The sequence below is a fragment of the Pseudomonas sp. Pseusp11 genome (genome assembly GCF_047304405.1).
Taxonomy (GTDB): Bacteria; Pseudomonadota; Gammaproteobacteria; order Pseudomonadales; family Pseudomonadaceae; genus Aquipseudomonas.
This window is the reverse complement of record NZ_JBGLZF010000009.1, coordinates 57,672-114,361: the sequence shown is the minus strand read 5'-3', so window position 1 is coordinate 114,361 and position 56,690 is coordinate 57,672. Positions and strand designations below refer to the sequence as shown.

General features: G+C 59.1%; 53 protein-coding genes and 1 pseudogene (2 of these 54 cut by a window edge). 26 read left to right on the top strand and 28 right to left on the bottom strand.

From position 1 onward, the window contains the following. The 7 genes from ACCC96_RS09970 to dadA form a co-directional block, all read right to left on the bottom strand. Positions 1-312, bottom strand: partial view of a hypothetical protein gene (locus ACCC96_RS09970; protein ID WP_413695707.1) — the beginning only. Its footprint begins 840 nt before the window's first position; only the first 312 of its 1,152 coding nucleotides appear in the window; its start codon is at positions 310-312; its stop codon lies beyond the left edge, outside the window. A gap of 227 nt (positions 313-539) precedes the next feature. Continuing rightward, positions 540-2,462, bottom strand: a complete 1,923-nt coding sequence (locus tag ACCC96_RS09965) for an acetyl-CoA hydrolase/transferase C-terminal domain-containing protein (RefSeq protein ID WP_413695706.1) — start codon at positions 2,460-2,462, stop codon at positions 540-542. 129 nt (positions 2,463-2,591) lie between these two features. Beyond that, positions 2,592-3,020: a c-type cytochrome gene (locus tag ACCC96_RS09960; RefSeq protein WP_081625748.1), complete on the bottom strand. Its 429-nt coding sequence runs from the start codon at positions 3,018-3,020 to the stop codon at positions 2,592-2,594. A 170-nt stretch (positions 3,021-3,190) separates the two neighbouring features. Beyond that, entirely contained in the window at positions 3,191-3,739 is a 549-nt protein-coding gene (locus ACCC96_RS09955) for a cupin domain-containing protein (protein WP_018927504.1), read from the bottom strand. Between the two features lie 128 nt (positions 3,740-3,867). Further along, on the bottom strand, positions 3,868-4,941 hold the full coding sequence (gene alr / locus ACCC96_RS09950) for an alanine racemase (protein ID WP_413695705.1): 1,074 nt from the start codon (positions 4,939-4,941) through the stop codon (positions 3,868-3,870). A gap of 111 nt (positions 4,942-5,052) precedes the next feature. Beyond that, entirely contained in the window at positions 5,053-5,406 is a 354-nt protein-coding gene (locus tag ACCC96_RS09945; protein ID WP_018927502.1) for a RidA family protein, read from the bottom strand. Beyond that, complete coding sequence (dadA, locus tag ACCC96_RS09940; RefSeq protein ID WP_413695704.1) at positions 5,378-6,682, bottom strand: D-amino acid dehydrogenase; 1,305 nt, start codon at positions 6,680-6,682, stop codon at positions 5,378-5,380. Before dadA ends, ACCC96_RS09945 begins: the two co-directional genes overlap by 29 nt. A 156-nt stretch (positions 6,683-6,838) precedes the next feature. Here dadA and ACCC96_RS09935 point away from each other — a divergent pair, with 156 nt between their 5' ends. Further along, positions 6,839-7,327 carry an Lrp/AsnC ligand binding domain-containing protein gene (locus ACCC96_RS09935; RefSeq protein ID WP_003177284.1) on the top strand — a complete coding sequence of 163 codons (489 nt, stop codon included), beginning with the start codon at positions 6,839-6,841 and terminating at the stop codon, positions 7,325-7,327. Positions 7,328-7,330: 3 nt separating this feature from the next. On the opposite strand, the gene ACCC96_RS09930 is transcribed toward ACCC96_RS09935, so the two are convergent. Then, the gene (locus ACCC96_RS09930) at positions 7,331-7,684 is read right to left on the bottom strand and encodes a YkgJ family cysteine cluster protein (protein ID WP_007934627.1); all 354 of its coding nucleotides are present in this window, start codon (positions 7,682-7,684) and stop codon (positions 7,331-7,333) included. 148 nt (positions 7,685-7,832) lie between these two features. Between ACCC96_RS09930 and ACCC96_RS09925 the strand changes: the two genes are divergently transcribed. Continuing rightward, positions 7,833-9,146, top strand: a complete 1,314-nt coding sequence (locus ACCC96_RS09925) for an NAD(P)/FAD-dependent oxidoreductase (protein WP_413695703.1) — start codon at positions 7,833-7,835, stop codon at positions 9,144-9,146. Positions 9,147-9,197: 51 nt separating this feature from the next. Here ACCC96_RS09925 and ACCC96_RS09920 read toward each other — a convergent pair whose 3' ends face one another. Next, complete coding sequence (locus ACCC96_RS09920; protein WP_007934625.1) at positions 9,198-9,443, bottom strand: DUF1127 domain-containing protein; 246 nt, start codon at positions 9,441-9,443, stop codon at positions 9,198-9,200. A gap of 179 nt (positions 9,444-9,622) precedes the next feature. Between ACCC96_RS09920 and ACCC96_RS09915 the strand changes: the two genes are divergently transcribed. After that, on the top strand, positions 9,623-11,044 hold the full coding sequence (locus ACCC96_RS09915) for a PLP-dependent aminotransferase family protein (RefSeq protein WP_413695702.1): 1,422 nt from the start codon (positions 9,623-9,625) through the stop codon (positions 11,042-11,044). 58 nt (positions 11,045-11,102) lie between these two features. Then, positions 11,103-12,674 carry a phospholipase D family protein gene (locus tag ACCC96_RS09910; protein WP_413695701.1) on the top strand — a complete coding sequence of 524 codons (1,572 nt, stop codon included), beginning with the start codon at positions 11,103-11,105 and terminating at the stop codon, positions 12,672-12,674. Positions 12,675-12,841: 167 nt separating this feature from the next. Here ACCC96_RS09910 and ACCC96_RS09905 read toward each other — a convergent pair whose 3' ends face one another. Continuing rightward, positions 12,842-13,987 (bottom strand): MFS transporter, encoded by a 1,146-nt coding sequence (locus ACCC96_RS09905; protein ID WP_019650101.1) that lies wholly within the window; start codon positions 13,985-13,987, stop codon positions 12,842-12,844. A gap of 184 nt (positions 13,988-14,171) precedes the next feature. Further along, positions 14,172-15,665: an aldehyde dehydrogenase gene (locus tag ACCC96_RS09900; protein WP_086944351.1), complete on the bottom strand. Its 1,494-nt coding sequence runs from the start codon at positions 15,663-15,665 to the stop codon at positions 14,172-14,174. A 236-nt stretch (positions 15,666-15,901) separates the two neighbouring features. On the opposite strand from ACCC96_RS09900, the gene ACCC96_RS09895 reads away from it, so the two are divergent. Beyond that, positions 15,902-16,264 carry a cupin domain-containing protein gene (locus ACCC96_RS09895; RefSeq protein ID WP_413695700.1) on the top strand — a complete coding sequence of 121 codons (363 nt, stop codon included), beginning with the start codon at positions 15,902-15,904 and terminating at the stop codon, positions 16,262-16,264. A gap of 114 nt (positions 16,265-16,378) precedes the next feature. Here ACCC96_RS09895 and rpmG read toward each other — a convergent pair whose 3' ends face one another. Both rpmG and rpmB read right to left on the bottom strand, forming a co-directional pair. Beyond that, positions 16,379-16,534, bottom strand: coding sequence for a 50S ribosomal protein L33 (rpmG, locus tag ACCC96_RS09890; RefSeq protein WP_003177274.1), 156 nt, complete (start codon positions 16,532-16,534; stop codon positions 16,379-16,381). 11 nt (positions 16,535-16,545) lie between these two features. Beyond that, positions 16,546-16,779, bottom strand: coding sequence for a 50S ribosomal protein L28 (gene rpmB / locus ACCC96_RS09885; protein ID WP_007894701.1), 234 nt, complete (start codon positions 16,777-16,779; stop codon positions 16,546-16,548). A gap of 447 nt (positions 16,780-17,226) precedes the next feature. On the opposite strand from rpmB, the gene ACCC96_RS09880 reads away from it, so the two are divergent. After that, positions 17,227-18,813 (top strand): ABC transporter substrate-binding protein, encoded by a 1,587-nt coding sequence (locus ACCC96_RS09880; RefSeq protein WP_413695699.1) that lies wholly within the window; start codon positions 17,227-17,229, stop codon positions 18,811-18,813. Positions 18,814-18,993: 180 nt separating this feature from the next. Here ACCC96_RS09880 and radC read toward each other — a convergent pair whose 3' ends face one another. Then, positions 18,994-19,668 (bottom strand): RadC family protein, encoded by a 675-nt coding sequence (gene radC, locus ACCC96_RS09875; RefSeq protein ID WP_026345932.1) that lies wholly within the window; start codon positions 19,666-19,668, stop codon positions 18,994-18,996. A 135-nt stretch (positions 19,669-19,803) separates the two neighbouring features. On the opposite strand from radC, the gene coaBC reads away from it, so the two are divergent. The 5 genes and pseudogenes from coaBC to ACCC96_RS09850 all read left to right on the top strand — a co-directional run bounded on the left by coaBC (position 19,804) and on the right by ACCC96_RS09850 (position 24,580). Continuing rightward, positions 19,804-21,012: a bifunctional phosphopantothenoylcysteine decarboxylase/phosphopantothenate--cysteine ligase CoaBC gene (coaBC, locus tag ACCC96_RS09870; RefSeq protein WP_413695735.1), complete on the top strand. Its 1,209-nt coding sequence runs from the start codon at positions 19,804-19,806 to the stop codon at positions 21,010-21,012. Positions 21,013-21,017: 5 nt separating this feature from the next. Continuing rightward, on the top strand, positions 21,018-21,473 hold the full coding sequence (gene dut / locus ACCC96_RS09865) for a dUTP diphosphatase (RefSeq protein WP_018927488.1): 456 nt from the start codon (positions 21,018-21,020) through the stop codon (positions 21,471-21,473). 342 nt (positions 21,474-21,815) lie between these two features. Then, a pseudogene (locus ACCC96_RS09860) lies at positions 21,816-23,192 on the top strand (phosphomannomutase/phosphoglucomutase); the annotation flags it as partial. A 25-nt stretch (positions 23,193-23,217) separates the two neighbouring features. Continuing rightward, on the top strand, positions 23,218-24,123 hold the full coding sequence (argB, locus tag ACCC96_RS09855; RefSeq protein WP_018927486.1) for an acetylglutamate kinase: 906 nt from the start codon (positions 23,218-23,220) through the stop codon (positions 24,121-24,123). A gap of 196 nt (positions 24,124-24,319) precedes the next feature. Next, entirely contained in the window at positions 24,320-24,580 is a 261-nt protein-coding gene (locus ACCC96_RS09850) for a hypothetical protein (protein WP_413695698.1), read from the top strand. A 91-nt stretch (positions 24,581-24,671) separates the two neighbouring features. Here ACCC96_RS09850 and pyrE read toward each other — a convergent pair whose 3' ends face one another. Continuing rightward, a complete protein-coding gene (pyrE, locus tag ACCC96_RS09845) occupies positions 24,672-25,316 on the bottom strand; it encodes an orotate phosphoribosyltransferase (RefSeq protein ID WP_008038033.1) in 645 nt (214 codons plus the stop codon). 82 nt (positions 25,317-25,398) lie between these two features. Between pyrE and ACCC96_RS09840 the strand changes: the two genes are divergently transcribed. Continuing rightward, the gene (locus ACCC96_RS09840) at positions 25,399-26,178 is read left to right on the top strand and encodes an exodeoxyribonuclease III (protein ID WP_007934608.1); all 780 of its coding nucleotides are present in this window, start codon (positions 25,399-25,401) and stop codon (positions 26,176-26,178) included. Positions 26,179-26,250: 72 nt separating this feature from the next. Here the strand turns inward: ACCC96_RS09840 and ACCC96_RS09835 are convergent, their stop codons facing one another. Together ACCC96_RS09835 and rph are read right to left on the bottom strand one after the other, a co-directional pair. Further along, entirely contained in the window at positions 26,251-26,619 is a 369-nt protein-coding gene (locus tag ACCC96_RS09835; protein WP_018927483.1) for a DUF4870 domain-containing protein, read from the bottom strand. Positions 26,620-26,649: 30 nt separating this feature from the next. Beyond that, the gene (gene rph, locus ACCC96_RS09830; protein WP_007934600.1) at positions 26,650-27,372 is read right to left on the bottom strand and encodes a ribonuclease PH; all 723 of its coding nucleotides are present in this window, start codon (positions 27,370-27,372) and stop codon (positions 26,650-26,652) included. Positions 27,373-27,640: 268 nt separating this feature from the next. Here rph and ACCC96_RS09825 point away from each other — a divergent pair, with 268 nt between their 5' ends. From ACCC96_RS09825 to ACCC96_RS09795, 7 genes are all read left to right on the top strand, one after another. Beyond that, entirely contained in the window at positions 27,641-28,504 is an 864-nt protein-coding gene (locus ACCC96_RS09825; protein ID WP_019580465.1) for a YicC/YloC family endoribonuclease, read from the top strand. A gap of 12 nt (positions 28,505-28,516) precedes the next feature. Continuing rightward, positions 28,517-29,137, top strand: a complete 621-nt coding sequence (gene gmk, locus ACCC96_RS09820) for a guanylate kinase (protein ID WP_018927481.1) — start codon at positions 28,517-28,519, stop codon at positions 29,135-29,137. A 167-nt stretch (positions 29,138-29,304) separates the two neighbouring features. Then, on the top strand, positions 29,305-29,568 hold the full coding sequence (gene rpoZ / locus ACCC96_RS09815) for a DNA-directed RNA polymerase subunit omega (protein ID WP_003177259.1): 264 nt from the start codon (positions 29,305-29,307) through the stop codon (positions 29,566-29,568). Between the two features lie 56 nt (positions 29,569-29,624). Next, positions 29,625-31,730 (top strand): bifunctional GTP diphosphokinase/guanosine-3',5'-bis pyrophosphate 3'-pyrophosphohydrolase, encoded by a 2,106-nt coding sequence (gene spoT, locus ACCC96_RS09810; RefSeq protein ID WP_413695697.1) that lies wholly within the window; start codon positions 29,625-29,627, stop codon positions 31,728-31,730. Positions 31,731-31,754: 24 nt separating this feature from the next. Further along, complete coding sequence (locus ACCC96_RS09805) at positions 31,755-32,135, top strand: RidA family protein (RefSeq protein WP_003177257.1); 381 nt, start codon at positions 31,755-31,757, stop codon at positions 32,133-32,135. A 63-nt stretch (positions 32,136-32,198) separates the two neighbouring features. Beyond that, entirely contained in the window at positions 32,199-32,939 is a 741-nt protein-coding gene (locus tag ACCC96_RS09800; RefSeq protein ID WP_019650093.1) for a hypothetical protein, read from the top strand. A gap of 184 nt (positions 32,940-33,123) precedes the next feature. After that, positions 33,124-33,858, top strand: coding sequence for a hypothetical protein (locus ACCC96_RS09795; RefSeq protein WP_413695696.1), 735 nt, complete (start codon positions 33,124-33,126; stop codon positions 33,856-33,858). A gap of 50 nt (positions 33,859-33,908) precedes the next feature. Here ACCC96_RS09795 and ACCC96_RS09790 read toward each other — a convergent pair whose 3' ends face one another. After that, positions 33,909-34,766, bottom strand: coding sequence for an SDR family oxidoreductase (locus ACCC96_RS09790; protein WP_413695695.1), 858 nt, complete (start codon positions 34,764-34,766; stop codon positions 33,909-33,911). 189 nt (positions 34,767-34,955) lie between these two features. Between ACCC96_RS09790 and exbB the strand changes: the two genes are divergently transcribed. From exbB to ACCC96_RS09760, 6 genes are all read left to right on the top strand, one after another. After that, entirely contained in the window at positions 34,956-35,906 is a 951-nt protein-coding gene (exbB, locus tag ACCC96_RS09785) for a tonB-system energizer ExbB (protein WP_019650090.1), read from the top strand. Positions 35,907-35,912: 6 nt separating this feature from the next. Continuing rightward, positions 35,913-36,341, top strand: a complete 429-nt coding sequence (exbD, locus tag ACCC96_RS09780; protein WP_413695694.1) for a TonB system transport protein ExbD — start codon at positions 35,913-35,915, stop codon at positions 36,339-36,341. Beyond that, entirely contained in the window at positions 36,338-37,084 is a 747-nt protein-coding gene (locus tag ACCC96_RS09775) for an energy transducer TonB (protein ID WP_413695693.1), read from the top strand. Before exbD ends, ACCC96_RS09775 begins: the two co-directional genes overlap by 4 nt. 215 nt (positions 37,085-37,299) lie before the next feature. Beyond that, on the top strand, positions 37,300-38,229 hold the full coding sequence (locus tag ACCC96_RS09770) for a hydrogen peroxide-inducible genes activator (RefSeq protein ID WP_008007618.1): 930 nt from the start codon (positions 37,300-37,302) through the stop codon (positions 38,227-38,229). A gap of 9 nt (positions 38,230-38,238) precedes the next feature. Beyond that, complete coding sequence (recG, locus tag ACCC96_RS09765) at positions 38,239-40,314, top strand: ATP-dependent DNA helicase RecG (RefSeq protein ID WP_019650087.1); 2,076 nt, start codon at positions 38,239-38,241, stop codon at positions 40,312-40,314. A 78-nt stretch (positions 40,315-40,392) separates the two neighbouring features. After that, positions 40,393-41,793, top strand: a complete 1,401-nt coding sequence (locus ACCC96_RS09760) for an aminoacyl-tRNA deacylase and HDOD domain-containing protein (protein ID WP_413695692.1) — start codon at positions 40,393-40,395, stop codon at positions 41,791-41,793. 286 nt (positions 41,794-42,079) lie between these two features. Here ACCC96_RS09760 and ACCC96_RS09755 read toward each other — a convergent pair whose 3' ends face one another. Next, on the bottom strand, positions 42,080-42,463 hold the full coding sequence (locus tag ACCC96_RS09755; protein WP_413695691.1) for a helicase: 384 nt from the start codon (positions 42,461-42,463) through the stop codon (positions 42,080-42,082). A gap of 531 nt (positions 42,464-42,994) precedes the next feature. On the opposite strand from ACCC96_RS09755, the gene ACCC96_RS09750 reads away from it, so the two are divergent. Continuing rightward, positions 42,995-43,375 (top strand): DUF6124 family protein, encoded by a 381-nt coding sequence (locus tag ACCC96_RS09750; protein ID WP_413695690.1) that lies wholly within the window; start codon positions 42,995-42,997, stop codon positions 43,373-43,375. Between the two features lie 62 nt (positions 43,376-43,437). On the opposite strand, the gene ACCC96_RS09745 is transcribed toward ACCC96_RS09750, so the two are convergent. From ACCC96_RS09745 to icmH, 9 genes are all read right to left on the bottom strand, one after another. Continuing rightward, positions 43,438-44,799, bottom strand: a complete 1,362-nt coding sequence (locus tag ACCC96_RS09745) for a lysozyme inhibitor LprI family protein (RefSeq protein ID WP_413695689.1) — start codon at positions 44,797-44,799, stop codon at positions 43,438-43,440. 43 nt (positions 44,800-44,842) lie between these two features. Continuing rightward, the gene (locus tag ACCC96_RS09740; RefSeq protein ID WP_413695688.1) at positions 44,843-45,451 is read right to left on the bottom strand and encodes a hypothetical protein; all 609 of its coding nucleotides are present in this window, start codon (positions 45,449-45,451) and stop codon (positions 44,843-44,845) included. Positions 45,452-45,662: 211 nt separating this feature from the next. Next, entirely contained in the window at positions 45,663-46,499 is an 837-nt protein-coding gene (locus ACCC96_RS09735; RefSeq protein ID WP_019650083.1) for a hypothetical protein, read from the bottom strand. Continuing rightward, positions 46,483-49,143, bottom strand: coding sequence for a hypothetical protein (locus ACCC96_RS09730; RefSeq protein WP_413695687.1), 2,661 nt, complete (start codon positions 49,141-49,143; stop codon positions 46,483-46,485). Before ACCC96_RS09730 ends, ACCC96_RS09735 begins: the two co-directional genes overlap by 17 nt. Positions 49,144-49,196: 53 nt before the next feature. Continuing rightward, positions 49,197-51,239 carry a type VI secretion system tip protein VgrG gene (locus tag ACCC96_RS09725; protein WP_413695686.1) on the bottom strand — a complete coding sequence of 681 codons (2,043 nt, stop codon included), beginning with the start codon at positions 51,237-51,239 and terminating at the stop codon, positions 49,197-49,199. Positions 51,240-51,267: 28 nt separating this feature from the next. Next, positions 51,268-52,284: a serine/threonine-protein kinase gene (locus tag ACCC96_RS09720; protein WP_413695685.1), complete on the bottom strand. Its 1,017-nt coding sequence runs from the start codon at positions 52,282-52,284 to the stop codon at positions 51,268-51,270. Further along, entirely contained in the window at positions 52,281-53,009 is a 729-nt protein-coding gene (locus ACCC96_RS09715; protein ID WP_413695684.1) for a PP2C family protein-serine/threonine phosphatase, read from the bottom strand. Before ACCC96_RS09715 ends, ACCC96_RS09720 begins: the two co-directional genes overlap by 4 nt. Beyond that, positions 53,009-56,548, bottom strand: coding sequence for a type VI secretion system membrane subunit TssM (gene tssM / locus ACCC96_RS09710; protein WP_413695683.1), 3,540 nt, complete (start codon positions 56,546-56,548; stop codon positions 53,009-53,011). The genes ACCC96_RS09715 and tssM overlap by 1 nt, the downstream gene beginning before the upstream one ends. Before the next feature lie 13 nt (positions 56,549-56,561). Next, positions 56,562-56,690 carry the 3' end of a type IVB secretion system protein IcmH/DotU gene (icmH, locus tag ACCC96_RS09705; RefSeq protein WP_018927447.1) on the bottom strand. It continues 747 nt past the right edge of the window, so only the last 129 of its 876 coding nucleotides appear in the window; the start codon falls outside the window, past its right edge; the stop codon is at positions 56,562-56,564.

Genomic DNA, 56,690 nt, shown 5'->3' with positions numbered 1-56,690 from the left:
CGCTACCGGAATCTGACTGGTGGTTTGTGTTCGCAACAACGAGTACTCATCGACCCAACGGGTGTGTTCACTCCCGAGCGTAACCTCCGCCGGGTCATAACCGAGCAAACCGTAATTTTCTTCAGCAGACACAATCCGCGGCCCGGTTTGTAGTTGCGCTTGGGGCCAACCTTTTTCAGAGAGTCCCTGGAGGATTTCATTTAGCAGCAATCGAACAGCGTGATCGGGATCGTTTGTTTCGGTTAGATCAACCAGCAACAGGGCTTGTTTAAGTGCAGCGTCCGTAACAGTTTTCCTTGAAGACGTGTCCATGCTCTTTCTCTCGACAATGGGTCCTTGCCGACAAGGTACACAGCTGTTGGGGTGTATCGCCGTAGAGCAGGGAAAATCAGAAGGGGCTGACAGCACAGTCTTACTCTGCAGACGTGCAAATTTAGAAAGAATTTATGTGTAGGTATTGGTTCGCTCGAGACGGGACTGTCCCTCGCGGGCAAGTCGAATCGTTGCACCGCCGCCCCCACAGGTTTTTGTGGCGGCTATTACTGCGCGGTGGCCTTCAGGCCGGTGAGCAGCAACCGCTGAAACAAATCCTCTTTCAATCCTTCGGGTTTCGTCAGCTGCATGCGCTCCAGATGCTCGGAAAACTCCGCCGGCTCCGGCGCATCCAGCGCCGCCTTGCCCAATTCCAGAATCTCCGTGAGCTTGAACTTGCTCTTCAACCAGTTCAGCGCCCGCAATAAATCCCGCTCCTGCGCCGTGAAATCGCAGCCCAACGGATATTCCGGAAACAGATTCGAATGCCGAGCCTGAATGGCCTGTAAACGCTGCGGGCTGTTGTCGGCGAAACGCGGATCGAGGCGGAAATGCTTCGGCAATTTGCCAGCGTTCTGCGCCTGTTCGATCAGCCCCGGCTGGAAGCGTGAGTCGCAGATGTTCAGCAACGCCTCGATCACCGCCGCATCGGTCTTGCCTCGCAGATCGGCGATGCCGTACTCGGTGACGACGATGTCGCGCAGATGCCGCGGGATTGTGCAGTGGCCGTATTCCCAGACGATGTTCGAACTGACCTCACCGCCCGACTCACGCCAACTGCGCAGGAGCAGGATCGAACGCGCGCCTTCCAGTGCATGACCCTGGGCCACGAAGTTGTATTGCCCGCCAACGCCGCTGAGTACCCGCCCGTCTTCGAGCTGATCGGCCACGCCGGCGCCGAGCAGGGTCATGGTGAACACAGTGTTGATGAAGCGCGCATCAAGGCGCTGCAAGCGTTTGAGTTCTTCCTGACCGTAGAGCTCGTTGATGTAACTGATGCGGGTCATGTTGAATTCGAGCCGCTTGCTCTGCGGCAACTCGCGCAAGCGCTCGTAGAAACTGCGCGGGCCGAGAAAAAACCCGCCATGTACCGAGATGCCATCGGTTTGCGCGGCTTCGTTCAACGTGCCGGCGTTGGCCTGCTGCTGGGTCGACACATCCGGGTAGACCTTGCGTCGCACTATCCCGGCGTCGGCCAACACCAGCAAGCCGTTGACGAACATTTCGCTGCAACCATAAAGGCCCTTGGCGAACGGTTCAATGCCCCCTTCGCGCTCGATCAGCTGCGTCCACTGGCTGAGATTCAGATCCGCCAGCAACGCCTTGTAACCGTCACTGTCCGCCTGCCGCGCCAGTAACGCCGCCGTCAGGGCATCGCCCATGGCGCCGATGCCGATCTGCAAGGTGCCACCATCGCGCACCAGCGTGCTGGCGTGCAGCCCGATGAAATGATCCTGGCAACCCACCGGCATGTTCGGTGTGGAGAACAACGTGGTGTTGTCCTTCGCGTCGAGCAGCAGGTCGAAGGTGTCGATGCCGACTTCCGCGTCACCGGGCATGTACGGCAAGTCGTTGTGCACCTGGCCCACCATCAGGATCGTCTCCCCCGCCGCCCGGCGCTTGGCGATCATCGGCAACAGGTCGAGGGTGATGTCCGGGTTGCAGCTCAGGCTCAGGCGATCGGGATGTTCGCTGTGGCTGGCGACCAGTTGCGCCACCAGGTTCAATCCGGCGGCGTTGATGTCCCGCGCGGCGTGGCTGTAATTGCTACTGACGTAATCCTGCTGGGCCGGGGCGCTGTTCAACAGGCTGCCCGGCTGCATGAAGAACTGATGAATGCGGATGTTGTTCGGCAGACTGTCGCGACGCAGGTCAGCGAGGAAATCCAGTTCGGGGTAATCGCCGAACACCCGCTCGATAAAGGGTTCGAGGAAGCGCTTTTGCAAACCATCGCCCAAGGGCGGGCGTCCAAGGCACAGGGCGGTGTAGACCGTCAGCTGCCGCTCGGGCAGTTGCGCGATGCGTTGATACAGCGCGTTGACGAAGGGGTTAGGTTTGCCCAGCCCCAGCGGCAGGCCCATGTGGATATGCGCCGGCAATCGTGCCAGGACATCATCGACCGCCTGCTCGATAGAACACAACTGCACCATCTGATCCTCCCGCCCACCCCATGAATTGGGTTGGACCGAGCTTGCCGGGTCTTTGCTGCAAAGAATAGCCTCAGGCAAATCGCAGGCACAAAAAAGCCGCTCGCAAGCGGCTTTTCGTTGAAAACAGGCTTATTTCAGGCCAGACATCTTCTGGATGGCGCCTTCAAGGTCTTTCAGTTCGCAGTCACTGCAGGTGCCTTTTGGCGGCATCGCATTGAGCCCGCTCAACGCTACCTTCGCCAAGCCAGCAGCGGTGCCGCCTTCTTTATCGGCACGTTTTTTCCAGTCTGCGGCATCACCGATCTTGGGTGCGCCCAACAGGCCGGTGCCATGGCAAGCATTGCAGTGTTTGGCAATAATTTCGTCAGGAGTTTTCGACGCACCGCCGCCAACCGAAGCAGCGACTTCCATCCCCTTGCATTCTTTACCCTGCACACAGACTTGGCCGACGGGTTCAAGACGTTTAGCGATATCGTCGTTGGTCGCAGCTTGTGCGCTGACTGCCCAAAGGGCCAATACGGTTGCTGGTGCGGCCAGCATTTTCATAATTAGGTTCACGCGTACACCCTCAATGGTGGCTAGTCACGCCTGCGGCCACGGTTCGCAGGCGGGCGCAAGTATAGCGGTAAGCCCGCCACACTGAAACAACCCCAAAGTCGAAGGGGTCTTATCACAAGGCGGGAATACAGCATGGGCGTCTGTGCAATCCGGGCACGACGCCGTGTCTCTTAGAAATTCGCTGGAGTGGCTGCGCTGATTAGTCGCGCCGGGGCATCGAACGGATTCCGGAAACGGTGCGGCTTGGTACTTTCAAAGTAGTAGCTGTCGCCGGCCTCGAGCACAAATGTTTCGAGCCCTACCACCAGTTCCAGCCGACCTTCCACCAGAATCCCGGTTTCCTCGCCCTCGTGGGTGAGCATCTCCTCACCGGTGTCGGCGCCTGGCGGGTAGATTTCGTTGAGGAACGCGATCGCGCGGCTCGGGTGAGCACGGCCGACGAGCTTCATGGTCACTGCGCCATCGGAAATATCGATCAGCTCGTGGGCCTTGTAGACGATCTGAGTCGGCTTTTCCTGCAGGATTTCTTCGGAAAAGAACTCGACCATGGACATGGGAATCCCGCCCAGTACCTTCCTCAGCGAACTGATCGAGGGGCTGACGCTGTTCTTCTCGATCATCGATATGGTGCTGTTGGTAACACCCGCGCGTTTGGCGAGCTCACGCTGGGAAAGACCTTTGAGCTTACGGATCGATTGCAGTCGTTCACCGACGTCCAATGCTGGAGCCTCCAGGGATTCAGGTTGCAAGAATATTGAGCGTTATCATGGCGACAGCGTTCAGTATTTACAACACTTGCGCCTGAATCCAGCCTGGCGAAGCGACTTTCGGTCGGGAGCGCTGTTCGTCAGGCCCCGGAATAGAGCAGCGGAACCCGACGCAGGTTGCAGAAGATCTGATAAGGAATCGTGTCGGCGGCCGTCGCGACGTCACTGGCGAGGATATTTTTGCCCCACAACTCGACGGGCGAACCGAGGCCGGCTTGCGGTACGTCGGTCAGGTCGACGCAGAGCATGTCCATCGATACCCGCCCCAGTAATTGACTGCGCTGCCCGGCCACCAGCACCGGCGTGCCGCTCGGAGCCTGGCGCGGATAACCGTCGGCATACCCCATCGCCACCACACCCACACGCATCGGTTTGGGGGTGATGAATTTCGCGCCGTAACCAATCGGCTCGCCGGCCGGCAGTTCACGCACGCAAATCACTTTCGATTCCAGGGTCATCACCGGTTGCAGTCGGGACGCCACGGCATTGGCCTCTTCGAACGGCGTCGCGCCGTAGAGCATGATGCCCGGGCGCACCCAATCGCTCGGAATATGCGGCCAACCAAGCACCGCCGGCGAGTTACGCAGGCTGATTTCGGCCGCCAACCCCTTACGCGCCGCTTCGAATACCGCGACCTGATCGACGCTGGCCTGGCAGTGCAGTTCATCGGCGCGGGCGAAGTGACTCATCAACACGATCTTCGCCACTTTGCCGCTGGCCAGCAGCCGTTGATAGGCTGCCTGGTAATCCGCTGGATGCAGGCCAACCCGATGCATGCCGGAGTCGAGCTTGAGCCACACCGTGATCGGTTTGCTCAGCGTGGCTTTTTCGATGGCTTCGAGTTGCCACAACGAATGCACCACACACCAGAAGTCATGCTCGACGATCAGCGCCAACTCATCGGCTTCGAAAAAACCTTCCAGCAGCAACACCGGCGCACGAATACCGGCGGCGCGCAGCTCCAGGGCCTCTTCGATACACGCCACGGCAAACCCGTCCGCCTCGGCTTCCAGCGCCTGGGCGCAACGCACCGCGCCATGGCCATAGGCATCTGCCTTGATCACCGCGAGGGCACGGGCACCCGTGACTTCACGGGCAATCCGGTAGTTGTGACGCAGGGCTTGAAGGTCGATCAGGGCACGGGCAGGACGCATGGCGGCAGACTTCTAGTCGGTCATTGGGAAAAAAACCGGCGCTGGCTGACAGCGTGAACCACCAACAGCGCCGGGAGAGGGATCTTTGTGACTTGATTTATGGCAAAGCGTTTATGGCAGCGCGGCAACGACCGACAGCTCGACCAGGATTTGCGGTTCGCACAGCTTCGATTCGACCGTGGCACGGGCCGGCGCGACGCCTTTTGGCAGCCACTGGTCCCACACCGAATTCATGCCTGCGAAGTGCGCGTCGATGTCTTTCAGGTAAATGGTCACCGACAGCAGACGGTTCTTGTCCGTCCCGGCCAGATCCAGCAAACGCTCGATATTGGCGAGGGCTTCACGGGTCTGCTGTTCAATCCCGGCGCTCATGTCGTCGCCGACCTGCCCTGCCAGATACACGGTACCGTTATGGACAACGATCTGGCTCATGCGCTCATTGGTGAGCTGGCGCTGGATTGACATGTTTTGCAGGCTCCTTAAGTTTGTTGCCATAACGGGAAATATCGAGGCCTTCGGCGCTGATCTGCGGCGTTCTCTTGGCCATCAGGTCAGCCAGCAAACGACCGGAACCACAAGCCATGGTCCAGCCGAGCGTACCGTGGCCCGTGTTCAAGAACAGGTTTTTGAACGGTGTGGCACCGACAATCGGCGTGCCGTCCGGAGTGGTCGGACGCAGGCCAGTCCAGAAACTCGCTTCGGGCAGACTGCCGCCCTGAGGATAAAGGTCGTTGACGATCATCTCCAGGGTTTCGCGCCGACGCGGGTTCAACGACAGGTCAAAACCGGCGATTTCCGCCATGCCGCCAACACGGATGCGGTTGTCGAAACGGGTGATCGCGACCTTGTAGGTCTCATCGAGAATGGTCGACGTCGGGGCCATCGCCGGGTTAGTGATCGGCACGGTCAGCGAGTAACCCTTGAGTGGGTACACCGGGGCCTTGATGCCCAGCGGCTTGAGCAACTGCGGCGAGTAACTGCCGAGGGCCAGCACGTAACGGTCGGCGGTTTCCAGCTTGCCGTCGATCCACACACCGTTGATGCGATCACCGGCGAAGTCGAGGCGCTGGATGTCCTGGCCGAAACGGAACTCCACACCCAGTTTCACGGCCATTTCGGCCAGGCGGGTGGTGAATATCTGGCAGTCGCCGGTCTGGTCGTTCGGCAGGCGCAAGGCACCGGCGAGGATGTCGGTGACGCTGGCCAGGGCCGGTTCGACCCGGGCAATGCCGGCGCGGTCGAGCAGTTCGAACGGCACACCCGACTCTTTCAGCACGGCGATGTCTTTGGCGGCGCCATCGAGCTGCGCCTGGGTGCGGAACAGCTGGGTAGTACCGAGGCTACGGCCTTCGTAGGCAATGCCGGTTTCGGCGCGCAATTCGTCGAGGCAGTCGCGGCTGTACTCGGACAGACGCACCATGCGCTCCTTGTTCACCGCGTAACGGCTGGCGGTGCAGTTGCGCAGCATCTGCGCCATCCACAGGTATTGGTCGATGTCGGCGGTGGCCTTAATCGCCAATGGCGCATGGCGCTGCAACAGCCACTTGATGGCTTTGAGCGGCACGCCCGGTGCGGCCCACGGCGAGGCATAACCCGGCGAAACCTGCCCGGCGTTGGCGAAACTGGTTTCCATGGCCGGCGCTGGCTGACGGTCCACAACCGTCACTTCAAAGCCGGCTCGTGCCAGATAATAGGCACTGGCGGTACCGATGACGCCGCTACCCAAGACCAGAACGCGCATTTTCATATCCCTCATCGCGGCGTACCGCTGACGTTTATTGTGCAGACCGAAGATGTGGGCAGTTTAAAAAAGATTAGCCAGTGCTTTTCACTATATAAGTGCTTATATTTGGCGACAATTCTCGGCAAAAACCCTTTTCACGGAGGCGCATCCCCTATGCGGACCAACACTCAGACCAAACGTGAGCTGGACAAGATCGACCGCAACATCCTGCGGATTCTGCAAGCGGACGGGCGTATCTCCTTCACCGAACTGGGGGAAAAGGTCGGCCTCTCCACCACCCCCTGCACTGAACGGGTACGGCGCCTGGAGCGCGAAGGGATCATCATGGGCTACAACGCCCGGCTGAATCCGCAGCACCTGAAGGGTAGTCTGTTGGTGTTCGTCGAGATCAGTCTCGACTACAAATCCGGCGATACTTTCGAAGAGTTCCGACGTGCGGTGCTGAAACTGCCCCACGTCCTTGAATGCCATTTGGTGTCAGGGGACTTCGATTACCTGGTGAAAGCGCGGATTTCCGAGATGGCCTCGTACCGCAAATTGCTGGGCGACATCCTGCTCAAGCTGCCGCATGTGCGCGAATCCAAGAGCTATATCGTGATGGAAGAAGTGAAAGAGAGTTTGAGTCTGCCGATTCCGGATTGAGCCCTACACCAACACCTGCCGGGTACTGGCCATGTATTCGTGGATCTGCTTCTCGACCCGCGGATGAATCAGCTCCACCGGCCGCCGCCCATTGGGGCAAGGCAATGTCTTGGTGGTACCGAACAGACGGCAAATCAGCGGTCGCTCGTCATACACCGTGCAGCCGTTGGGCCCCAGATGGACGCAATTGAGTTCGTCCATCGCCGCGTCCTGCTCGGCCCGGGTCTTGCGCGGCAGGCGGGACATTTCTTCGGGCGAGGTGGTCACCGGTCCGCAGCAGTCATGGCAGCCGGGCACGCACTCGAAAGTGGGAATCTGCTGGCGCAGCGTGCGAATTTTCTGACTGTTGCAGCTCATCGAAGCGGTGACCCGAATGCGGAATATATGGGGATTCTGACGCAAAAGCCCCGACCCAGACAGCACCAACCGACCAATGTTGCCCGTATCCGAAGGGGCGGCTTATGCTCCGTCAACTTTTTCAAACACACGCATCAGGATGACGTCCATGAACGCCCCCGTTCAGCAACCTGCCCCTAATCACCGGCACGTCGCCTCCTATTACGCCGCCAGCAGCCTGCCGCAACCCGACCTTCCAACACTCACAGGTGAGCTGGTCGCGGACGTGTGCGTGGTGGGCGGCGGGTTCTCGGGGCTGAACACCGCGCTGGAACTGGCTGAACGAGGCTTGCGCGTGGTGCTGCTGGAAGCGCACAAGATCGGTTGGGGCGCCAGCGGACGCAATGGCGGGCAATTGATTCGCGGCGTCGGCCATGGCCTCGATCAGTTCGCCAACGTGATCGGTGCAGACGGCGTGCGCCAGATGAAACTGATGGGACTGGAAGCGGTGGAAATCGTCCGCCAGCGAGTCGAGCGTTTCCAGATCCCTTGCGACCTGACCTGGGGCTACTGCGACCTCGCCAACAAGGCCCATGACCTGGAAAGCTTCGCTGAAGACGCCAGCGAACTGCGCAGCCTCAGTTACCGTTACGAAACCCGTCTGCTGCAAGCTAACGAAATGCACAGCGTGGTGGGTTCCGATCGCTATGTCGGTGGTTTGATCGACATGGGCTCCGGGCATCTGCACCCACTGAACCTGGCGCTGGGCGAAGCGGCCGCCGCCCGGCAATTGGGCGCCAAACTGTTCGAGCAATCGGCTGTAACCCGCATCGATTATGGCCGCGAGGTCAAGGTCCACACCGCCCGGGGCTCGGTCCGCGCCAAGACCCTGGTGCTGGGCTGCAATGCCTACCTCAACGATCTCAACCCGCAACTTGGCGGCAAGGTGCTGCCCGCCGGCAGTTACATCATCGCCACCGAACCCTTGAGTGAAGAGCAGGCTCACGCGCTGCTGCCGCAGAACATGGCGGTCTGCGATCAACGGGTAGCGCTGGATTATTACCGACTCTCGGCGGACCGCCGCCTGCTGTTCGGCGGCGCCTGCCATTACTCAGGACGCGATCCGAAAGACATCGCTGCGTACATGCGTCCGAAGATGCTGGCGGTGTTCCCGCAACTGGCCGGGGTGAAAATCGACTATCAGTGGGGCGGGATGATCGGCATCGGGGCTAATCGCCTGCCGCAGATCGGCCGGCTCAAGGAGCAACCGAATGTGTATTACGCCCAGGCCTATTCCGGTCATGGCGTAAACGCCACGCATTTGGCGGGCAAGTTGCTGGCTGAAGCCATCAGCGGCCAGCAGAGTGGTGGTTTCGATCTGTTTGCCAAGGTGCCGCACATTACCTTTCCAGGCGGCAAACATTTGCGCTCGCCGTTGTTGGCGTTGGGGATGCTTTGGCATCGCCTTAAAGAACTGGCCTGATCCCTTGCAGGAGCTGCCGAAGGCTGCTCCTGCAAGGGATCGCGGTTCATCTCACAGACGCCAGAAAGGTTTAAGCCCCTCCTCCCGCGCCTGCTCCCGACTCAACCCGACATCCTTGAGTTGCTCCGGCGTCAGCTCCAACAACGCCTTACGCGTGTGCAGACGATGCCAGAACAGACCCCAGCGACCCAGGCAGGACGGTGCGTTGCGCATAATTGCCTCGCGCGCGCCGTTCTGTTGCCCTGCCGCCAGTTCCTGACTGTGTAACGTCAGCCGCACATCGCTCAAGCCGTTCATTTTCGTCGCTCCTGTTTACTTGGGTAGCCAGAGCTTTCATGATGCGCGGACGGCAAAAAGCATTACAGATTCAACAGAGCAGTATTAATTCCATACAGTTTTTCTGTTTCGGCCTCTGAATCGCTTATTTTTGCCCCATCTGTATTGGTTAACCGAATCACCCACATCGAGACTGCACCATGACCCTTTACGTCAACCTCGCCGAGTTGCTCGGCACACGTATCGAACAGGGCTTCTATCGCCCCGGTGACCGGCTACCCTCGGTGCGGGCGCTGAGTGTCGAGCACGGGGTCAGCCTGAGCACGGTGCAACAGGCCTATCGAGTGCTGGAAGACGTAGGCCTGGCGATGCCCAAACCCAAATCCGGCTATTTCGTACCGGTGAGCCGCGAACTGCCAGAACTACCCGTGGTCGGCCGCCCAGCCCAACGACCGGTGGATATTTCACAGTGGGATCAGGTGCTGGAACTGATCCGCGCCGTGCCGCGCAAGGATGTCGTGCAGTTGGGCCGCGGTATGCCGGACATCACCTCTCCGACCATGAAACCGCTGCTGCGCAACCTGGCACGTATCAGCCGCCAGCAGGACATGCGAGGCCTGTATTACGACAACATCTGCGGCACCCTCGAACTGCGCGAACAAATCGCCCGCCTGATGCTCGATTCCGGCTGCCAATTGAGCGCCAACGATCTGGTGATCACTACCGGTTGCCACGAAGCGCTGTCGACCAGCATCCGCGCCATCTGCGGACCGGGTGACATCGTCGCAGTGGATTCGCCAAGCTTTCACGGCGCCATGCAGACCCTCAAGGGCCTGGGCATGAAAGCGCTGGAAATCCCCACCGACCCGCTCACCGGCATCAGCCTCGATGCTTTGGAACTGGCCTTGGAGCAATGGCCGATCAAGGCCATACAGATAACCCCCAACTGCAACAACCCGCTGGGCTACATCATGCCGGAGTCGCGCAAACGTGCGCTGTTGAACCTCGCACAGCGTTTCGATGTGGCGATTATCGAGGACGATGTGTATGGCGAACTGGCCTACACCTACCCCCGCCCGCGCACGATCAAATCCTTCGACGAAGACGGTCGCGTCCTGCTCTGCAGTTCCTTTTCCAAGACCCTGGCACCGGGCCTGCGCATTGGCTGGGTCGCGCCGGGCCGGTATCTGGAGCGCGTGCTGCACATGAAGTACATCAGCACCGGCTCCACCGCGACACAACCACAGATTGCGATTGCCGAATTTCTCAAGGCCGGGCACTTCGAACCGCATTTGCGGCGGATGCGCATGCAATACCAGCGCAATCGCGACGCGATGATCGATTGGGTCACCCGTTATTTCCCGGCCGGCACCCGCGCCAGCCGTCCGCAAGGCAGCTTCATGCTGTGGGTTGAGCTGCCGGAGGGCTTCGACACCCTGAAACTCAATCGTGCACTGCATGATCAAGGCGTACAGATTGCCGTGGGCAGTATCTTTTCCGCCTCGGGTAAATACCGTAATTGTCTGCGGATGAACTACGCTGCCAAGCCAACACCGCAGATCGAAGAAGCGGTGCGCAAGGTCGGCGCGGCGGCGATCAAACTGCTGGCGCAATCCGACTGACCTTTCTTCGGGATCCAGCGTCGATATGCTAACGACGGCCGCCACCGGAACATTCCACGTGAGAATCAGACAGTCCCTGCTTGCTCTGCTGATACTCGCCTCGTTCCTGGGTGGCTGCACGACGCTCCACGTCCCTCGCGAACCGAGCCAGGCCCTGCCGGCGGCCGACTCTGCTTTTGGCCGTTCGATCCAGGCCCAGGCCGCTCCCCACCAGGGTCAGTCGGGCTTCCGCTTGCTGTCCGATAGCACCGAGGCCTTCACCGCTCGCGCCGAGCTGATTCGAAATGCCCAAAGCAGCCTCGACTTGCAGTACTACATCGTCCATGACGGCATCAGCACACGGATACTGATCAGTGAGCTGCTCAAAGCCGCCGACCGCGGGGTGCGGGTGCGGATTCTGCTCGACGACACCACCAGCGATGGCCTGGACCGGATCATCGCAACTCTTGCCGCGCATCCGCAGATTCAGATCCGCGTGTTCAACCCACTGCACCTGGGCCGCAGCACTGGCGTCACGCGAACCATGGGCCGGTTATTCAACGTGTCACTGCAACACCGGCGCATGCACAACAAACTGTGGGTGGCGGACAACAGCGCGGCAATCGTGGGCGGGCGCAACCTGGGGGATGAGTATTTCGATGCAGAGCCCAAACTGAATTTCACCGACATCGACATGCTCAGTGTCGGCCCGGTTGCAGAGCAGTTGGGACACAGCTTCGATCAATACTGGAACAGTGCCCTGAGCAAACCGATCGAGCAGTTTCTCTCAAGCAGGCCGAGCCCCAGGGACCTGAGAAATACCCGGACCCGACTGGACGAATCCCTGGAAGAAACGCGCAAACAGAATCACGCGCTCTATCTGCAGTTGATGACCTACACCACTCACCCGCGCCTGGACGTCTGGCGGCGGGAGCTGATCTGGGCCTGGAACCAGGCGCTATGGGACGCACCGAGCAAGGTGTTGTCCGACGGAGAACCTGATCCGCACTTGCTGCTGACCACCCAGTTGGCGCCTGAACTCAACGGGGTCAGCAAAGAGCTGATCATGATCTCGGCCTACGTCGTACCCGGCCAACCAGGACTGGTGTACCTGACCGGTCGCGCCGATGCCGGGGTGTCGGTCAGTTTGCTGACCAACTCACTGGAAGCCACCGATGTTCCCGCCGTGCATGGCGGGTATGCGCCTTATCGCAAAGCCTTGCTGGAGCATGGCGTGCAGCTGTTCGAATTACGCCGCCAGCCCGGGGACAACGGCGGCAGCGGACCGAGCCTGTTTCACAGAGGATCATCCAACCAAAGCTCCGATTCCAGCCTGCACAGCAAGGCCATGATCTTCGACCGACAAAAAGCCTTCATCGGCTCATTCAATTTCGACCCGCGCTCGGTGCTCTGGAACACCGAAGTCGGTGTGCTGGTGGACAACCCGGAACTTGCCGGGCGTGTGCGCGAACTGGCGCTGGAGGGTATGGCCCCGGCCCTCAGCTATCACGCGCGACTGGAAAAGGGTCAGATTGTCTGGGTCACCGAAGACGACGGCAAGCAGCACACATTGACCAAGGAACCGGGGAGCTGGTGGCGGCATTTCAATTCGTGGTTCAGCAGTACGATTGGCCTGGAGAAAATGCTGTAGTCAGGAGTCTGGTGATAAATTGTGGCGAGGGAGCTTGCTCCCGCTCGGCTGCGCAGCAGTCGCAAATCGACGTCCACGCTCTACCTGAGTAAGCGACAGCACATGATTTAGGGCCGCTGCGCGCCCCAGCGGGAGCAAGCTCCCTCGCCACTGGTTTTGTGCAGCGCTCAGGCCGGCTCGGCAACCACTCCAAACGCCCCTTGCCGCGATACCAAAATCACCAACCCCAACGCGCCCGCCGCCATCAGCAACGGCAAGGCATGCCCGCTGATCCACTGGCTCCCGGCACCGGCCGCCAACGGCCCGATCAGGCAACCGATGCCCCACAACTGCGCGATATGGGCATTGGCCCGCACCAGCGCATCGTCGCGGTAACGCTCACCGATCAGGATCAACGACAAGGTGAACAGACCACCGGCGCTGGCGCCGAACAAAACCCACAGCGGCCAGATCAGCAATGTATCGATCAACAATGGAATCGCCAGGCTCGACAGCAGCAAGAGCATCGCGCAGCCGGTAAACAATGTACGCCGCGACAAGCGATCAGCCAGCGCGCCAATCGGCAACTGCAACAAGGCATCCCCCACCACCACCGTGCTGACCATCGCCAGGGCGATTTCCGTGGTGAAGCCCTGACGCAGGCAGTAGACCGGCAACAAGGTCAGGATCATCGCTTCGAACGCAGCAAACAGCGACACCGCCCAGGCAATTGCCGGCAGGCCACGGCAGAAGTTCAGCAAGTCGTTGAGGGTCACGCTGCAGGCTTCGCTGGTAGGTGCGCCGCTACGGCCCAGCAGCAGGAACGGTGACGTCATCAGCAAACCGACGCCCACCCAGAAACCGTAATCGTGCTCGGTGCCCAACGCACCCAACAGTAGCGGCCCGGCCAGCTGACTCAGCGCATAACTGCTGCCATACAGCGCTACCAATCGGCCGCGCCATTGCTCGACAACCAGTTGGTTGATCCAGCTTTCACCAAGGATGAAGACGAGTGTCAGGATCACCCCGATCATCAACCGCAGCACCAGCCAGATCGGGTAGCTCGGCCACAGCGCCAGCAAACCGATGGACACCGCCCCGGCCCACAGGCACAGGCGCATCAGATTGGCCGTGCCAAGACGGGCCGCGAGATGGCTGGAGATCTTCGCCCCCAGCAACACGCCAATGGCCGGCATCGCCGCCATCACGCCAATCGCGAACGAGCCGTAACCCCAGCCTTCCAGGCGCAGCGACACTAACGGCATGCTGACGCCCAAGGCCAGGCCGACACTCAAGACAGACGCCAAGACGGCGAAATAAGTCGCCCAACGCATGTTCCACGCTCCTGTGGATATTTTATGTACATCACAAAACAGTGTGGGAGCGGGCTTGCTCGCGAAGAGGCCATCACATCCAACATCATCGTTGGCTGTTACGGCGCCTTCGCGAGCAAGCCCGCCCCCACATGGGATCTATGTCGTTCAGGAGCCCGATTGACTACCGGGCTCCCTCACTTGCTTACAACTTGATCCAGGTCGCCTTCAGCTCGGTGTACTTGTCGAACGCATGCAGCGACTTGTCGCGACCGTTGCCGGACTGCTTGAAGCCACCGAACGGCGCAGTCATGTCGCCGCCGTCGTACTGGTTGACCCACACACTGCCAGCGCGCAAAGCCTTGGCGGTGAGGTGAGCCTTCGAAATATCCGTGGTCCATACAGCAGCCGCGAGGCCGTACGGCGTGTCGTTGGCAATCGCAACGGCTTCTTCGGCGGTATCGAAAGTGATCACCGACAACACCGGGCCAAAGATCTCTTCCTGGGCAATTTTCATCGCGTTGCTGACACCGTCGAAAATCGTCGGCTCGACGTAGGTGCCCCCGGTTTCCTGAAGAATACGCTTGCCGCCAGCCACCAGTTTGGCGCCATCGGTGTGACCGGATTCGATGTAGGACAGCACGGTGTTCATCTGCTGGGTATCCACCAGCGCACCGACGTTGGTCGCCGGGTCCAGCGGATTGCCCGGCTTCCAGGCCTTGAGGGCTTCGATCACCAGTGGCAAGAATTTGTCTTTGATCGAACGCTCGACCAGCAGGCGCGAACCGGCGGTGCAGACTTCGCCCTGGTTGAAGGCAATAGCGCTGGCAGCCGATTCGGCGGCGGCTTGCAGGTCCGGCGCATCGGCGAACACGATGTTCGGGCTCTTGCCACCGGCTTCGAGCCAGACACGCTTCATGTTCGATTCGCCGGAGTAGATCAGCAGTTGCTTGGCGATCTTGGTCGAACCGGTAAACACCAGGGTGTCGACATCATTGTGCAAGGCCAGGGCCTTGCCGACGGTATGACCGTAACCCGGCAGCACGTTCAGCACACCTTTCGGGATGCCGGCTTCAACTGCCAGCGCTGCAATACGAATAGCCGTCAGCGGCGATTTTTCCGAAGGCTTGAGGATCACTGAGTTACCGGTGGACAGCGCCGGGCCGAGTTTCCAGCAGGCCATCATCAACGGGAAGTTCCACGGCACGATCGCACCGACCACACCGACCGGCTCGCGAGTCACCAGCCCCAGCTGATCGTGCGGGGTGGCGGCGACTTCGTCGTAGAGCTTGTCGATGGCCTCGCCACTCCAGCTCAGGGCTTGCGCCGCGCCAGGAACGTCGATGTACAGGGAATCGCTGATCGGCTTGCCCATGTCCAGGGTTTCGAGCAGGGCCAGCTCTTCGGCGTGCTGTTTCAGCAGGCCGGCAAAACGAATCATGGTGGCTTTGCGCTTGGTCGGCGCCAGGCGCGACCAGGCGCCGGAATTGAACGTGGCGCGAGCGTTTTCCACGGCGCGCTGGGCGTCGGCGGCATCACAGCTGGCAATCTTGCCCAGCAGACGGCCATCGACAGGGCTGATGCACTCGAACGTTTCACCGGAGACTGCATCGGTGTATTCGCCATTGATGTAGGCACGGCCTTCGATCTTCAGATCGCGAGCCCGTTGTTCCCAGTCGGCACGAGTCAGGGTGGTCATACGAGTGTCCTCCTCTTATTGAATACGAGCGCCCACGCTCTTCGCGGGTGCTGTCAGGAATTCTGCCCGGCCAGCCTGCTTTTCGGCTCAAGGCAACCGTTACCCTAAACCAGCGGCGGGTGAAGTTTCAATATATTTGACAAAAGGCCGTTAAACGACCTTGCGATGTTCATTTTAATAAACATAGACTTTCAGTTTTCCAGCCAGTCGCGCCGCAATCACGGGGGAATACCAGCATGAGCATTCAGGATATCGTCGATTTCAGTCAGGCTACCACCCAGCCCGATCGCTATCGGCCAGACCCGGCGAAAGTCCTCAAGGGCGACCCCGAGCAAACCGTGTACAACCACTACAACAGCCCGTGCGGCCAGATGAGTGCAGGTGTCTGGGAAGGCGAAGTCGGTCAGTGGCGGGTTAACTACACCGAACACGAATACTGCGAAATCGTTCAGGGGGTGTCAGTGCTGCGCGATGACAACGGCAGCGCCAAGACCCTGCGCGTGGGCGATCGCTTCGTGATTCCGGCCGGTTTCAAAGGCACCTGGGAAGTGCTGGAGCCGTGCCGCAAGATTTATGTGGTGTTTGAACAGAAGGCCTGAGGGGTTTTGCTGTCTGGGCTTGCCGCGATGGAGCCCTGACAGACGATGCAAAACGGCAACAAAAAAGGCCCGTATCTCGCGATACGGGCCTTTTTCGTAAGGAGGAAAAATCAATTACTTGATTTTGCCTTCTTTGTAGATCACGTGCTTGCGAACAACCGGATCATATTTCTTGATCTCGATTTTGTCCGGAGTAGTGCGCTTGTTCTTGTCGGTAGTGTAGAAGTGACCAGTACCGGCGCTCGAAATCAAACGAATCAATTCACGCATGATTAGCTCCCTTAGATCTTGCCGGCTTTGCGGATTTCGGCCAGCACGACAGTGATGCCACGCTTGTCGATGATACGCATGCCTTTGGCAGATACGCGCAGACGCACGAAACGTTTCTCTTCTTCAACCCAGAAGCGATGATGCTGCAGGTTCGGCAGGAAACGACGACGGGTTTTGTTGTTTGCGTGGGAAATGTTATTCCCAGTCACCGGACCCTTACCGGTAACTTGACATACTCTCGACATGCCTCAGCCCTCTAAAACCACATGCCCAACCCGGCATGGGTTGGCCGCTTAATCTCTCAGTCATTTGGCGCCAGGCGCCGCGTTTCTTTAGAGGTCTTACCGGCTACACCTACAAGTGAAGGAACCGGGCCCCTAGAAAAGAGCGCTGCTTTATACCAGAAAGACCAGAGAGCAACAACAACCGGTGTGAATTGAGTTGATAAAAACCCGGTTTTTCGGGCGCCGAGTGCCTTGGACAAAGGCTGAGCCCGATAGCGACCGCTCGTCGCAGAGAATCGGCCAACGGGACAATTCAGGGCTTTTCTCAACCATCACTCACCGAAAACAATCGCCCATACTCCCCTGAAAATGAAAAAGGGGATAGTCATTTGCAAAAGAGCCCACTAGGGTAAGCCTTTTCCAGACTGCACTTGCAGATGGGCCTTCGATCTGTAAAGGAATCCGACCATGCGCCTCGCTGCCCTACCACTGTTGCTCGCCCCGCTTCTGCTGAGCCCCCTGGCCCATGCCGCCGCCCTGAGCGTCTGCACGGAGGCCAGCCCGGAAGGGTTCGACGTGGTGCAATACAACTCGCTGACCACCACCAACGCCTCGGCCGACGTGCTGATGAACCGCCTGGCGGACTTCGACACGGCCAGCGGCAAAGTGGTCGCCAGCCTCGCGGACAGCTGGGACGTCACGCCCGACGGCCTGACCTACGTCTTCAAATTGCATCCGCAGGTGAAATTTCACCGCACCGAGTATTTCAGCCCGACGCGCGACCTGACCGCCGAAGACGTGAAATTCAGTTTCGACCGCATGCTCGATCCGGCAAACCCGTGGCACAAAATCGCCCAGAGCGGCTTCCCGCACGCTCAGTCGATGCAGTTACCGACACTGATCAAGAAGATCGACGCCCTGGACCCACTCACCATTCGTTTCACCCTCGATCACCCGGACTCGACATTCCTGCCGACCCTGACCATGGGCTTCGCCTCGATCTATTCGGCCGAGTACGCCGACCAACTGATGAAGGCCGGCACTCCGGAGAAGCTCAATAGCCAGCCGATCGGCAGCGGCCCGTTCATCTTCACGCGCTTCCAGAAAGATGCCTCGATTCGCTACAAGGCCAACCGCGACTACTTCCAGGGCAAGCCATCGGTGGACCCGTTGATCTTCGCGATCACCCCGGACGCCAACGTGCGCTTGCAGAAATTGCGCCGCAACGAGTGCCAGATCGCCCTGTCGCCGAAACCGCTGGACGTACAGGCTGCGAAGCAGGAACCGACCCTGAAGGTGGAAAAGACTGACGCCTTCATGACCGCATTCGTCGGCATCAACAGCCAGCATCCGCCGCTGGACAAGCCGGAAGTGCGCCAGGCAATCAACCTGGCGTTCGACAAGGCCAACTACCTCAAGGCCGTATTCGAAGACACCGCCGAGCCTGCCAACGGGCCCTACCCGCCCAATACCTGGAGCTATGCCAAAAACTTGCCGGGCTACCCGCATGATATCGAGAAAGCCCGGGCATTGATGGCCAAGGCCGGGCTCAAGAACGGTTTCCAGACCACTATCTGGACTCGCCCTTCCGGCAGCCTGCTGAACCCCAACCCGAGCCTCGGCGCGCAATTGCTTCAATCCGACCTGGCGGAAATCGGCATTCAGGCCGAGATCCGCGTGATCGAATGGGGCGAGCTGATTCGCCGCGCCAAGGCCGGCGAGCATGACCTGCTGTTCATGGGCTGGGCCGGCGACAACGGTGACCCGGACAACTTCCTCACGCCTCAGTTTTCCTGCGCGGCGATCAAAGCCGGCACCAACTTCGCCCGTTACTGCAACCAGGATCTGGACAAGCTGATCAGCGCCGGCAAGACCACCGGCGAGCAAGGTGTACGCACCAAGCTCTACGAACAGGCCCAGGCGCAGATCCAGCAACAGGCATTGTGGCTGCCACTGGCCCACCCGACGGCCTTCGCCCTGACGCGCAAAGACGTCGAGGGTTATCGGGTCAGCCCGTTTGGTCGCCAGGATTACTCCAAGGTCAACTTCAAGTAATCAGCGTCGCCAAAAGAAACCTGTGGCGAGGGGGCTTGCCCCCGTCGGGCTGCGAAGCAGCCCCAAAATCTCGGATGCACCAAAGATCTTGTGAGTGCTACGCACTCAAACGGGGCGGCGTTCCGACAAGCTCCCTCGCCACAGGCCCGCGCCTGCATGGTTTTCGCGTAACTCCACCCTTCACATCCACCCGTACTCGGCCATGGACAACGGATCGCCATCACCGACAATGAAATGGTCGAGCACCCGCACATCGATCAGGTCCAGCGCTTCTTGCAGGCGCTTGGTCAGCACTCGGTCGGCTTGACTGGGGTTGGAGTTACCCGACGGATGGTTGTGGCAGAGGATCAACGCTGCGGCGTTGTGGGCCAAAGCGCGTTTAACCACTTGTCTTGGATAGACACTGGTACTGTCGATGGAGCCGCGAAACAGCACTTCAAAGGTCAGCACTTGATGTTTTGAATCCAAAAACAGACACCCGAATACCTCGTGAGGCTCGTGGCGCAGCATCGACTTCAGGTAGTCACGAACCGCCTGCGGATTTTCCAGCGCCGATTTTTGCCGTGCACGTTCGGCTAAATGCCGCCTGCCCATTTCCTGTGCCGCTTGCAACTGAGCGAATTTCGCTGGCCCGAGCCCCAATTGCCTGCTGAACGCAGCTTGATCGGCTTCGAGCAGTGAACGCAGGCTGCCAAACTGATTCAACAGATGTCGAGCCAGATCCACTGCACTTTTACCCGATACACCGGTACGTAAAAAAATCGCTAGCAACTCGGCGTCCGAAAGACTCGTCGAACCCAACTCAAGTAACCTCTCCCGCGGTCGCTCCGCCGCTGGCCAATCGCGAATGCTCATAACACCTCCATGTAAGTGGGCGCCGCTGTTCCGTAGCGGTCGCTGTGATATCGTAGCCCATCTTTTTTGCGGGCGATTTCACCCCTGGGGAGGGGGTATCGCCATGCAGTCATCAACGAAATGAAAGGCAGACCTATGCAGCGGCTGTATCGGAAACGCATCGTTCTGGGCGTCGGCGGCGGCATTGCTGCCTACAAGAGCGCCGAGCTGGTTCGCCGCCTGATCGACCAGGGCGCTGAAGTGCGCGTGGTCATGACCCGTGGCGGCAGCGAATTCATTACCCCGCTGACCATGCAGGCCCTGTCCGGGCATCCGGTCCACCTGGACCTGCTGGACCCGGCGGCCGAAGCCGCCATGGGCCACATCGAACTGGCCAAATGGGCCGATCTGGTATTGATCGCCCCCGCCACCGCGGACCTGATCGCTCGCCTGGCCCAAGGCATTGCCGACGACCTGCTGACCACGCTGGTGCTGGCCACCGACGCGGTAGTCGCCGTGGCGCCGGCGATGAATCAGGCCATGTGGCGCGACCCGGCGACCCAGGCCAACCTGCAAACCCTCGAAAGCCGCGACTTCAAAGTCTTCGGCCCGGCCTCCGGCAGCCAGGCCTGCGGCGACGTCGGCATGGGCCGCATGCTCGAAGCCACCGACCTCGCCCTGTGCGCGGCAGACTGCTTCCAGCGCCAGGCGCTGACCGGCAAACACGTGCTGATCACCGCCGGCCCGACCCAGGAAAACATCGACCCGGTGCGCTACATCACCAACCACAGCTCCGGCAAAATGGGCTTTGCCCTGGCCGAAGCCGCGGTAGAAGCCGGCGCCCGCGTGACCCTGATCACCGGCCCCGTGCACCTGCCGACCCCGGATCGCGTCACGCGCATCGACGTGGTCAGCGCCCGGGACATGCTCGCCGCTTGTGAAGCCGCGATTCCTTGCGACTTGTTCATCGCCTCGGCAGCGGTCGCGGACTACCGTCCGGAAGTCGTGGCCCCACAGAAACTCAAGAAAGACCCTACAAGCGGCGACGGCTTGTTGCTACAGATGGTGCGTAACCCAGACATCCTGGCCACCATCGCCACCCGTCCCGACCGTCCGTTCAGTGTCGGCTTTGCCGCCGAAACCGAACACCTGCTCGACTACGCTGCCCGCAAGTTGAAAGACAAGAACCTCGATCTGATCGTCGCCAACGACGTCGCCAACCCGAGCATTGGCTTCAACAGCGAAGAAAACGCCTGCAGCGTGATCGACCGTGAGCTGCACGCCACTATTTTTGCCCAGACCAGCAAAGGCAAGATTGCCCGCCAGCTGATCACTTTTATCGCCGAACGTCTGAACCAGGTTTAATTTACATGCACGCTTTGCAAGCCAAGATCCTCGACCCACGCATCGGCAGCGAATTTCCGCTTCCGCAGTACGCCACACCAGGCTCCGCCGGCCTCGACCTGCGCGCCATGCTGGAAAAAGACACCGTCATCAAGCCGGGCGAGACCCTGCTGATCCCTACCGGACTGTCGGTGTATATCGGCGACCCGGGCCTGGCGGCCTTGATTCTGCCGCGCTCCGGCCTGGGCCATAAGCACGGCATCGTGCTGGGCAACCTGGTCGGCCTGATCGACTCCGATTACCAGGGCCCGCTGATGGTGTCGTGCTGGAACCGTGGCCAGACCGATTTCAACATGGTCGTTGGCGAACGCCTGGCCCAACTGGTGCTGGTACCGGTGGTTCAAGCGCACTTCGAAATGGTCGAAGAGTTCGTCGAAACCCAGCGCGGCACTGGCGGGTTCGGCCACTCCGGCAGCCACTGATATGCCCTCTGTGGCGAGCGAGCTTGCTCGCGCTGGAAAGCGTAGCGGCCCCACGATTCTGGCAACCATTGCCGACTTTGTGAGTGCTGCGCACTCAAGCGGGAGCAAGCTCCCTCGCCACAAATCGCACAGACGTCATCTGGAAGGTTTACCACTGAAAATCAAGGCATTGGTCGACTCAATACTGGTCGACATTGGTGGCATGGCCTTTTCGCACCACGAACTCTCTGCGGAAAACGCCGTCATACCCTTCAGTTTGAGCCAGCCGACGAGCTTTTCGCCGGCAGGTCCAGCCACTTTAGAGATGGAGCATTCCTACAGATGAGCACCCCAGCCCAAGTCGCACCCAAGTTCCCCGACAGCATCTTCCGCGCCTACGACATTCGTGGCACCGTCCCGGAATTCTTGAACGCTGAAACCGCTTATTGGCTCGGTCGCGCCATCGGTTCCCAGAGCCTGGCCCAGGGCGAACCCAATGTGTCCGTCGGCCGCGACGGTCGCCTGTCCGGCCCGGAACTGGTGGAACAACTGATTCAGGGCCTGGCCGACAGCGGTTGCCACGTCAGCGACGTCGGCCTGGTGCCAACGCCAGCGCTGTACTACGCCGCCAACGTACTGGCCGGCAAATCCGGGGTGATGCTCACCGGCAGCCACAACCCGTCGAACTACAACGGCTTCAAGATCGTCATTGCCGGCGATACCCTGGCCAACGAACAGATCCAGGCCCTGCACGACCGCCTCAAGACCAACAACCTGAGCAGCGGCAAGGGCAGCATCACCAAGGTCGAGATACTCGATCGCTACAACACCGAAATCGTCCAGGACATCAAACTCGCCCGCCGCCTGAAAGTGGTGGTCGACTGCGGTAACGGCGCGGCCGGCGTGATTGCCCCGCAACTGATCGAAGCCCTGAACTGCGAAGTCATCCCGCTGTTCTGCGAAGTCGATGGCAACTTCCCGAACCATCACCCGGACCCGGGCAAGCTGGAAAACCTGGTAGACCTGATCGCCAAGGTCAAGGAAACCAACGCCGACCTGGGCCTGGCCTTCGACGGCGATGGCGACCGCGTGGGCGTGGTCACCAACACCGGCAGCGTTGTGTTCCCGGACCGCCTGCTGATGCTGTTCGCCAAAGATGTGGTAGCGCGCAACCCCGACGCGGAAATCATCTTCGACGTCAAATGCACCCGCCGCCTGATCCCGCTGATCAAGGAATATGGCGGTCGTCCGCTGATGTGGAAAACAGGTCACTCGCTGATCAAAAAGAAAATGAAACAATCCGGCGCCCTGTTGGCCGGCGAAATGAGCGGGCATATCTTCTTCAAGGAGCGCTGGTTCGGTTTCGACGACGGCATTTACAGCGCCGCGCGGCTGCTGGAGATCCTCAGCAAGGAAAAATCCACCGCGGAAGAGTTGTTCGCGACCTTCCCGAACGATATTTCTACGCCGGAAATCAATATCCATGTGACCGAAGAGAGCAAATTCAGCATCATTGATGCACTGCACGACGCACAGTGGGGTGAAGGCGCCGACCTGACCACCATTGACGGCGTGCGAGTCGACTATGCCAAAGGCTGGGGCCTGGTTCGCGCCTCCAACACCACACCGGTGCTGGTGCTGCGCTTCGAGGCCGATGACGAGGCTGAATTGCAGCGCATCAAGGATGTATTCCACGTCCAGCTGAAGCGCGTTGCACCTGATCTCCAACTACCGTTTTGATCTATTGAAGCACCCGGAGCCCTGAATGACCCTCGAACGCGAAGCCGCCGCCAACACCGCCAAGGTCCTGTCCGAAGCGCTGCCTTACATTCGCCGCTATGTCGGCAAGACACTGGTGATCAAGTACGGCGGCAACGCGATGGAAAGCGAGGAGCTGAAAACCGGCTTCGCCCGCGACATCGTGCTGATGAAAGCCGTCGGCATCAACCCGGTGGTGGTTCACGGCGGCGGCCCGCAAATCGGCGACCTGCTCAAGCGACTGTCGATCGAGAGCCACTTTGTCGATGGCATGCGCGTCACCGACGCCGCGACCATGGACGTGGTGGAAATGGTCCTCGGCGGCCAGGTCAACAAGGACATCGTCAACCTGATCAACCGTCACGGCGGCAGCGCCATCGGCCTGACCGGTAAAGACGCCGAGCTGATTCGCGCGAAGAAGCTCACCGTCACCCGCCAGACCCCTGAGATGACCCAGCCGGAAATCATCGACATCGGCCACGTCGGCGAAGTGGTCGGGATCAACACCGACCTGCTGAACCTGCTGGTCAAAGGCGATTTCATTCCGGTGATCGCGCCGATCGGCGTCGGTGCCAACGGCGAGTCGTACAACATCAACGCCGACCTGGTGGCCGGTAAAGTGGCCGAGGCCCTGAAAGCTGAGAAGCTGATGCTGCTGACCAACATTGCCGGCCTGATGGACAAGAGCGGCAAGGTCCTGACCGGCCTGAGCACCCAGCAAGTCGACGATCTGATCGCCGACGGCACCATCTACGGCGGCATGCTGCCGAAGATCCGTTGCGCGCTGGAAGCGGTACAGGGTGGCGTGGGCAGCTCGCTGATCATTGATGGTCGGGTGCCAAATGCAATTCTGCTGGAAATCTTCACCGACACCGGTGTGGGTACGCTGATCAGCAATCGCAAGCGTCCCTGATTCAAAACCTTAAAAAGATCGCAGCCTTCGGCAGCACCTACGGATTTCGGATGTACGAAAAACCTGTAGGAGCTGACGAAGTCTGCGATCTTTTTTATGCGCGCCGGAAATGCCTGACCTGATTGGGCGAAACGTCCGACTTCACCAAGGAAGCAATCTGCATAGGATCTTCTCTGAATCCACAGGAGGTCCACCCATGCAAAAAGACTACGTCCCTTACGGCAGCGATGTTTCACCTGGCACCTATGCCTGTGTCGATTGCGGTCACGAATACTCGAATCAGGGCAAAACATCGATGCCACCCTGCCCGCAACTCCGCAAAACCGCGCACACCCGTCATGGCTGGAGAATTCTGACTGGCCAGGGCGATGCTGTGGCTGATCCGTACCCGGAGAAAACCAATAAACCCAGCGGGACCAAAAAGGCCGAGACATTCAGCAGCACCAGCAAAAAATAAAGCTGGGGGACTGGGCCATACATAAACAAAAGACCCCGCTCAACTTGCTGAGCGGGGTCTTTTGCTGTCTGCAATCCCTGTGGGAGCGTGGTTACACGCCGAACTGGGCGCGGTAGGCTTCAACCGCAGGCAAATGCTGCTTGAGCTGCGGATCGTCAGCCAGGAACTCCAGCACCTGGTTCAGCGAAACGATGCTGATCACCGGAATGCCGAAGTCACGCTCCACTTCCTGAATGGCCGACAACTCACCATTGCCACGCTCCTGACGGTTCAGGGCGATCAGCACACCGGCAGCTTTGGCGCCGTCCTGGGAAGCGATGATCTGCATCACTTCACGGATGGCGGTGCCCGCGGTGATCACGTCGTCGATGATCAGCACGTCGCCAGTCAATGGCGCGCCGACCAGGCTGCCACCTTCGCCGTGGGCCTTGGCTTCCTTGCGATTGAAGCACCATGGCAGGTCACGGTCGTGATGTTCGGCCAACGCCACGGCGGTAGTAGCCGCCAACGGGATGCCTTTGTAGGCCGGGCCGAACAGTACGTCGAAGGGAATACCGCTCTCGACGATGGCTGCCGCGTAGAAACGACCCAGCTGCGCCAGGGCCGAACCTGAGTTGAACAGGCCGGCATTGAAGAAGTATGGACTGGTGCGCCCGGACTTCAGGGTGAACTCACCGAAGCGCAAAACGCCGCGATCGATGGCAAAACGAATGAAATCGCGTTGATACGCTTGCATGAAAAAAACCCCAAATACCACGGATTTAGCTAATTAGGTAGACGCCGTGTATCATACCCGCACGCGATTTTTGGGGCCACTTATGCGGATCATCAGTGTGAACGTCAATGGTATTCAGGCTGCAGTCGAGCGTGGTTTGCTCAGTTGGCTGCAAGCACAGAATGCCGACGTCATCTGCCTGCAGGACACCCGCGCCTCCGCCTTTGAACTGGACGATCCAGCCTTCCAACTGGATGGCTACTTCCTTTATGCCTGCGAAGCCGAAGTTCCCGCCCAAGGTGGCGTGGCTTTGTATTCGCGGTTGCAACCGAAGGCTGTCATCAGCGGTCTCGGCTTCGAGACGGCCGACCGCTACGGGCGCTACCTGCAAGCCGATTTCGACAAGGTCAGCATCGCGACCTTGCTGCTCCCTTCGGGGCAGAATGGCGATGAAGACTTGAACCAGAAGTTCAAGCTAATGGACGACTTCGCCCGTTATCTGGATAAACAGCGACGCAAACGTCGCGAGTACATTTATTGTGGCTCGCTGTACGTGGCGCAACAGAAGCTGGATATCAAGAACTGGCGCGACAGCCAGCAATCCCCGGGCTTCCTGGCGCCTGAGCGTGCCTGGATGGACGAGATTGTCGGCAACATGGGTTATGTCGACGCCCTGCGGGAAGTCAGCCGCGAAGGCGACCAGTACAGCTGGTGGCCGGACAACGAACAGGCCGAGATGCTCAACCTGGGCTGGCGTTTCGACTACCAGTTGCTGACCCCTGGCCTGCGCCGCTTCGTACGTAGCGCACGCCTGCCACGTCAGCCACGGTTCTCGCAGCACGCACCGCTGATCGTGGACTACGACTGGACGCTGACGATCTAAGCGTCTTTTCGCAGATGCAAAAAAGCCGACATTACTGTCGGCTTTTTTGTGCACTCTGATTTTTTCTGGCTGTTATTTGATCAACCGCCAGGTGAAGGGATAGCGGTAAGGCACCCCGTCATTGGCCTTGAGCCCGGCAATGATGCACAGCACCATCGCCCCGATCAGGACCAGCGGCAGCAGCGCAAAACCGATCAACACCAGCATCAGCACGTAACAGATGCCCGAGACCAGGGCCACGGTAATCTGAAAGTTCAGCGCTTCTTTGCCTTGGGCATCGATGAACGGATCGGCTTCACGCTTCCACTGCCAGAGAATCAGCGGCCCGATCAGGTGACCGAACGGAAACCAGACACCGAGAAACGCCGAGAGGTGACAAAACATCGCCCACTGGCGAGCCTCGGAGCTCGGTGTGGGTAGCAACTGCTGTTCATCACTCATGGCGCTCTCCTTTGCCGGACATCAAAACAATCAGTCAGCCAGTGCAGCCTTCTGCAGTTCGAAAATCTCGATCATGCCTTTCTTCGCCAGTGCCAGCATCGCGTTCAGCTCTTCCGGCTGGAACGGTGCGCCTTCGGCGGTGCCCTGGACTTCGATGAAACCACCAGTGCTGGTCATCACCACGTTGAGGTCAGTCTCGGCAGCCGAATCTTCCAGGTAGTCGAGGTCAAGCACAGGTTCGCCCTGATACATGCCCACCGAAACGGCAGCGATCATTTGCTTGAGCGGGTCGCCACCTTTGAGGCCGCCGCGCTTCTTGATCACTTTCAAGGCGTCGACCAGTGCAACCATGGCGCCAGTGATGGATGCGGTGCGGGTGCCGCCGTCAGCCTGGATCACGTCGCAGTCGACGTACAAGGTGACGTCGCCCAGCTTGGACATGTCCAGCGCAGCGCGCAGGGAACGACCGATCAGACGCTGGATTTCCAGAGTGCGGCCGCCTTGCTTGCCGCGGCTCGCCTCACGCTGGTTACGCTCGCCAGTGGCGCGCGGCAGCATGCCGTATTCAGCGGTCAACCAGCCCTGGCCCTGACCCTTGAGGAAACGCGGCACGCCGTTCTCGACGCTGACGGTGCAGATGACCTTGGTATCACCGAACTCGACCAGTACAGATCCCTCGGCGTGTTTGGTGTAGTTGCGGGTAATGCGGATCGAGCGGAGCTGATCGGCAGCGCGACCACTTGGACGTTTCATAGGGATTACCTGTACGGGGGACGGAAAACTGCCGAGCATTATAGAGCCGTGGGCCGCGAGTGGGCACTTCTAAAAAAATCACCCGACGATTGAAGGCTCTGAATAGAGCGTAGCCGACGGCCTGCAGCTCATTGTCACAGCGTGTGATTGGGCGCATCCGCCCCACTGCGCTACAATCCTGCGCCTTTGCTGCCTGTCGGCTTTAATTCACAGATAGCGGGTCCGCGAACCATGGGTTACGCGCTGACCTGCATTGCGAGGTACCTCCATGGTGCACAGCATGACCGCCTTCGCCCGCGTCGAGAAAGCCGGCGTCCAGGGCACCCTGAGCTGGGAGCTGCGCTCGGTCAACAGCCGCTACCTGGAACCCCATCTGCGCCTGCCGGAATCTTTCCGCGACCTCGAGGGCGCCGTCCGCGAAGCCCTGCGCCAGGGAATTTCCCGGGGCAAGCTCGAATGCACCCTGCGTTTCACCGAAGAAAGCACTGGCAAACCGCTGCAAGTGGACCGCGAGCGCGCCGCGCAACTGGTCGCTGCCGCCGAGACCGTCGCCAGCCTGATCAAGAACCCCGCCGCGCTGAACCCGCTGGAAGTCCTGGCCTGGCCCGGCGTGCTGGTGGCCGACGCCGCCGACCCGCAAGCGCTGAATGCCGAAGCCCTGACGCTGTTCAACCAAGGCCTGAAAGAACTCAAGGCCGGCCGCGAGCGCGAAGGCGCGGAGCTGGCGCGGTTGATCAACGAGCGCCTGACGTCCATTGAAGAAGATGTGGTGATCCTGCGTGAGCTGGTCCCGCAGATGCTCGCCACCCAGCGTCAGAAAGTCCTCGACCGCTTCACCGACATGAAGGCCGACCTCGACCCGCAGCGCCTGGAGCAGGAAATGGTCATGCTCGCGCAAAAGAGCGACGTCGCCGAAGAACTGGATCGCCTGAGCACTCATATCATCGAAGTTCGCCGGGTGCTCAAATCCGGCGGCGCTGCCGGTCGACGCCTGGATTTCCTGATGCAGGAGCTCAACCGCGAAGCCAACACACTGGGCTCCAAAGCCTTCGACCCGCGCAGCACCCAAGCGGCGGTCAACCTAAAGGTGTTGATCGAGCAGATGCGCGAACAAGTACAGAATATTGAGTAAGGCAAACCTGACATGACCCACAGTACCGGCACCCTGTACATCATTTCCGCACCTTCGGGTGCGGGCAAGAGCAGCCTGGTCAAAGCCCTGACCGACGCTGATCAGGAGATCCGCGTCTCGGTCTCCCACACCACCCGCGCCATGCGCCCTGGTGAAGTGAACGGCGTGAACTATCACTTCGTCGAACGCAGCGAGTTCGTGAAGATGATCGAGCACGGAGATTTCCTCGAGCGCGCCGAAGTGTTCGGCAATCTCTATGGCACTTCGCAAAGCCACCTGCAGCAGACCCTGGATGAAGGTCACGACCTGATTCTGGAAATTGACTGGCAGGGTGCAGAGCAAGTGCGCAAGTTGATGCCCCAGGCCCGTTCGATCTTCATTCTGCCGCCGTCCCTGGAGGCCCTGCACCAGCGCCTCACCAATCGCGGCCAGGACAGTGACGAGATCATCGAAGGCCGGATGCGCGAAGCCGTCAGCGAGATGAGCCATTACGTCGACTACGATTACTTGATCATCAACGACAATTTCGCCCACGCACTGGACGATCTGAAGGCGATTTTCCGCGCCAATCAGCTGCATCAGAAGCGTCAGCAGCAGCGTCATGGCAAATTATTGGCTGAATTGCTCGGCTAATCAGCTCTTCCCAAAACCGCTGCAAGGGCTTTACATTGGTGCTTATAGCGCGTTGAAGAGCCTGGTCAAAAAATCAGCGCTTCCCTAATCGCTGGTGATTTTTTAAACTGTTGAGTCCGCTCGCCCAACCGGGCAGCGCGCATATTGCATTCGCTCCGAGGAATACCATGGCCCGCGTAACCGTTGAAGACTGCCTAGAACACGTGGAAAACCGCTTTGAGCTGGTCATGCTCTCTACCAAGCGTGCCCGTCAACTGGCCACCGGTGGCAAAGAGCCCCTGGTTCAGTGGGAAAACGACAAGCCTACAGTTGTAGCGCTGCGTGAAATCGCTGAGGGCCTGATGAGCTACGAGTTCATCGCCAACGCTGAAATCGTCGAAGACGAACCGCTGTTCGCAGCGTTCGAGGACGAGTCCAACGAGGCAGTATAAGCCATGCCTGGTCGACGTAGCACGGCGCGGGGTCATAGCAAACGGCAGGTGTCATCATGCCGAGCATAGACGCCCTCGCCGATCGCTTATCGACCTACCTCGGCAAGGACCAGGTCAACCTGGTCCGCCGAGCGTACTTCTACGCCGAACAAGCCCACGACGGTCAACGCCGCCGCAGCGGTGAGGCGTACGTCACGCATCCTCTTGCGGTGGCGAATATTCTTGCCGACATGCACATGGACCATCAGAGCCTGATGGCTGCAATGCTGCATGACGTGATCGAAGACACCGGTATTGCCAAGGAAGCGCTGCAAGCGCAGTTCGGCGAAACGGTGGCCGAACTGGTCGACGGGGTCAGCAAACTGACCCAGATGAACTTCGAGACCAAGGCCGAAGCCCAGGCCGAAAACTTCCAGAAAATGGCCATGGCCATGGCGCGCGACATTCGCGTGATCCTGGTCAAGCTGGCCGACCGCCTGCACAACATGCGTACCCTGGAAGTGCTGTCCGGCGAAAAACGCCGGCGGATCGCCAAGGAAACCCTGGAAATCTATGCGCCCATCGCCAACCGGCTGGGCATGCACGCCATCCGCATAGAGTTCGAAGACCTCGGCTTCAAGGCCATGCACCCGATGCGTTCCGCGCGGATCAACCAGGCGGTCAAACGCGCCCGGGGCAACCGCAAGGAAATCGTCAACAAGATCGAAGAATCCCTCAGCCACTGCCTGGCCATCGATGGCATCCAGGGCGAGGTCAGCGGTCGTCAGAAACACCTCTACGGCATCTACAAGAAAATGCGTGGCAAGCGTCGGGCCTTCAACGAGATCATGGACGTCTACGCGTTCCGGATCATCGTCGACAAGGTCGATACCTGCTACCGCGTGCTGGGTGCCGTGCACAATTTGTACAAACCGTTGCCGGGGCGCTTCAAGGATTACATCGCGATCCCCAAGGCCAACGGCTACCAGTCGCTGCACACCACACTGTTCGGCATGCACGGTGTACCGATCGAGATCCAGATCCGCACCCGTGAAATGGAAGAGATGGCCAACAACGGCATCGCCGCCCATTGGCTGTACAAATCCAGCGGCGACGAACAGCCCAAAGGCACTCATGCCCGCGCCCGCCAGTGGGTCAAAGGCGTGCTGGAGATGCAGCAACGGGCCGGCAACTCGCTGGAATTCATCGAGAGCGTGAAGATCGACCTGTTCCCGGACGAGGTCTACGTGTTCACGCCCAAAGGCCGGATCATGGAGCTTCCAAAAGGCTCCACGGCGGTCGACTTCGCTTACGCGGTACACACCGACGTGGGCAACAGCTGCATTGCCTGTCGGATCAACCGTCGTCTCGCGCCGCTGTCCGAACCGCTGCAAAGCGGCTCCACGGTCGAGATCGTCAGCGCCCCCGGCGCACGGCCGAACCCGGCATGGCTCAATTTCGTGGTCACCGGCAAGGCGCGGACCCACATCCGCCATGCACTGAAACTGCAACGCCGCTCCGAATCCATCAGCCTCGGCGAACGCCTGCTAAACAAGGTGCTCAACGGCTTCGACAGCTCGCTGGAAAAAGTCCCGACCGAGCGCGTGCAGTTGATGCTCCACGAATACCGCCTCGAATTGATCGAAGACCTGCTCGAAGACATCGGCCTGGGCAATCGCATGGCTTACGTGGTCGCCCGCCGCCTGCTCGGCGAAGGCGAACAGCTGCCGAGCCCGGAAGGTCCGCTGGCCATTCGCGGCACCGAAGGCCTGGTGCTCAGTTACGCCAAGTGCTGCACGCCGATCCCTGGCGACCCGATTGTCGGCCATCTGTCCGCCGGCAAAGGGATGGTGGTGCACCTGGACAACTGCCGCAACATCAGCGAGATCCGCCACAACCCGGAAAAATGCATCCAGCTCTCGTGGGCCAAGGATGTCACCGGCGAATTCAACGTCGAGCTGCGCGTCGAACTGGAACACCAGCGCGGCCTGATCGCCCTGCTGGCCAGCAGCGTCAACGCGGCCGACGGCAATATCGAAAAAATCAGCATGGACGAACGCGACGGTCGTATCAGCGTGGTCCAACTGGTGGTCAGCGTGCACGACCGCGTGCACCTGGCCCGCGTGATCAAGAAACTGCGCGCCCTGACCGGGGTCATCCGCATCACCCGCATGCGCGCGTAGCCCACCCCTCACAAGGAGTCATACATGACCAAGACCGTTATCAACAGCGACAAGGCCCCGGCCGCCATCGGTACTTACTCCCAGGCGATCAAGGCTGGCAACACCGTGTACATGTCGGGTCAGATTCCTCTGGACCCAAAAACCATGGAACTGGTCGAAGGCTTCGAAGCCCAGACCGTCCAGGTCTTCGAGAACCTCAAAGCCGTGGCTGAAGCCGCCGGTGGTTCGTTTAAAGACATCGTCAAACTGAACATTTTCCTCACCGACCTGAGCCACTTCGCCAAGGTCAACGAGATCATGGGCAAGTACTTCGACCAGCCTTACCCAGCCCGCGCCGCCATCGGCGTTGCAGCCCTGCCAAAGGGTTCGCAGGTCGAGATGGACGCCATTCTCGTCATCGAGTAACGGGTAACACGTCCTGGCGCAGCCGCCGCGCTGCGCCAATTCCGTTTTTGAAAGGATTCCGTCATGCGCAAAGCGCTTGCTCTCTCTTTGCTTGCCATTTTTCTCGGCGGCTGTGCCAGCGACCCCACCGACCGCGACATCAGTGGCACCTGGATCAACCAGGCGGCAATCGATGCCGCTGCCAAAGGCGGCCCCTTGCGTGAAGCCCTCCAGGCCTACGGTCCAAACCTGGAATGGGATATCAATACCAGAGCCGGTCAGGCGCGATACACCAACGGCTTCGAAAATGTCGATGGCAAGCTGCTGGGTGAAAAATCCGGCGCCTGGAAGGTCGACTTCTATGGCAGCTCCGGCAGCGAGTTGAGCCGTGACGGCAAACAACTGTTGCAGGCGGCCACAGACAACGAACCCGAGCAGGTATTCGATCGCGCCCGGGACGCAGTGCCTGAGGGTGCACCGGTTGGCGCCAGTTTCGAGCGTGCCCTGTACTCTGCATATATGGGCGGCAGCTGGAAAATCCTCAGCGGCTCAGGCGAAGGTAGCACCGTGCAGTTTCAACCAGACGGCCGGGTTGACGGCCTCCCGGGTGCTGATCGTTATGCACTCTGCCTGGCGGGAGATTGTGCCAACATGAGTAGCGGCTATGACAGTCTCTGGCTACAGCAAGGTGGCCAAGGAAGTTCGTGGATCTTTGCGCGCAAAGGCAAGCAGCTGGAAATTTTCCAGGCGATCAACACCTCCCTGGCAGACGAACAGCCATCGTTTACCCCAAGCACTCGGCAATGGTTACTGGAAAAACAGTGATCCAGCAAAAAGGAGCCCGAGGGCTCCTTTTTTCTTTTGCCTGACGACAACCCCCTCAGCATCTATACCAAACGCTCACGCCGTGTCCGGGCGCTCAAAATTGGCAACACTGTTTTCTGCGACCAAACTCCACCGCTGCCATAGTATAGAGGGCCCGGTCGAAGACTCTCCCAAGGATGAATTCATGCGCAGGGCGCTGATCGCTTTTTCATTGCTCGCCATATTCCTCGGTGGTTGTGCCAATGCCCCCACAGAAAATGATATCAGCGGCATCTGGATCAACCAGGGGGCCATCGATGCGGCCGCCAAAGGCCAGCCACTGCTTGAAACACTCAGGGGCCATTCGAACCTGGAATGGGACATCGACAGCCGCAGGGACAAGGCGACGTCCAACAGCGGTGCTGAAGTAGGCGGAGGCCGACTACTGAAGAGAAAACCTGGCGTTTGGACGGTTGACTACAACGGCTACGGTAGCGACGAACTGCGATTCAACGGCAAGCAACTGATCCAACTGGCGAAGGGCTACGAACCTGAGCAGGTGTTTGCTCGCCCCAAAGAGTCGGCGGTGAAAGACCCGCGCTGGGCCGGCACTTTCCGGCAAGCCTTGAATTCAGCCTATATGGGCGGCAGTTGGAAAGTCGTCGACGGTACGGGTAACACCGTACGGTTTTACTCTGACGGCCGGGTTGAAGGACTGCCTGGTGCCGACCATTACGAACTCTGCCTCGCCGGAGACTGCAGCAGCGACATGCCCACTGGATACGACAACCTCTTGCTGCGTAACCAAGACACCGGACGGGGGTTCTTTTTTACTCGCAATGGCAAATGGCTCGAAATATTCGGGATAACCGACATCAACCCCGAGCTGAAGGGTTCGGGTAAACCGTCGACTCGCCAGTGGCTGCTGGAAAAACAGTGATCCAAAACAAAGGAGCCCGCAGGCTTCTGCTCTTTAAACACCAGATCAGATCAACCACCACCTTCAAGAATCGCCGCATACCCCTCTCGGTAACCAGGATAACGCGGCGTCCAGCCCAACGCCTTCGCCCGAGCATTGCTGCAACGCTTGCTGCCGGCACGACGCACACTGGCATCCTCGGCCCATTCGGTAACGCCCAGGTACTCACGCAACCAGCCCACCACCTCTGCCATTGGCGCAGGCGCATCATCGACACCTATGTAGGCATCATCCAGCGCCACTCCACGCCGATCCGCCTCAAGCAGGAACGCCAGCAACCCCGCCGCGTCGTCGACGTGAATCCGATTGGCGTACAGCGGCGGATCGATCGCCACGCGATAACCGCGACGAACCTGAGTCAGCAGCCACTCTCGACCTGGACCATAAATACCGGTCAGACGCACGATGCTGGCCGGGATGCCGCTATCACGCGCCACTTGCTCGGCTTCCAGCATCACGCGCCCTGAATAGCCTGCCGCCACGGTTGGCGAATTCTCGTCGACCCACTCGCCCTCTTGCTGGCCGTAAACACTGCTGCTGGAAACGAATAGCAGCCGATCGGGCACTTGCCCGTAGTCGCCCAGCCATTCCAGCACGTGCTGCAAACCCTGAACATAAGCGGCGCGGTATCCGGCCTCATCGTGATCGGTAGCCGCCGCGCAATACACCAGGTAATCCACCGCCCCGATTGGCCAGGTCGCCGGGCAGTCTTTATTGAACAAGTCACCGGCAACGCCAATCACCCCTTGGGGTAGGCGTGAGACGTCACGCCGCAAGCCGTGAACCTCCCACCCCGAATTCAACAATTGCGTAGCCAGACGGCTGCCGACATCACCGCAGCCGGCGATCAAAACAGAAGGCGCGGACATCAGAAGACTCCCTCAAGAAAGGTACAGACTAGCGCCCGAAATGGATAAGCGGCTAGCAATGGAAGAAAAAAAGAGACGCTATTACTTTTGTTAACAAGAATTAATTGCAATAATGCCAGCCACTTTTGTTCTCGGCCTTACGAGGCCTGGAAGAACACTTACCGTCTTTTCCTCTCAGGTCCGGCCAGCATGACACGCAATCAACTCTCCGCTTCGCCAACCAAACGACCTCGCGCCTGGAGCGCGGTAGCCGCCCTGCTGCTCAGCCTGATGCTGGCGCCGACCGCCGCATTCGCCGATGCGCAAGCGCCGGCCACACAGCCTGCGGCCACTCAAACACCAGCCGTTCAAACCGCACCTGTCGCGACCGATCCGGTCCAGGCCGTAGACGCCGCGGACATGCCGCAAGCTCTCGAAGCCGACAACTCCCTGGGCATGGCCCACGACCTGTCGCCATGGGGCATGTACCAGAACGCCGATATTATCGTGAAAATCGTGATGATCGGCCTGGCCATCGCCTCGATCATCACCTGGACCATCTGGATCGCCAAGGGCTTCGAGCTGATGGGCGCCAAGCGCCGTCTGCGCGCTGAAATCGCCCATCTGAAAAAAGCCGCCACCCTTAAAGAAGCCAGCTCGACAGCGGCCAAGGAAGGCACCCTCGCCAATCTGCTGGTCCACGACGCGCTGGAAGAAATGCGCCTGTCGGCCAACAGCCGCGAGAAGGAAGGCATCAAGGAACGCGTGAGCTTTCGCCTCGAGCGCCTGGTTGCCGCCTGCGGTCGCAACATGAGCAGCGGCACCGGCGTGCTGGCCACCATCGGTTCCACCGCGCCGTTCGTCGGCCTGTTCGGTACCGTATGGGGCATCATGAACAGCTTCATCGGCATCGCCAAAACCCAGACCACCAACCTCGCCGTCGTGGCTCCCGGCATCGCCGAAGCCCTGCTGGCGACCGCTCTGGGTCTGGTTGCAGCGATTCCTGCGGTGGTCATCTACAACGTTTTCGCCCGCTCCATTGCCGGTTACAAGGCGCAAGTGTCCGACGCCTCGGCAGAAGTCCTGCTGCTGGTCAGCCGTGACCTCGACCACCAGCCGCCCGAGCGCAGCTCGCATCCGCACATGGTGAAAGTGGGGTAATCGGCCATGGGCCTGCATTTGAAAGAAGGCGCAGACGACGATCTGGCCGAGAACCACGAAATCAACGTCACGCCGTTCATCGATGTGATGCTGGTGCTGTTGATCATCTTCATGGTGGCGGCGCCGCTGGCCACCGTGGACATCAAGGTCGACCTGCCCGCCTCCACCGCCAAACCGGCGCCGCGGCCAGAGAAGCCGGTGTTCCTCAGCGTAAAAGCTGACCAGCGCCTGTTCCTCGGCGAAGACGAAGTGAAGACCGAAGCCCTCGGCGTCACGCTCGACGCCAAGACCCAGGGCAAGAAAGACACGACGATCTTCTTCCAGGCCGACAAAGGCGTGGACTACGGCGACCTGATGAGCGTGATGGACGCCCTGCGCGCCGCCGGCTACCTGAAGGTCGGTCTGGTCGGACTCGAGACGGCAGCCAAAAAATGATCAACACGCGCCAAAAGCTGACGCGTTACAGCGGTAGCCTGGCCGTGGTGCTGGGCGTCCATGCGCTGGCCATTGCGCTCGCGCTGAACTGGACCTCGCGCCCGCCGATCGAGCTGCCGCCGCAAGCGATGATGGTCGAGCTGGCGCCGATGCCGGCCCCGCCACCGCCCGCACCGCCAAAGGTGATCACGCCGCCGCAGCCTCCAGCGCCGGTGGAAGAACTGCCGATTCCGAAACTCGCTGAAGCGCCGAAGGCCGAGATTGCCGTGCCGAAACCGGTCAAACCCAAGCCGAAGCCGCAACCGCCCAAGCCTGTGGAGAAAAAACCGGAGCCACCGAAGGAAAAGCCTTCCGAGGAGAAGCCTAGCGACGCGCAGCCAACCCAGGCGCCGACGGAGAAATCCGCTCCGCCGACTCCCGGTCCATCACCGGCACAGCAAGCGGCTAAAGCTAACTGGCAAGGAACCCTGCTCGCGCACTTGGCCAAGTACAAAGAGTACCCGGCCAGCGCACGGATGCGAGGCAAGGAAGGTTTGAATCGCCTGCGCTTCGTGGTAGATGCCGAAGGTAACGTGTTGTCATTCGAACTGGTGGACCGCTCGGGCACTGCCGACCTGGACCGGGCCACCCTGCAAATGATCCGCCGCGCCCAACCGCTGCCCAAGCCACCGGCCGACATGCTGAACAACGGCACCATCGAAATCACTGCACCGTTTGTTTACTCGCTGGAACGTCGCCGCTAAAACGGAAGATCAAAAGATCGCAGCCTTCGGCAGCTCCTACCTGGGATTGATGTACACCCTGTAGGAGCTGCCGGAGGCTGCGATCTTTTTGCTTTTTGCATATCTGGAAACGGCAAACCTGCATTGCCCAGTGTCACTTAGCACACTCAGTCTGATAACGTGCGTCTATCGATTGCAGCCGGTATGCTTGGCCCGCAACTTCATGGACGCTTGCTATGACTCTCACAGAATTACGCTACATCGTTACCCTCGCCCAAGAGCAGCACTTCGGCCACGCGGCCGAGCGTTGCCACGTCAGCCAGCCGACCCTGTCGGTGGGCGTGAAAAAGCTTGAAGACGAACTCGGTGTGCTGATTTTCGAGCGCAGCAAGAGTGCCGTGCGCCTGACCCCGGTCGGCGAAGGCATTGTCGCCCAGGCACAGAAAGTCCTGGAACAGGCCCAAGGCATCCGCGAACTGGCCCAGGCCGGCAAGAACCAGCTGACGGCCCCGCTGAAAGTTGGCGCGATCTACACCGTCGGCCCGTACCTGTTCCCGCACCTGATTCCACAACTGCACCGGGTCGCCCCGCAGATGCCGTTGTACATCGAAGAAAACTTCACCCATGTGCTGCGCGACAAACTGCGCAACGGCGAGCTCGACGCGATCATCATCGCCCTGCCATTCAACGAAGCCGACGTGCTGACCTTGCAGCTCTACGACGAGCCGTTCTACGTCCTGATGCCGGCCCAGCACCCGTGGACCCAAAAAGAATCCATCGACGCCGCCCTGCTCAACGACAAGAGCCTGCTGTTGCTCGGCGAAGGCCACTGCTTCCGCGATCAAGTGCTGGAAGCCTGCCCGACCCTGGCCAAAGGCAACGACGGCGCCAAGCACACCACCGTGGAATCCAGCTCGCTGGAAACCATCCGCCACATGGTCGCCTCTGGCCTCGGCATTTCGATCCTGCCGCTGTCGGCGGTGGACAGCCACCACTACGCCCCCGGCGTGATCGAAGTGCGTCCATTGAGTGCGCCGGTGCCGTTCCGCACCGTGGCCATCGCCTGGCGCGCGAGCTTCCCGCGGCCCAAGGCGATTGAAATTCTCGCCGACTCCATTCGCCTGTGCTCGGTGGCCAAGCCGCCAGCGCCGGTGGTGGCCGGTTAAGTCGCGGTCATGACCGAGCTGTCGCAAGTGTCGGTGACGGCACTCAAGGGTGTCGGCGAAGCCATGGCCGAGAAACTCGCCAAGGTCGGTCTGGAGAATCTCCAGGACGTGCTGTTCCACCTGCCGTTGCGCTATCAGGACCGCACTCGCGTGGTCCCGATCGGCCATTTGCGACCCGGGCAAGACGCGGTGATCGAAGGCACCGTCAGCGGCGCCGATGTGGTCATGGGCCGGCGCCGTAGCCTGGTTGTCCGTCTGCAGGACGGCACCGGCGGGCTCAGCCTGCGCTTCTATCATTTCAGCAACGCCCAGAAAGAAGGCCTCAAACGCGGCACGCGGATTCGCTGCTACGGCGAAGCCCGGCCCGGCGCCTCGGGGCTGGAGATCTACCACCCGGAATACCGCGCCATCACCGGTGACGAGCCGCCGCCGGTGGATGAAACCCTGACCCCGGTCTACCCGCTCACCGAAGGCCTGACCCAGCAGCGTTTGCGCCAGTTGTGCATGCAAACCCTGACCCTGCTCGGCCCCAGCAGCCTGCCCGACTGGCTGCCGACCGAACTGGCCCGGGATTATCAACTGGCGCCGCTGGCCGATGCGATCCGCTACCTGCATCACCCGCCCGCCGATGCTGACGTCGATGAGCTCGCCCTCGGTCATCACTGGGCCCAGCACCGCTTGGCCTTTGAAGAGCTGCTGACCCATCAACTGTCCCAGCAACGCCTGCGCGAAAGCATGCGTGCCCTGCGCGCGCCGGCCATGCCCAAAGCCACCAAGCTGCCAGCACAGTATCTGGCCAACCTCGGCTTCACCCCGACCGGCGCCCAGCAACGGGTCGGCAACGAAATCGCTTACGACCTCAGCCAGCACGAACCGATGCTGCGGCTGATTCAGGGCGACGTGGGCGCGGGCAAAACCGTGGTCGCCGCCCTCGCCGCGCTTCAGGCGCTGGAAGCGGGTTATCAGGTCGCACTGATGGCGCCCACCGAAATCCTCGCCGAGCAGCACTTCATCACCTTCAAGCGCTGGCTCGAACCGCTGGGCATCGAAGTTGCGTGGCTGGCGGGCAAGCTCAAGGGCAAAAACCGCGTGGCCGCGCTGGAGCAGATCGCGGGCGGCGCACCGATGGTGGTCGGCACCCACGCACTGTTCCAGGACGAAGTGCAATTCAAGAACCTGGCGCTGGCGATCATCGACGAACAGCACCGCTTCGGCGTGCAGCAGCGCTTGGCATTGCGGCAGAAAGGCGTCGGCGGGCGGATGTGTCCGCACCAGCTGATCATGACCGCCACGCCAATCCCCCGGACGCTGGCCATGAGCGCCTACGCCGACCTCGACACCTCGATCCTCGACGAATTACCCCCCGGCCGCACCCCGGTGAATACGGTGCTGGTCACCGACACCCGGCGCGTCGAAGTGATCGAACGGGTGCGCGGCGCTTGTGCCGAAGGGCGTCAGGCTTACTGGGTATGCACGCTGATCGAAGAATCGGAAGAGCTGACCTGCCAGGCCGCCGAAACCACCCATGAAGACCTCACCGCCGCCCTCGGCGAGTTGAAAGTCGGCTTGATCCACGGCCGCATGAAGCCCGCCGAGAAAGCCGCGGTGATGGCCGAGTTCAAGGCCGGCAACCTGCAACTGCTGGTCGCCACCACGGTGATCGAAGTCGGCGTGGACGTGCCCAACGCCAGCCTGATGATCATCGAAAACCCCGAACGCCTCGGCCTCGCGCAATTGCACCAGTTGCGTGGCCGCGTCGGCCGGGGCAGCGCCGTCAGCCATTGCGTGCTGCTCTACCATCCACCGCTGTCGCAGATCGGCCGTCAGCGGCTGGGCATCATGCGCGAAACCAACGACGGTTTTGTCATCGCCGAAAAAGACCTCGAACTGCGCGGCCCCGGCGAAATGCTCGGCACACGCCAGACCGGCCTGCTGCAATTCAAGGTCGCGGACCTGATGCGCGATGCCGATTTACTGCCCGCCGTGCGCGACGCCGCCCAAGCCTTGCTCGAGCGCTGGCCGGATCACGTCAGCCCGCTGCTCGACCGCTGGCTACGCCATGGGCAGCAATACGGCCAAGTGTGAGCACTGTCGCAGTTTCTGGACCCTGGCCTTAAACAAGCTGGTTATACTCCTGCAATTGTTTGAAAACGGATACAGACCATGACAGAAGCTGCCCTCGCCCCTGAAACCCCGCACGCTCCGTCTGTTATTCGGCTGCTGCTCGGCAAACTGGGCATCGCCTACCAGGAAGTCCTCGACCATCACGGCCTGAACGCCGCACGCAAAGTGCAGGCGGTTTTGCTGGACGATGCCGTCGGCGCGCTCATGGTGCTGTTTCCGCAAAGCCAATTGCTCGACCTCAACCGCCTCGCCGAACTCACCGGCCGCCGGTTGACCGCCGTATCCACCGAACGCCTGGTAAAAATGCTCGGCAAACACAGCCTGAGCCTGCTGCCCGGCCTGCCGGCGCTCACCAGCTCACCGTGCCTGTACGAAGAAAGCCTGCTGCGCGAACCGAAGTTGCTGATCAACTCGGGCGAGCCCGGCGTGCTGCTGGAAATCACCAGCGAAGATTTCAAAACCATGCTGACCAAGGCCAGCGCCGGCAACTTCGGCGAAGCCGTGCACAGCATCCGCCCGAACCTCGACCGCCCCGACGATGACCGCGAGGAAATCACCCAGGCCGTGCAAGCGTTCACCGCGCGGCGCATTCAGCAACGCCTGGAAGCGACCATCGAGATACCGCCGCTGGCCGAAACCGCGCAAAAAATCATCAAACTGCGGGTCGACCCCAACGCCACCATCGACGACATCACCGGCGTGGTCGAAACCGACCCAGCCCTGGCCGCGCAAGTCGTCAGCTGGGCAGCGTCGCCGTACTACGCCTCGCCGGGCAAGATTCGTTCAGTGGAAGACGCCATCGTCCGCGTACTGGGTTTCGACCTGGTGATCAACCTGGCGCTGGGCCTGGCCCTGGGCAAAACCCTGAGCCTGCCCAAAGACCACCCGCAACACACCACGCCGTACTGGCAGCAATCGATCTACACCGCCGCCGTCATCGAAGGCCTGACCCGCGCCATGCCCCGCGCCCAGCGCCCGGAAGCCGGCCTGACCTACCTCGCCGGCCTGCTGCACAACTTCGGCTACCTGCTGCTGGCCCACGTGTTCCCGCCGCACTTCTCGCTGATCTGCCGCCACCTGGAGGTCAACCCGCACCTGTGCCACAGCTACGTCGAGCAACACCTGCTGGGCATCAGCCGCGAACAAATCGGTGCGTGGCTGATGCGCTACTGGGACATGCCCGAAGAACTGGCCACCGCCCTGCGCTTCCAGCACGACCCAAGCTACGACGGCGACTACGCCGAGTACCCGAACCTCGTATGTTTGGCCGTGCGTTTGCTGCGTAGTCGCGGGATTGGCTCGGGGCCGGATGAAGACATTCCGGATGCCTTGCTGGAGCGTGTGGGGCTGACTCGCGACAAGGCCAACGACGTGGTCAGCAAAGTGCTTGAGGCTGAAGTGCTGCTGCGTGAACTGGCTTCGCAATTTAGCCAGGCCTAAAAGCATCGTCGGATCGCCGCCCGGACCAAGCCACGCTCCCACAGGTTTCAGGTGATCCCTGTGGGAGCGTGGCTTGCCCGCGATGAATCCCCCGCCGATCTACCTGATCACCACAACCCCTGTGGCGAGGGAGCTTGCTCCCGCTCGACTGCGCAGCAGTCGCAACCCCGGCCCACACGGTCGACCTGAAACAACCCAATCTCAGGTTTAGGGCCGCTTCGCAGCCCAGCGGGAGCAAGCTCCCTCGCCACAAAAGCCTCCTCCACTCCTGACTGGATCAAGGTTCTCAGGCCTTAGCCTTCGCCTTCCTCGGCTTCAAATACTTGGTCAACCCCTGAAACCAGATCACCAGCGCCGGGTTGCCCTTGATCTGAATCGACTTGTCCTGAATCCCCGTCATAAACGCCAACTGCTTGTTCTTCGCCTGCATCGTGGCAAAACCATACGCCGCGTCTTTAAAGGCAATCGCAAACGCCGGCTCCGCATACACCCCAGCCTTGCTGGTAATACGCTGATCCTTCACCACGAAATGCCGCGCCACCTTCCCGTCCAGGGTCTGTAGCTGAAACACCAACGCCTTGTCACCCAACTGCTGCTGAAACGCAGGATTAGTCCGACTGGCCTTACCCATCAACAAACCCAGCATCCACAGAAGAAAACGAAATTTCATGCGCACAGCCTCAAAAGAAAAATGAACGGCCGGCGCAGTGTAGCCGCTCTAAGCCAGAACGCCACTGTCGGGTTGTGTTAGAAGAAGATGAACCGCTTTTCCCGCATGATGACCGCTAAGTCACGCTTTGCACTTCATTCTGAGGGACCCGACCTACACCTAAAGAAACACATTCCTGTAGGAGCTGCCGAAGGCTGCGATCTTTTGATCTTAATGCCCTCAAACCACTCGGACATTTCCTTCAAAACGCCGGGCTGTCCGTGAACTAGGCGACCTTGGCGTTCACCGATAACCTCTGTTCGTCACCGCAAAATCGGTGACTCGGACGTGCAAGTCCGGAATCGGCACACAATCGGTTATGGCTATTCATTGAGCGTTTTCTTATGCTCCCGAATCGTTATGGCGGCTGTGTGTGGGAGACCTTCGGGTCTGCCGGTTTGCCGATTCCGGTCTTGCACACCTATACACAGCTGCCACCTCATTCGAAGTGCAAGCGAAACGGTGCTAGCTCCTAATATCGGTACTACTCAAATGATCAAGCCAACACCGAATCCCCCAGAAAACCCAGCCACATCCCCCTACGAATCCTTAGATTCCAGAAAACTCCACGAAGCCGCCGAACGCGCCCTCGACCACCATTTCGCCCCACCCCCCAAAGAAAAACCCAAGCGCAAAGGCAAACTCTTCACCGTCTCCCCCGACATCGACACCGAAGCCCTCCTGGCCAACGCCTCCGAAGACCTGAAGTCCATCAGCGCCATCGCCGCCGACCTGGCCGATGACATCGAAGGCACCCGCCGCTCAGTCGCCCTGGCGCTCAGCAGAATGGCGGATGGAGTGCAGTTGTTGGTGGAGCGAGCGCTGGATCATATCGATTCGCCGAATCCGGCGGAGCATCGGGCGAAGGCGTAGCAAAAAAGTACGAAGGGGACTTAAAGTCCCCTTCTTCAGCGTTTATACCTGCACGGCGAAATTTACAGACAGTGACTGGCCTTTATGTCTGAGCCTTGCGAAACCAAACGCTTCACGCCGGCGCTCCCCCCCGGGCTACCTTTATCAGCTGACATCTGATAACAGGCCAACGCCCGGGACATATCCTTTGTTCCCAATTCACCACTCTCAAAAGAAGACCCCAGGTAGTTCATCGCCTCTGTGGATCCCATGGAAACCGCGCGAATAGCTTCCCTTTCTGCCTGCTCGGGGTGGAGGCAAGGGCCGTTATAGTCGGTGGAATTACCGTTACAAAAATAAGTGGCATAACCCAGCGCGCCGCTCGCTGTCGTCGATGCCGCTTTGAACAAAGCCTCAACCTTGCTGGTTTCCAGCTGAGGTGCCATCTGCGAAAGACTTAAGCTTGCCGCCGACAGACTCGCCTGTGGATCACCCGACTCTGCAGCACAGACATAGTTTTCCAGGGACGCTTCAATCAACTCCCCAGTCAGACGGTATCGTTCAAGAAACCCCAACCCACCCAAGCCCTCAGCACGTTGATAACAAAGGTTCTCCGCGCGGCTCATTCCGGGTCTATCGGGTGCGACAAGCTCCCTCTCGCTGATCGACCAATCCTCAATCCCCACCAGCGACCAGCACGACTTTTTAGCAAAGTTAAAAATCTTGATGTTGCTGTTACCGGCCCGTTTATCCACAACGTTCATGTGAGCGTCATCGACTGTTTCGATCTCAACCCCTTCAGTCTTGCCTTCCATCGCAGCCATCAACGGAAACGTCAAACTGGAGCCTGTCTCCGCAGTAATTTGCGGTTCAAATTGACCAGGGTCCGAGGTGCGCTTCAATACCAATATTTTTACCGCCAGTGCGGTTAGGCGCTTCTGGGACTCGGCATTGGCAGAAAACGCCGGCAGAAACTGAGCAAAGTTCTGGGATGGACACGAGGCGCCTGCCCCTCGCCCAACAGCAGAACCACTCACGATGTCGGGCGCAATATTGTCCAGAAAGACTGTACGCTCGCGGCTCATTCTTGCGATGCAATTGTTCACCGTTGCTACATAGGCGGACGTGCCAGGCTTAATCTCAAACGCTTCGAGCGGGCAATTCGCATCGCGCAATTTTATCCACACACGCTGCGCTTCTTTGACCTTCGCTGTATACGCCGCCCCCGTGTCGGGTTCGGCTCGATACTGCGCTTCGAGTCGAGCCATAAGCTGGTGATAACTCGTATTCAACTGCAAATCGGCAGCGTTCTTCGCGACATCAGAACACCTGTCAATTTGCTCGCTTATGATGATCTCGTTGCAATCATCCTGCGCAAACGCAGTGGGCAAACCTAGCAGACCGCTAAATACTGCACCAATAAGGAGCCTTATAAACTGACTCATCCCCATCATCCTTGTAATTTTTAACAGTTCCCTTCGTAAGGGGTTATCGCGTATTAAGGTGCTTCTTTACGTATGCCTTTATTGAGGCCGCATCTTTATAAGCAAACGTTTGTGGCACACCCTCAATAAAGCCATCGATCCCGCTCAAGTACCTATTAGTCTGAATCAATTGATTGGAGATCAACCTACCATTACTACTTCGTGCATAAGCATAGACCTGATACAGAGTACCGTAGGTACCAATGCCTCTACTGTTAATTCCCCAAGAAACCAAAACAAAGACATTTTTTACATCCTGAACCGGATAAAAAAATATCGACTCGATCTTGGGTGACGAACCAGCAACATTATATTTATCAACCAACTGTCTAGCCGATGTTCCATCGCTGTTTTTCACGTCGAGGACTAAAGACACGGGATACTCTGCATCTCCCGTTTCCAAAACCGATAACTCCGCATTTTCGACAACAGTTATCTTATAAGGTCCATTCACTACCGCCCCCCGCAGATAGAGGCTATCGTCCTGAGCCACGGAGACCCTACAGAGCATAAATACCAATAATGAAAAACAAAATTTATGTATCACGACAACCTGCTTAAACAAAAATGGATTAGCAACAAACAATGGAAACCAAACGCGCAAATGGATCAAGATAATATATCCATCCCCTTTCACGCCCTTAAACCCAGATAAAACCGGCATAAAGAAGGCAAGAAAATGGGACAGACTTATTTATCAATAGCCGAACCCACCTCGTAAATAAATCAGCCCCCTTTTCGCTCTTATCCCGCTCTCCGCCAGGCGATCAGGACGACAAACCAACAAATACGTACATATTCTGCGCCTATCAAATCAAAGTCCGTCAAAGAGCATCAGAACGTTCAAATACACGCTGTGGAATTTTTGACTTTCTGTTCACCTTCAGCATGAGATTTCTATATACAGCATATTGCTTTGCAGCGTCATTTTTCTTGCCAATCGCCCAATTCGAATCGGCTAAGTTTAACCAAGCCACCGCTCTACTTGGCTCAGCAGCCACGACATCATTTAAAAATGGGATAGACTCTATCGCCTGGTTATTTTCTTGTAGAAAATAGGCATAATCATTTATCGCCAAAATCACAACGCCAGCCAACTCCTTATCAGCTAACCAAACAGCTTTATAATTACTTGCATAAGGAGAAAGCTCTGCAATCGCCTCAACTCTTTGTCCTTTTTTAAACAAAGACAAGGCATCAGCGTGGGCAAGACTAATCATTTCCGCATAAACATTCTTGTACTTTTTATCACCAAGTAAAACTTTTTCGTATAGATTAACCAAGCTATTATCCAAGGCGCAGATTCCGACATAATCTGCATCATTGATAATTATCGAGCCGGAGTTACTCTCAATTTGCAGCTTCTTTCCTTGCGCCAGCTCTTCACTATAGCTATTTAGCTCGGTATTAATGGGTAGGAGGTTACCTTCATAGCCTCCTTCGACAGCTGTTAAGGTCGCTGCGATTACACAGCTACCTGATGTAGCCTGCCCAGCATCGTTTCCCCCAGCAAGAACAAGTAGTGAGGTACCTCCATGTGCCTCAGTTATAGCCGCACTCCCTGACGAGGAAGCGTAGAGTGATAGACTGTTTTGAGCCATTGAGATGCTGGCAAAAAACACAGCAAGAGCAAACACTAAAAAATTAATAGCCGCTTTCATCTTTCAAACGCCCCTGTGCTTTCGTCTTTTCTGATACAAATCGATCTGCCACACCCTGCTGCACAGCAATGGAATTTTTCGAAAAATAGTACAATTGACCATTTAGCGTTCCGCCTACAATCTTTCTTCCTCGCTCATTATAGATGGCGTCAATCAATTTCTCATCGTAAGCCTTAGTTTCTTCATGAGGTATCCCGAGACTATTTATCGCATTTACAACAATTGAAGCACCTGGCCCTTGCTGAACTGCCGTGGACCAAACCACATCATTCATAGTATGCGAGTGGTACCTCAAATCGATCCCGGTATCCGTAATAACTTTCTGAATCTGGATATCAAAGTGTGAAACCTTAATAAATTCGTGTTCCACATCGACAAACTCTTGCCCTTTACTCTCCACCAACTCCTTCCATTTATTGGTGAATGCAGTAGAGCCTGGTGTCAACCCAGAGAACTCGCTCGCCCATGGCATGCCGTTCCAATTCACAAATTTCTTAACCGTCCCGCCGTTAATTACCGTGAATGTGCCATCACTGTTCTTAATCTTAACTTGGCTGGTCATTTGATAAGCGCCATAGGAAACCCCTCCTGCATCCCCAGCTCCCCCGGACACGGTAATTGAGCCACGCCCGCCGGTTTCGTAGTGACTAGACAGGCTACCTAAATCGTAGTCCCTTCTCATGCGGGAAACATAAAAATTACCTAATAGACCAACCGGATGAAAATGCCAAACATTGCCATCACCCGCTATGGCTTGTTTGCTTGCCAACTGAGTCCACCATGATAATTTTTCAATCCGCTTCTTTTCTACTATCCAATCGGGATCAACAGTACCCGATGAGTCTTTCATAAGAGGATCAAGTTCAGACCATTTACTTTCATTCCACAGCCATTCGCTTTCATACTTACTGATCATTTGTGAAATTGGCTGAGCAAACCAAAATTTTTCAATAGCTGACTTTATCTCTTCAACAGACAGCTTTTTATCGGAGTCAATATCGATAGTTTTATAAAGCCACTCACGTATCGGGCCTCCATCAGCAGCATTCAATTGTGCACTGTAATTTGGAGCTTCTTCTTCAGTCAAAGCACCTTGGGAGTCTAAATGGCCAGCTAGGTTTTCGACGTTACTGACAGTCTCGGTTAGATATTGAAAGCCAATCCATTCCCAACCACTATGCCTGGTCGTAATCAACGTCTGTTCATGTAGCCAGCCGTCTAGAGGCTGACCTGCGTCATCGGAAAATTTTTTATCAACACGCCACCAGAAACTCTCAGCTCCCGCTGTACCGCCTCCCACCTTTATTTTTCGATCAGCAGACATTCGACTAAGAACGTCAACCGAAATTATCGTGTCAAAGCCTACTTTAGGTGAGGAAGGCGAGGCTACTGGAGGATGCGTGTTGTTCATGCCATCAGCATGGGAGACTATTTGACTCGCGCCTTTATGGACCATAATTAATTTTTTCTGATCCTCCGGAACCCCAGCCCCTATGGGCTTACAACTTTCAATAAACGCCGGTACGTCATCACTACTGAACACTTCAAGATGCAAGACACTCCTGCTAGCAGCATCTCCATTATTTTTATACTTGCCAACATGCCCTATTCTTTCCCCCGCTTTAATTTTCACTGAAGAGGGAAGAACAAAGACCTCACCCCAAGGTTTCTGAGGCTCATTCAACTCTTCTAAAGACGCGGCAAAAATCTTTCCAAGCCCCGCAGGATTTATATTACTCGCAAGTTTCGGGATGGTTTCGCCACTTACTATCTCTACCAACTTCTTATACTGACCTGGTCCACTAACTACTTTCACCTGCGTACCTACCGGAAGGAATGCAACAATCTTCCCCGTGGTCAAGTCACGTAAATTCACCCCATTTGTATACTCTGGTATAGGGTCCTTCGCATCTTTATCAATAAGGTATTGATCACCGGACAGGTGATGCATTTGCTTTTTGAAAACCCACCCCGTATTTGGCTCCAACCCAGAAATTGGAGGGGATACACTTACAAGTTCCAGCCATTTTTGGGTTGCTGGAGCAGGCTTGGTAGTTACTGTTGTTCCTCTTGGCAGCACAGCCAACTCTGCGGACTGAGATGATTTATCGCTGCGTACGCGAAGTCCTAACAACGCATCAGGTGCGTTGGCTTTGACCGTAGAAAGCCCCCCTCCCCAGTAAGTTGGCCGCTTAAGGAGGGCGGATTTTTCTTGATATGTCTTCCAGTCCAGAAGGTGCATATAGAGACTATAGAACGTAAGGCTTGGACCGGAAGCCACATTTCCTGCTCCGGACGGCGCAGTAGGTGTTGGCGGCGTTAAAACGTGTTTAACCAAAACAAAACCAGTAGAAAAAGGCGCTGCCGGACTCCCTAAATAATCTGAAGTTGGATAGCTCTCATCGATACGGTAAGCAATAACTTCACCATCAGCTATGCACCTGACCTCGGTTAAGTCGGTTACTAGACCGGTGTCTTCGTCGAAATGTACGCCCCCGTGCCAAAGACCGTTGCTTCCGACAGGGTAGAAACCAGCCTTAGCTTTTGCCAGAGCGTCGTAATACTGCTGCGGATCCGTCGCTTCTGCTGTCCCTACCTTCAGGGGATACGACCATTTTTGTACTTTGCTAGTTGTTTCTGTCATTACCAATTACCTAAATCCTGATCCCTGGTGGCTTGGATTGCCGTCTATGTCGATTAACCAGAAAAATTGAGCATTCGTTTGGGTTTACGTTTGACCTGTTCTTCAGGCGCATTCCCCAACGCCTGATCCATCAAACTCCCCGCCTTATCCTTATCCGCCGCCCCCGGCAACACCGGCGGCTTAATCCCAATCCCGGTCCCACTCCCCGCCGACCCGCCAGCATTAATCTTCACCACCGGCCCAACCACGGTAACCCCACCCGCATCGAGCTTGATGAAACTCCCCCCGGCCTTAACCGTGAGCTCCATCCCTGCCTCGATAACAATCTTGTCCCCAGCCTTGAGGTGTATCTCCTTCCCGGCACTGGTCAGCTGCGCAGTCCCCAGCTTGATGTGCTGGTTCTGCCCCACCGTCAGGTGGTCATCCATCCGCGCTTCGGTCTTGCGATCCGCAATCGTGGTGCGGTGTTCTTCGGCCTTCAGCTCGGTGTAGGTGTTCTTCACCACCGTGTCGTGGCGTTCATTCCCCACGCGAATCTTCTGGTCGTGCTCGATGTTTTCATCCCAATCCCGCTGGGCATGAATAAAGATCTGCTCCGCCCCTTTCTTGTCTTCAATCCGCAGTTCGTTGTACCCGCCGCCCCCCGGTGAGCTGAGGGTTTTGAATACGGTGCGGGTTTTGTTCGCAGGCAGGTCGTAGGGAACCTGGTTTTCCTTGTGGTACAGGCAACCGGTCACCAGCGGTTGGTCGGGGTCGCCTTCGAGGAAGGTGACGAGCACTTCCATGCCGATACGCGGGATGGCGATGGCGCCGTAGCGGTCGCCGGCCCAGCTCGAAGAGACGCGCATCCAGCAGCTGGTTTTGTCGTCGGCCAGGCCTTCGCGATCCCAGTGGAATTGCACTTTGATGCGGCCGTATGGGTCGCAGTGGATTTCTTCGCCTTTGGGGCCAGTGACCATGGCGGTCTGGCTGCCGAGGACGCGTGGCTTTGGGTGTTCCAGGGCTGGGCGGTAGAACACGGCCCATGGGGTGGCGAGGAAGCGGTTGCGGTAGCCCTGGTGGAAGTCGTCTTTGTTGTCGGTGGTGTCGCTGGTCACCGCTTCTTCGAGCACTTGCGGCTGTTTGCCTTCGTGGACGACTTCGGTGAGTAGCCAGAGGTCGTTCCACTCGGTGCGCGGGTGGTCGGACATTTCCAGGAAGTGGCCGCTGACGAGGGTGGTCTGGTCGCCATGGCCTTCGGCTTGCTGGTAGTCGGCGCGGTGGCGTTCGAGGGCGCGTTGGCTGAGGAATTTGCCGCGGGCGCGGTCGAGGAAGCGGCCGGGGTAGTCGTAGTCTTCAAGGTCCGGTTCGGTGCTTTCGCCGTCGGGTTTGTACGCCGCTTCAAGTCGCAGGTTGGGCTTTTCGAAGTCGTAGTCGCGACGGGTGACACGGCCGGTGCGGGTTTCCAGGCGCAGTTTGAAGCCTTTGATCACCGGTTCGTCGGCGACCATGCCGCTGCCTTGGACGTAGGCGGTGGGCTGGCCGAGTTTGGGGAACACGGTCTGGTCGTCGCCGAACACCAGCAGGTGGGCTTTTTCGCTGTGCTGGAAGTGGTAGTGAATGCCTTCTTCTTCGCACAGGCGCTGGATGAAGTGCAGGTCGGTTTCGTCGTACTGCACGCAGTAGTCGCGGTCCGGGCACGGGGTGCTCAGCTGGAAGCGGTAGGCGTTGCCCTTGATGCCGTGTTCTTCGAGGATCAGCGCGATGATTTTCGGCGCCGACATCTGCTGGTAGATGCGCTGGTTGGTGCGGTGATGCAGGTATTGCAGGTGCGGCACCAGGGAGATTTTGTAGCGGGTCAGGCGCTTGCCGGCATCACCTTGGGCGACGCGGTAGATCTGGCCGTGAATGCCGCTGCCTTTCGGGTCGAATGCGAGGAACGCCTGTTTGTGCAGGAGCTTTTCCAGGTCCAGATCCGGGTTTTCGCTGACCAGTTCCAGGTCGAAGCGATACGGCTGGCTGATGCCTTCGGTGCCGGTGAACGACAACACTTGCAGGTCGCCGGCATAGTCTTCGACTGTGAGGCTGAAGTGCGTTTCGTTAGCTGAGTTGAACATTGCTTGCTCCCTGTTCGGTAGTCATCCGTTACGCCCGCAGTCGAAGGCGTTGCAGCAAAGACGAAGTGGCGCCCATAGCGTCACGCAGTTGCGCGGCAGTGATCGTTCGATCTGCCGCATCGAAAGCCAGCGCTGTTCGCAGGGCTGGCCAGCAGTGTTTGGGTAGATTTCGAGGTGCGTGCAGCTCGCGGTCGAGGTAGCCGTCGCGGGCCTCGGTCGACGGCAAGCGGCGGAACGGGTGTTTGCCGCCCGCCAATTCGTAGAGCACGCAGGCCACGCCGTACACGTCCGCGCTGGCCGAGAGTGGCTGGCCTTCAAGCAGTTCGGGGGCGGCGTAGCCGGGGGTCCAGGCGTTGAAGCGGCTGCGGCTCAGGTGCGGCAGGCCGGGCAAGATGCCCTCTTCTGTCTGGCCGAGGCCGAAGTCGAACAGGCGCAGGCCTTCTTCACTGAGCATCACGTTGCTCGGTTTCATGTCACCGTGCAGCACGCCGCGCGCGTGGGTGTAAGCCAGCGCATCGAGCAGCGGCAGCGCGATGTCGCGCAGCTCGAACCACGGCAGGCCCAGGGGCCGCTCGCAGAGTAATTTGTCCAGGGTCAGCCCACGCATGAGTTCCATGGTGATGAAGGCACGCTGGCAGTCGGTGTCCACTTCAAAGGTGTGCAAACGCAGCACGTTGTCGTGGCGCAGTCGTCGGGTCAGGGTGAACTCGCTGTAGAGCAAGGCACTGGCGTCCGGCGATTCGGCAAATTCTTCGCTGAGGATTTTCAGCGCAATGTAAGGGTCGGGATCGCCAAACTGTTCGCGCAGCAGATCCCGTGCACGGTAGACCGCGCCCATGCCACCGGCACCGAGCAGGCGCTCGATGCGGTAACGTCCCGCCAGCACGTCGGGCAGTTCACTGATGCTGGCCCGGGTCGGCGCCAGCGCAGGTTCGGCCTGATGCGGCTTTCCGTTTAGCGGCGTGGCGAAAGCGAAGTAAGTCAGGTTATTGGCGTCTTCCTCGGTCACCAGCAGGTCGTCGATCGGTGGCATGAGTTCAGTCATTGGCGGATCACCACGGCAGTCAGATTGTCCCGGGCGGAGCCACGCAGAGCGCCGTCGAACAGACGCTCCAGCGCAACGTGCGGCGCGGTCAGGCTCAGCGCGTTGCCCAGGGCATCGCTGGTCAGCCCTTGATACAAACCGTCGCTGCACAACAGAAACGCATCGCCGGGATAGACCTCGAGCTCGAGCACGTCCAGGGTCAGCTGCTCGGCTGCTCCAACCGCACGGGTCAAGGCGTGAGCGGCAGGATGCGCACGAGCGTCTTCGATGCTCATTTGTTGCTCGTCGATCAGTTGCTGTTGCAGCGAATGGTCCTTGGACAGCTGATACAAACGCTGGCCGCGCCACAGGTAGCAACGGCTGTCGCCGGCCCAGATACAGGCCGCGCGATTGTCCTCCACCAGCAGCGCCACCACGGTGCTGCCCATGATGCTGTCGTGACGCCCGGCGGTGACGGTCAACTCCTGACCCAAGCGGCGATTGAGCCAGTGCAGGCACTGGCGAATGCCTTTGAGTCGTTCGTCGAAGTCGTCCTGCACCGGCAATTCCGCCAGGCTGGCGACGATCAACTGGCTGGCGATGTCGCCACCCTGATGACCGCCCATGCCGTCCGCGACCACCCACATCCCCTGCTGTGGACAGTCGAGAAAAGCATCTTCGTTGCGCGCCCGAACCTTGCCCGGATCGGTACGCGCAGCGCTGCGCCAGGGGCTGGCAACCAGCATCAGAGCTGCACCGGCATACGGAAGGTGCGCAGCACGCCCATATCGAACGGGTTCGGCGTGCGCTGGCTCGACAGCAAGTAGTTGGCGCGCAGGCCACCCACGTCTGCCTTGAGCACCAGCACGTCGCGACCGCTCAGGTACTCGGTCTGCATCAAGTCGAACAGACGGAACAGCGACCATGGGCCGGTGTTCTTCTCGATGCCGATCGGGCGGCCAGCCATTTTGTCGAGGACCAGGCTGGTGCGACCGTCTTCGGCATCGGTCGGCCATTTGAACGACACCGGCACGATCGGGCCGTGGCGGTATTCGATGGTCTTGTCGCCAAACTTGAACTCGGAACGGCTGACCGCCGGGTCGAGGGTGTACGGCTCCAGTTTGAACTGCACTTGCGGCTCAGCCGGGTTGATGGCGAAGAAGCTCTGGCGAATCACTTGTGCCGCGGCCATCTGGTCGAGGTAGACCTTGGAGATCGGCATGCTGTGACCGTCAATGCTGCGCAGGCGGTAGTTGCCTGGATCGCCACTGACGAATGGACGCATGTAGGTATCAAAGAACCGATCGGCGATGCCCTGGGCCTTGAAGAACTCGCGGAAGTCGCTGATCGCAACGTCGCTGGTGCTGTGGGCACTGAACGGGTAACGCTTGTTGATCGCCTTGCCGTAGAAGCTGTACAGCTCGCTCTGATAACGCTGGTTCAGGTACTGGTAGGAATCGTTGAGCACCAGACGCCAGGTGTCTTCGGCCAGCACGTTGAACCACACGCTGACAGGGCGCGGCAGACGGTTCGACGCATTGCGCAGGTTGCTCAGCGCATCACGCTGGCCGCTCATGCGGGTCTTGGCCATTTCGAACGCGGCCTGCTCTGGCGAACTGGCGCGGGCCAGGCTTGCCATTTGCATTTGCAGGTCGTTGAGTGCTTGCAGGGCCGGAGTCAAATCAGCGGCCGGGCCGTTGTTGTCATCCAGCAAGCGGTGCAGCGGTTCGAAGCGACGTTGCAGGGATTTCTTCGCGGTGTCTGGCAGGTTTTTGGTCGCGGCCATGTCAGACGCCGCATCCGCTGCGACCGACGCCAGTTTGCCCAACTTGCCGAGCTTGCCCTTCTGCTCGCCCAGTTTCGCGGCGGCATCGGCGGCTTCATCAACCGGTTCGGCTTCCGCCGGGAACCGGGTGTTCTCGCGCACTTCCACCAGCAGTTGCAGTACCGGAGAATTGGCCGACGTCAGGCCCGCCAGTTGCTCGGCACCCTCACTGAAATCGCTGATCGCGGGCAGTGCCACCTGGCCGACCGCCTCGCTCCAGAAGTTGGCGTAGTCGCGGAAGTACAGTTGCTCCAGTTCGACCATCAGGCGACGCAAGTCCATGCCGCTGATGCCCGAGCCTTCGCCCAGCACCCAGTTGTCACGCAGGATATCGGTAACCAGCGCGGCACCCTGGACCGAGAAGTACTGCTGATAGCCTTGCTGGGTGTAGAACCCCGGAATCACGTAATCGGTGCCGACAAACAACGAACCCTGCGGGCCGATGTGTTGGCTCAGGCGGTACTCCGGCAGGTTGCGAGCCTGCTCGCGCAGCATCCGGTAAACCACGTTGGCCAGCGACTCGCTGCGCAGTACCTGACGCGCCTGCGCCACCAGTTGTTCGTTGAGCGGGTAGATAAACGGCTGCTTGAGCAAACGCTCGAAGTGGGTGTTCAAACCGTTCTGCACCGCAGTGTTGCCGGCGTAGCGCAGGGACCAGTCAGTGGCGACCCAATCCTTGAGCCATGCCGCATCGCGGCGATCTTTCATGTTCAGCATCAGGTACGCGCGCAGGCTGTTGAGCAGGCGTTCGCGGTCTTTCATGTTGGCGCGGATCTGCCCTTCGAGCAGCGTCGCAACCCGTGGCAGCAATTGCGCTTCGAGTTCACGCTCGTAGGCGCTCTTGACCACCGGATTGGCATCTTCGCCCTGGTACAGGCCGCCGCGCTCGTGGTACGACACGTCGCCTTTGTTCGGGAAGACTTGTGTCGCCGCGTAGCTGGTGTCGAGGGTCTTGAGCACCGCCATGGAATCATCGCGCGCCGTCAGGGCCGAGCGTTGCTGGTTCCAGTTTTGTGCCAGGGAACGCAGGTTTTCCAGACGCTCATAGTTGGCCGAGAAGCCGCCCGCCCAGAGCATGCCGAACAGCGCCAATGCCGCCAGTGCGCCGACGTACAGAGCACGTTGACCCCAATGGATGCGGCTGCGTTCGCGCTTGTCCAGACCGGCCAGGTCGGCCTCGGGGAAGATCACCCGGCTGAGCAAATGGTGAATGAACCGCGAACGGCCGCTGCGCAGGGTTGGCAGCATGCCGGCGCTCATGCCCAGGTTGGCGCCGATACTGGCGGTGGTCTGGTCCATCTGTTGAGTCAGGTGCGGTGCGCTGGTCAGGTAGAAACCGCGCAACTGGCTGACACGCTGGTAGCGGTTGCCGGTGAACGCCAGGTCGACGAACAGGCACAGGCGCTCGCCGATCTGCCCCAGTTGATGCGGGAAGTCGAGGATGCGGCCACGGCGCTGGGTGTCGCGCTCCTGGTGCATGCGCATGATCACTTGGCTGTTGAGGCGACGCAGCAGCTCTTCGAACTCGGCGCGCAGCACGGCCACATCGGTGCCGCTCTGCTCTTTGCGGAAGCTGGTACCGAGGACCTGATCGCTTTCTTCGCGGGTCAGTTGATCGAAGAACTCGTCGAAACCGAGCAGGCGATCGGCCTTGCTCAACACCAGATAAATCGGCACATCGACGTGCAGTTTCTGATGCACGTCTTGCAGGCGCGCACGCACCTGGCGGGCCAGGGTTTCGAGGTCCTGCTCGCTGCCGCCCAGCAGGGTTTCCACCGGAATGGTCACCAGCACGCCGTTCAACGGACGGTTGCGGCGACGCTTGCGCAGCAGGTCGAGCAAGGTGCTCCAGGCACTGCCATCGACTTCGGCATCCGGCTGGGTCAGGTAACGCCCGGCGGTGTCAATCAGCACGCCGTGGTCGGCGAAGTACCAGTCGCAATGCCGCGTGCCGAGGGTGTCGCGGGTGAGTTTGCGGTCGATCTTGTTGATCGGAAACTCAAGGCCCGAGAAGTCCAGCAGGCTGGTCTTGCCGCTGCCCTGCGGGCCGATCAGCAAGTACCACGGCAAATCACTGCGCCAGCGTTCACTGCGGCCGCGATACAGGCTCGACGTCTTCAGGGTTTTCAGGGCGTCCTTGAAACGCACCTTCAACTCTTTCTCTTCTTCGTCGATCAGCTCTTCACGGCGAATGCGGTCCTGGCCGTCTTCGGTGGCTTCCACAGCCTTTTTGCGCACACCGGCGCGCCAGCTGACGAAGACCATGGTCAGGCCCCAGATCAGGAACAGCACACTGATGGTCAGCAAACGGGAGGTCGAACCTTCCCAGAATTTGTAGTCATTGACCGCCAGCAGCGGCCCGACGAACCACACCAGCAGCGCAACGAACAGCACCAGCAACAGGGTCCATACCCAGGTCTGGCGCAGGAATGCGCCGACTTTCTTGAAAAACTTTTTCATCACACGTCCCTGTTTACGGCTTCGACTGCGGCTGAGCCGTGGCCGGATCAAGCTGCTGATAAGGTTGCAGAACGGTTTCGCGTTGTTCGCCCAGCACCCAGGCAAAGCCCGAATACATCACCACCAGGCACACCACGGTGAA

What these genes read in the sequence shown, in the direction of transcription:
- ACCC96_RS09965 (WP_413695706.1), bottom strand. Translation starts at nt 2,462, where the DNA reads ATGGTGCAGTTGTGTTCTATCGAGCAGGCGGTCGATGATGTCCTGGCA.
- alr (WP_413695705.1), bottom strand. Translation starts at nt 4,941, where the DNA reads ATGCGTCCTGCCCGTGCCCTGATCGACCTTCAAGCCCTGCGTCACAAC.
- ACCC96_RS09945 (WP_018927502.1), bottom strand. Translation starts at nt 5,406, where the DNA reads ATGTCAATCCAGCGCCAGCTCACCAATGAGCGCATGAGCCAGATCGTT.
- dadA (WP_413695704.1), bottom strand. Translation starts at nt 6,682, where the DNA reads ATGCGCGTTCTGGTCTTGGGTAGCGGCGTCATCGGTACCGCCAGTGCC.
- ACCC96_RS09935 (WP_003177284.1), top strand. Translation starts at nt 6,839, where the DNA reads ATGCGGACCAACACTCAGACCAAACGTGAGCTGGACAAGATCGACCGC.
- ACCC96_RS09930 (WP_007934627.1), bottom strand. Translation starts at nt 7,684, where the DNA reads ATGAGCTGCAACAGTCAGAAAATTCGCACGCTGCGCCAGCAGATTCCC.
- ACCC96_RS09925 (WP_413695703.1), top strand. Translation starts at nt 7,833, where the DNA reads ATGAACGCCCCCGTTCAGCAACCTGCCCCTAATCACCGGCACGTCGCC.
- ACCC96_RS09920 (WP_007934625.1), bottom strand. Translation starts at nt 9,443, where the DNA reads ATGAACGGCTTGAGCGATGTGCGGCTGACGTTACACAGTCAGGAACTG.
- ACCC96_RS09915 (WP_413695702.1), top strand. Translation starts at nt 9,623, where the DNA reads ATGACCCTTTACGTCAACCTCGCCGAGTTGCTCGGCACACGTATCGAA.
- ACCC96_RS09905 (WP_019650101.1), bottom strand. Translation starts at nt 13,987, where the DNA reads ATGCGTTGGGCGACTTATTTCGCCGTCTTGGCGTCTGTCTTGAGTGTC.
- ACCC96_RS09900 (WP_086944351.1), bottom strand. Translation starts at nt 15,665, where the DNA reads ATGACCACCCTGACTCGTGCCGACTGGGAACAACGGGCTCGCGATCTG.
- ACCC96_RS09895 (WP_413695700.1), top strand. Translation starts at nt 15,902, where the DNA reads ATGAGCATTCAGGATATCGTCGATTTCAGTCAGGCTACCACCCAGCCC.
- rpmG (WP_003177274.1), bottom strand. Translation starts at nt 16,534, where the DNA reads ATGCGTGAATTGATTCGTTTGATTTCGAGCGCCGGTACTGGTCACTTC.
- rpmB (WP_007894701.1), bottom strand. Translation starts at nt 16,779, where the DNA reads ATGTCGAGAGTATGTCAAGTTACCGGTAAGGGTCCGGTGACTGGGAAT.
- ACCC96_RS09880 (WP_413695699.1), top strand. Translation starts at nt 17,227, where the DNA reads ATGCGCCTCGCTGCCCTACCACTGTTGCTCGCCCCGCTTCTGCTGAGC.
- radC (WP_026345932.1), bottom strand. Translation starts at nt 19,668, where the DNA reads ATGAGCATTCGCGATTGGCCAGCGGCGGAGCGACCGCGGGAGAGGTTA.
- coaBC (WP_413695735.1), top strand. Translation starts at nt 19,804, where the DNA reads ATGCAGCGGCTGTATCGGAAACGCATCGTTCTGGGCGTCGGCGGCGGC.
- dut (WP_018927488.1), top strand. Translation starts at nt 21,018, where the DNA reads ATGCACGCTTTGCAAGCCAAGATCCTCGACCCACGCATCGGCAGCGAA.
- argB (WP_018927486.1), top strand. Translation starts at nt 23,218, where the DNA reads ATGACCCTCGAACGCGAAGCCGCCGCCAACACCGCCAAGGTCCTGTCC.
- ACCC96_RS09850 (WP_413695698.1), top strand. Translation starts at nt 24,320, where the DNA reads ATGCAAAAAGACTACGTCCCTTACGGCAGCGATGTTTCACCTGGCACC.
- pyrE (WP_008038033.1), bottom strand. Translation starts at nt 25,316, where the DNA reads ATGCAAGCGTATCAACGCGATTTCATTCGTTTTGCCATCGATCGCGGC.
- ACCC96_RS09840 (WP_007934608.1), top strand. Translation starts at nt 25,399, where the DNA reads ATGCGGATCATCAGTGTGAACGTCAATGGTATTCAGGCTGCAGTCGAG.
- ACCC96_RS09835 (WP_018927483.1), bottom strand. Translation starts at nt 26,619, where the DNA reads ATGAGTGATGAACAGCAGTTGCTACCCACACCGAGCTCCGAGGCTCGC.
- rph (WP_007934600.1), bottom strand. Translation starts at nt 27,372, where the DNA reads ATGAAACGTCCAAGTGGTCGCGCTGCCGATCAGCTCCGCTCGATCCGC.
- ACCC96_RS09825 (WP_019580465.1), top strand. Translation starts at nt 27,641, where the DNA reads ATGGTGCACAGCATGACCGCCTTCGCCCGCGTCGAGAAAGCCGGCGTC.
- gmk (WP_018927481.1), top strand. Translation starts at nt 28,517, where the DNA reads ATGACCCACAGTACCGGCACCCTGTACATCATTTCCGCACCTTCGGGT.
- rpoZ (WP_003177259.1), top strand. Translation starts at nt 29,305, where the DNA reads ATGGCCCGCGTAACCGTTGAAGACTGCCTAGAACACGTGGAAAACCGC.
- spoT (WP_413695697.1), top strand. Translation starts at nt 29,625, where the DNA reads ATGCCGAGCATAGACGCCCTCGCCGATCGCTTATCGACCTACCTCGGC.
- ACCC96_RS09805 (WP_003177257.1), top strand. Translation starts at nt 31,755, where the DNA reads ATGACCAAGACCGTTATCAACAGCGACAAGGCCCCGGCCGCCATCGGT.
- ACCC96_RS09800 (WP_019650093.1), top strand. Translation starts at nt 32,199, where the DNA reads ATGCGCAAAGCGCTTGCTCTCTCTTTGCTTGCCATTTTTCTCGGCGGC.
- ACCC96_RS09795 (WP_413695696.1), top strand. Translation starts at nt 33,124, where the DNA reads ATGCGCAGGGCGCTGATCGCTTTTTCATTGCTCGCCATATTCCTCGGT.
- ACCC96_RS09790 (WP_413695695.1), bottom strand. Translation starts at nt 34,766, where the DNA reads ATGTCCGCGCCTTCTGTTTTGATCGCCGGCTGCGGTGATGTCGGCAGC.
- exbB (WP_019650090.1), top strand. Translation starts at nt 34,956, where the DNA reads ATGACACGCAATCAACTCTCCGCTTCGCCAACCAAACGACCTCGCGCC.
- exbD (WP_413695694.1), top strand. Translation starts at nt 35,913, where the DNA reads ATGGGCCTGCATTTGAAAGAAGGCGCAGACGACGATCTGGCCGAGAAC.
- ACCC96_RS09775 (WP_413695693.1), top strand. Translation starts at nt 36,338, where the DNA reads ATGATCAACACGCGCCAAAAGCTGACGCGTTACAGCGGTAGCCTGGCC.
- ACCC96_RS09770 (WP_008007618.1), top strand. Translation starts at nt 37,300, where the DNA reads ATGACTCTCACAGAATTACGCTACATCGTTACCCTCGCCCAAGAGCAG.
- recG (WP_019650087.1), top strand. Translation starts at nt 38,239, where the DNA reads ATGACCGAGCTGTCGCAAGTGTCGGTGACGGCACTCAAGGGTGTCGGC.
- ACCC96_RS09760 (WP_413695692.1), top strand. Translation starts at nt 40,393, where the DNA reads ATGACAGAAGCTGCCCTCGCCCCTGAAACCCCGCACGCTCCGTCTGTT.
- ACCC96_RS09755 (WP_413695691.1), bottom strand. Translation starts at nt 42,463, where the DNA reads ATGAAATTTCGTTTTCTTCTGTGGATGCTGGGTTTGTTGATGGGTAAG.
- ACCC96_RS09750 (WP_413695690.1), top strand. Translation starts at nt 42,995, where the DNA reads ATGATCAAGCCAACACCGAATCCCCCAGAAAACCCAGCCACATCCCCC.
- ACCC96_RS09745 (WP_413695689.1), bottom strand. Translation starts at nt 44,799, where the DNA reads ATGAGTCAGTTTATAAGGCTCCTTATTGGTGCAGTATTTAGCGGTCTG.
- ACCC96_RS09735 (WP_019650083.1), bottom strand. Translation starts at nt 46,499, where the DNA reads ATGAAAGCGGCTATTAATTTTTTAGTGTTTGCTCTTGCTGTGTTTTTT.
- ACCC96_RS09730 (WP_413695687.1), bottom strand. Translation starts at nt 49,143, where the DNA reads ATGACAGAAACAACTAGCAAAGTACAAAAATGGTCGTATCCCCTGAAG.
- ACCC96_RS09725 (WP_413695686.1), bottom strand. Translation starts at nt 51,239, where the DNA reads ATGTTCAACTCAGCTAACGAAACGCACTTCAGCCTCACAGTCGAAGAC.
- ACCC96_RS09720 (WP_413695685.1), bottom strand. Translation starts at nt 52,284, where the DNA reads ATGACTGAACTCATGCCACCGATCGACGACCTGCTGGTGACCGAGGAA.
- ACCC96_RS09715 (WP_413695684.1), bottom strand. Translation starts at nt 53,009, where the DNA reads ATGCTGGTTGCCAGCCCCTGGCGCAGCGCTGCGCGTACCGATCCGGGC.
- tssM (WP_413695683.1), bottom strand. Translation starts at nt 56,548, where the DNA reads ATGAAAAAGTTTTTCAAGAAAGTCGGCGCATTCCTGCGCCAGACCTGG.